This is a genomic window from Larkinella ripae (assembly GCF_054780775.1).
In genome coordinates this window covers 346,028-403,698 of sequence record NZ_BAAGVR010000030.1, presented here as the reverse complement: position 1 = coordinate 403,698, position 57,671 = coordinate 346,028, and the positions used below count along the sequence as shown (strand labels likewise).

Annotated in this window: 51 protein-coding genes (2 of these 51 running past the window's edge); 21 read left to right on the top strand and 30 right to left on the bottom strand. The window is 52.1% G+C overall.

What is annotated here, in order from left to right; translation table 11 throughout:
* The 7 genes from ACYVHX_RS28165 to ACYVHX_RS28135 all read right to left on the bottom strand — a co-directional run.
* Positions 1–602, bottom strand: partial view of a DUF6371 domain-containing protein gene (locus ACYVHX_RS28165; protein WP_460675051.1) — the 5' portion only. It extends 433 nt beyond the left edge of the window; the window shows 602 of its 1,035 coding nt (coding positions 1–602); it begins with the start codon at positions 600–602; its stop codon lies beyond the left edge, outside the window.
* 75 nt (positions 603–677) lie between these two features.
* A complete protein-coding gene (locus ACYVHX_RS28160) occupies positions 678–1,787 on the bottom strand; it encodes an AAA family ATPase (protein ID WP_460675050.1) in 1,110 nt (369 codons plus the stop codon).
* A 17-nt stretch (positions 1,788–1,804) separates the two neighbouring features.
* A complete protein-coding gene (locus ACYVHX_RS28155; RefSeq protein ID WP_460675049.1) occupies positions 1,805–2,080 on the bottom strand; it encodes a helix-turn-helix domain-containing protein in 276 nt (91 codons plus the stop codon).
* A gap of 195 nt (positions 2,081–2,275) precedes the next feature.
* Entirely contained in the window at positions 2,276–3,166 is an 891-nt protein-coding gene (locus ACYVHX_RS28150) for a hypothetical protein (protein ID WP_460675048.1), read from the bottom strand.
* Positions 3,167–4,381: a tyrosine-type recombinase/integrase gene (locus ACYVHX_RS28145; protein ID WP_460675047.1), complete on the bottom strand. Its 1,215-nt coding sequence runs from the start codon at positions 4,379–4,381 to the stop codon at positions 3,167–3,169.
* A 353-nt stretch (positions 4,382–4,734) separates the two neighbouring features.
* Entirely contained in the window at positions 4,735–5,361 is a 627-nt protein-coding gene (locus ACYVHX_RS28140; protein WP_460675046.1) for a hypothetical protein, read from the bottom strand.
* A gap of 109 nt (positions 5,362–5,470) precedes the next feature.
* Positions 5,471–5,932, bottom strand: a complete 462-nt coding sequence (locus ACYVHX_RS28135; protein ID WP_460675045.1) for an Lrp/AsnC family transcriptional regulator — start codon at positions 5,930–5,932, stop codon at positions 5,471–5,473.
* A 234-nt stretch (positions 5,933–6,166) separates the two neighbouring features.
* Here ACYVHX_RS28135 and metE point away from each other — a divergent pair, with 234 nt between their 5' ends.
* Both metE and ACYVHX_RS28125 read left to right on the top strand, forming a co-directional pair.
* A complete protein-coding gene (gene metE / locus ACYVHX_RS28130) occupies positions 6,167–8,473 on the top strand; it encodes a 5-methyltetrahydropteroyltriglutamate--homocysteine S-methyltransferase (RefSeq protein ID WP_460675044.1) in 2,307 nt (768 codons plus the stop codon).
* A gap of 508 nt (positions 8,474–8,981) precedes the next feature.
* Positions 8,982–9,974 (top strand): methylenetetrahydrofolate reductase, encoded by a 993-nt coding sequence (locus ACYVHX_RS28125; protein WP_460675043.1) that lies wholly within the window; start codon positions 8,982–8,984, stop codon positions 9,972–9,974.
* Positions 9,975–10,205: 231 nt separating this feature from the next.
* On the opposite strand, the gene ACYVHX_RS28120 is transcribed toward ACYVHX_RS28125, so the two are convergent.
* Positions 10,206–11,039 (bottom strand): alpha/beta fold hydrolase, encoded by an 834-nt coding sequence (locus ACYVHX_RS28120; protein ID WP_460675042.1) that lies wholly within the window; start codon positions 11,037–11,039, stop codon positions 10,206–10,208.
* 96 nt (positions 11,040–11,135) lie between these two features.
* Positions 11,136–11,564, bottom strand: coding sequence for a VOC family protein (locus ACYVHX_RS28115; RefSeq protein ID WP_460675041.1), 429 nt, complete (start codon positions 11,562–11,564; stop codon positions 11,136–11,138).
* Between the two features lie 246 nt (positions 11,565–11,810).
* Between ACYVHX_RS28115 and ACYVHX_RS28110 the strand changes: the two genes are divergently transcribed.
* Entirely contained in the window at positions 11,811–12,245 is a 435-nt protein-coding gene (locus tag ACYVHX_RS28110; protein ID WP_460675040.1) for a YybH family protein, read from the top strand.
* Positions 12,246–12,317: 72 nt separating this feature from the next.
* Positions 12,318–12,899 (top strand): dihydrofolate reductase family protein, encoded by a 582-nt coding sequence (locus ACYVHX_RS28105; RefSeq protein WP_460675039.1) that lies wholly within the window; start codon positions 12,318–12,320, stop codon positions 12,897–12,899.
* A 75-nt stretch (positions 12,900–12,974) separates the two neighbouring features.
* Here the strand turns inward: ACYVHX_RS28105 and ACYVHX_RS28100 are convergent, their stop codons facing one another.
* A complete protein-coding gene (locus ACYVHX_RS28100) occupies positions 12,975–13,385 on the bottom strand; it encodes a RidA family protein (protein WP_460675038.1) in 411 nt (136 codons plus the stop codon).
* Between the two features lie 389 nt (positions 13,386–13,774).
* Between ACYVHX_RS28100 and ACYVHX_RS28095 the strand changes: the two genes are divergently transcribed.
* The gene (locus ACYVHX_RS28095; RefSeq protein WP_460675037.1) at positions 13,775–14,572 is read left to right on the top strand and encodes a maleate cis-trans isomerase family protein; all 798 of its coding nucleotides are present in this window, start codon (positions 13,775–13,777) and stop codon (positions 14,570–14,572) included.
* On the top strand, positions 14,553–15,248 hold the full coding sequence (locus ACYVHX_RS28090; RefSeq protein WP_460675036.1) for a hypothetical protein: 696 nt from the start codon (positions 14,553–14,555) through the stop codon (positions 15,246–15,248). Before ACYVHX_RS28095 ends, ACYVHX_RS28090 begins: the two co-directional genes overlap by 20 nt.
* 32 nt (positions 15,249–15,280) lie before the next feature.
* On the opposite strand, the gene ACYVHX_RS28085 is transcribed toward ACYVHX_RS28090, so the two are convergent.
* Complete coding sequence (locus ACYVHX_RS28085; RefSeq protein WP_460675035.1) at positions 15,281–15,427, bottom strand: hypothetical protein; 147 nt, start codon at positions 15,425–15,427, stop codon at positions 15,281–15,283.
* A gap of 277 nt (positions 15,428–15,704) precedes the next feature.
* Here ACYVHX_RS28085 and ACYVHX_RS28080 point away from each other — a divergent pair, with 277 nt between their 5' ends.
* From ACYVHX_RS28080 to ACYVHX_RS28070, 3 genes are all read left to right on the top strand, one after another.
* Positions 15,705–16,067 carry a VOC family protein gene (locus ACYVHX_RS28080; RefSeq protein WP_460675034.1) on the top strand — a complete coding sequence of 121 codons (363 nt, stop codon included), beginning with the start codon at positions 15,705–15,707 and terminating at the stop codon, positions 16,065–16,067.
* A gap of 48 nt (positions 16,068–16,115) precedes the next feature.
* Entirely contained in the window at positions 16,116–16,631 is a 516-nt protein-coding gene (locus ACYVHX_RS28075; protein WP_460675033.1) for a VOC family protein, read from the top strand.
* A 205-nt stretch (positions 16,632–16,836) separates the two neighbouring features.
* A complete protein-coding gene (locus ACYVHX_RS28070; RefSeq protein WP_460675032.1) occupies positions 16,837–17,070 on the top strand; it encodes a hypothetical protein in 234 nt (77 codons plus the stop codon).
* Positions 17,071–17,100: 30 nt separating this feature from the next.
* Here the strand turns inward: ACYVHX_RS28070 and ACYVHX_RS28065 are convergent, their stop codons facing one another.
* Genes ACYVHX_RS28065 through ACYVHX_RS28050 form a run of 4 tightly spaced genes read right to left on the bottom strand, consistent with a single transcriptional unit; the run spans position 17,101 to position 20,768 of the window.
* On the bottom strand, positions 17,101–18,114 hold the full coding sequence (locus tag ACYVHX_RS28065; RefSeq protein WP_460675031.1) for a substrate-binding domain-containing protein: 1,014 nt from the start codon (positions 18,112–18,114) through the stop codon (positions 17,101–17,103).
* Positions 18,115–18,146: 32 nt separating this feature from the next.
* Positions 18,147–19,085 (bottom strand): ABC transporter permease, encoded by a 939-nt coding sequence (locus ACYVHX_RS28060; RefSeq protein WP_460675030.1) that lies wholly within the window; start codon positions 19,083–19,085, stop codon positions 18,147–18,149.
* Between the two features lie 12 nt (positions 19,086–19,097).
* Positions 19,098–19,931: a phosphogluconate dehydrogenase C-terminal domain-containing protein gene (locus ACYVHX_RS28055; RefSeq protein WP_460675029.1), complete on the bottom strand. Its 834-nt coding sequence runs from the start codon at positions 19,929–19,931 to the stop codon at positions 19,098–19,100.
* A gap of 18 nt (positions 19,932–19,949) precedes the next feature.
* Complete coding sequence (locus tag ACYVHX_RS28050; protein WP_460675028.1) at positions 19,950–20,768, bottom strand: sugar phosphate isomerase/epimerase family protein; 819 nt, start codon at positions 20,766–20,768, stop codon at positions 19,950–19,952.
* 163 nt (positions 20,769–20,931) lie between these two features.
* Here ACYVHX_RS28050 and ACYVHX_RS28045 point away from each other — a divergent pair, with 163 nt between their 5' ends.
* Positions 20,932–21,972, top strand: a complete 1,041-nt coding sequence (locus ACYVHX_RS28045) for a Gfo/Idh/MocA family protein (RefSeq protein ID WP_460675027.1) — start codon at positions 20,932–20,934, stop codon at positions 21,970–21,972.
* Positions 21,973–21,977: 5 nt separating this feature from the next.
* The gene (locus ACYVHX_RS28040) at positions 21,978–23,444 is read left to right on the top strand and encodes a sugar ABC transporter ATP-binding protein (protein ID WP_460675026.1); all 1,467 of its coding nucleotides are present in this window, start codon (positions 21,978–21,980) and stop codon (positions 23,442–23,444) included.
* Positions 23,445–23,477: 33 nt separating this feature from the next.
* On the opposite strand, the gene dinB is transcribed toward ACYVHX_RS28040, so the two are convergent.
* Entirely contained in the window at positions 23,478–24,557 is a 1,080-nt protein-coding gene (gene dinB / locus ACYVHX_RS28035; protein ID WP_460675025.1) for a DNA polymerase IV, read from the bottom strand.
* Positions 24,558–24,785: 228 nt separating this feature from the next.
* On the opposite strand from dinB, the gene pssA reads away from it, so the two are divergent.
* The 3 genes from pssA (at position 24,786) to ACYVHX_RS28020 (ending at position 26,922) form a co-directional block, all read left to right on the top strand.
* Positions 24,786–25,469 carry a CDP-diacylglycerol--serine O-phosphatidyltransferase gene (pssA, locus tag ACYVHX_RS28030; RefSeq protein WP_460675075.1) on the top strand — a complete coding sequence of 228 codons (684 nt, stop codon included), beginning with the start codon at positions 24,786–24,788 and terminating at the stop codon, positions 25,467–25,469.
* Between the two features lie 70 nt (positions 25,470–25,539).
* A complete protein-coding gene (gene purS / locus ACYVHX_RS28025) occupies positions 25,540–25,797 on the top strand; it encodes a phosphoribosylformylglycinamidine synthase subunit PurS (protein ID WP_460675024.1) in 258 nt (85 codons plus the stop codon).
* Positions 25,798–25,920: 123 nt separating this feature from the next.
* Complete coding sequence (locus tag ACYVHX_RS28020; protein WP_460675023.1) at positions 25,921–26,922, top strand: 3-oxoacyl-ACP synthase III family protein; 1,002 nt, start codon at positions 25,921–25,923, stop codon at positions 26,920–26,922.
* 55 nt (positions 26,923–26,977) lie between these two features.
* Here the strand turns inward: ACYVHX_RS28020 and ACYVHX_RS28015 are convergent, their stop codons facing one another.
* Positions 26,978–27,340 (bottom strand): CoA-binding protein, encoded by a 363-nt coding sequence (locus ACYVHX_RS28015; RefSeq protein WP_460675022.1) that lies wholly within the window; start codon positions 27,338–27,340, stop codon positions 26,978–26,980.
* Positions 27,341–27,679: 339 nt separating this feature from the next.
* On the opposite strand from ACYVHX_RS28015, the gene ACYVHX_RS28010 reads away from it, so the two are divergent.
* On the top strand, positions 27,680–28,267 hold the full coding sequence (locus tag ACYVHX_RS28010; protein ID WP_460675021.1) for an HNH endonuclease: 588 nt from the start codon (positions 27,680–27,682) through the stop codon (positions 28,265–28,267).
* A gap of 14 nt (positions 28,268–28,281) precedes the next feature.
* Here the strand turns inward: ACYVHX_RS28010 and ACYVHX_RS28005 are convergent, their stop codons facing one another.
* Together ACYVHX_RS28005 and ACYVHX_RS28000 are read right to left on the bottom strand one after the other, a co-directional pair.
* Complete coding sequence (locus tag ACYVHX_RS28005) at positions 28,282–32,031, bottom strand: sensor histidine kinase (RefSeq protein WP_460675020.1); 3,750 nt, start codon at positions 32,029–32,031, stop codon at positions 28,282–28,284.
* Between the two features lie 84 nt (positions 32,032–32,115).
* Positions 32,116–32,445, bottom strand: coding sequence for a HesB/IscA family protein (locus ACYVHX_RS28000; protein WP_460675019.1), 330 nt, complete (start codon positions 32,443–32,445; stop codon positions 32,116–32,118).
* Between the two features lie 175 nt (positions 32,446–32,620).
* On the opposite strand from ACYVHX_RS28000, the gene ACYVHX_RS27995 reads away from it, so the two are divergent.
* Positions 32,621–33,145: a DUF7935 family protein gene (locus tag ACYVHX_RS27995; RefSeq protein ID WP_460675018.1), complete on the top strand. Its 525-nt coding sequence runs from the start codon at positions 32,621–32,623 to the stop codon at positions 33,143–33,145.
* A gap of 3 nt (positions 33,146–33,148) precedes the next feature.
* On the opposite strand, the gene ACYVHX_RS27990 is transcribed toward ACYVHX_RS27995, so the two are convergent.
* Positions 33,149–34,012: a hydroxymethylglutaryl-CoA lyase gene (locus ACYVHX_RS27990; protein WP_460675017.1), complete on the bottom strand. Its 864-nt coding sequence runs from the start codon at positions 34,010–34,012 to the stop codon at positions 33,149–33,151.
* 266 nt (positions 34,013–34,278) lie between these two features.
* Between ACYVHX_RS27990 and ACYVHX_RS27985 the strand changes: the two genes are divergently transcribed.
* The gene (locus ACYVHX_RS27985) at positions 34,279–36,702 is read left to right on the top strand and encodes an endonuclease MutS2 (RefSeq protein WP_460675016.1); all 2,424 of its coding nucleotides are present in this window, start codon (positions 34,279–34,281) and stop codon (positions 36,700–36,702) included.
* Between the two features lie 261 nt (positions 36,703–36,963).
* The gene (locus tag ACYVHX_RS27980) at positions 36,964–39,492 is read left to right on the top strand and encodes a YfhO family protein (RefSeq protein ID WP_460675015.1); all 2,529 of its coding nucleotides are present in this window, start codon (positions 36,964–36,966) and stop codon (positions 39,490–39,492) included.
* Positions 39,493–39,552: 60 nt separating this feature from the next.
* On the opposite strand, the gene ACYVHX_RS27975 is transcribed toward ACYVHX_RS27980, so the two are convergent.
* Together ACYVHX_RS27975 and ACYVHX_RS27970 are read right to left on the bottom strand one after the other, a co-directional pair.
* Positions 39,553–40,263 carry a hypothetical protein gene (locus tag ACYVHX_RS27975; protein ID WP_460675014.1) on the bottom strand — a complete coding sequence of 237 codons (711 nt, stop codon included), beginning with the start codon at positions 40,261–40,263 and terminating at the stop codon, positions 39,553–39,555.
* 108 nt (positions 40,264–40,371) lie between these two features.
* Positions 40,372–41,244 (bottom strand): LytTR family transcriptional regulator DNA-binding domain-containing protein, encoded by an 873-nt coding sequence (locus ACYVHX_RS27970; RefSeq protein WP_460675013.1) that lies wholly within the window; start codon positions 41,242–41,244, stop codon positions 40,372–40,374.
* Between the two features lie 72 nt (positions 41,245–41,316).
* On the opposite strand from ACYVHX_RS27970, the gene ACYVHX_RS27965 reads away from it, so the two are divergent.
* Positions 41,317–42,042, top strand: coding sequence for a molybdopterin-dependent oxidoreductase (locus ACYVHX_RS27965; protein ID WP_460675012.1), 726 nt, complete (start codon positions 41,317–41,319; stop codon positions 42,040–42,042).
* A gap of 82 nt (positions 42,043–42,124) precedes the next feature.
* On the opposite strand, the gene ACYVHX_RS27960 is transcribed toward ACYVHX_RS27965, so the two are convergent.
* From ACYVHX_RS27960 to ACYVHX_RS27945, 4 genes are all read right to left on the bottom strand, one after another.
* Positions 42,125–42,685, bottom strand: coding sequence for a D-sedoheptulose-7-phosphate isomerase (locus ACYVHX_RS27960; protein ID WP_460675011.1), 561 nt, complete (start codon positions 42,683–42,685; stop codon positions 42,125–42,127).
* Positions 42,686–42,751: 66 nt separating this feature from the next.
* Entirely contained in the window at positions 42,752–43,645 is an 894-nt protein-coding gene (locus ACYVHX_RS27955) for an ROK family protein (RefSeq protein ID WP_460675010.1), read from the bottom strand.
* A 51-nt stretch (positions 43,646–43,696) separates the two neighbouring features.
* Positions 43,697–44,434: an OBAP family protein gene (locus ACYVHX_RS27950; RefSeq protein ID WP_460675009.1), complete on the bottom strand. Its 738-nt coding sequence runs from the start codon at positions 44,432–44,434 to the stop codon at positions 43,697–43,699.
* A 293-nt stretch (positions 44,435–44,727) separates the two neighbouring features.
* Complete coding sequence (locus ACYVHX_RS27945; RefSeq protein WP_460675008.1) at positions 44,728–45,411, bottom strand: MCP four helix bundle domain-containing protein; 684 nt, start codon at positions 45,409–45,411, stop codon at positions 44,728–44,730.
* Between the two features lie 265 nt (positions 45,412–45,676).
* On the opposite strand from ACYVHX_RS27945, the gene ACYVHX_RS27940 reads away from it, so the two are divergent.
* Together ACYVHX_RS27940 and ACYVHX_RS27935 are read left to right on the top strand one after the other, a co-directional pair.
* Positions 45,677–46,012 (top strand): PadR family transcriptional regulator, encoded by a 336-nt coding sequence (locus tag ACYVHX_RS27940; RefSeq protein ID WP_460675007.1) that lies wholly within the window; start codon positions 45,677–45,679, stop codon positions 46,010–46,012.
* A complete protein-coding gene (locus tag ACYVHX_RS27935; RefSeq protein WP_460675006.1) occupies positions 46,009–48,633 on the top strand; it encodes an ABC transporter permease in 2,625 nt (874 codons plus the stop codon). The genes ACYVHX_RS27940 and ACYVHX_RS27935 overlap by 4 nt, the downstream gene beginning before the upstream one ends.
* A gap of 379 nt (positions 48,634–49,012) precedes the next feature.
* Here ACYVHX_RS27935 and ACYVHX_RS27930 read toward each other — a convergent pair whose 3' ends face one another.
* The 4 genes from ACYVHX_RS27930 to ACYVHX_RS27915 form a co-directional block, all read right to left on the bottom strand.
* Positions 49,013–50,449, bottom strand: coding sequence for a TolC family protein (locus ACYVHX_RS27930; RefSeq protein ID WP_460675005.1), 1,437 nt, complete (start codon positions 50,447–50,449; stop codon positions 49,013–49,015).
* Positions 50,442–53,645 (bottom strand): efflux RND transporter permease subunit, encoded by a 3,204-nt coding sequence (locus ACYVHX_RS27925; RefSeq protein WP_460675004.1) that lies wholly within the window; start codon positions 53,643–53,645, stop codon positions 50,442–50,444. The genes ACYVHX_RS27930 and ACYVHX_RS27925 overlap by 8 nt, the downstream gene beginning before the upstream one ends.
* Positions 53,646–53,725: 80 nt before the next feature.
* On the bottom strand, positions 53,726–54,808 hold the full coding sequence (locus ACYVHX_RS27920; RefSeq protein WP_460675003.1) for an efflux RND transporter periplasmic adaptor subunit: 1,083 nt from the start codon (positions 54,806–54,808) through the stop codon (positions 53,726–53,728).
* A gap of 1,019 nt (positions 54,809–55,827) precedes the next feature.
* Positions 55,828–57,671, bottom strand: the 3' portion of a protein-coding gene (locus ACYVHX_RS27915; protein ID WP_460675002.1) for a PepSY domain-containing protein. It continues 355 nt past the right edge of the window; the window shows 1,844 of its 2,199 coding nt (coding positions 356–2,199); its start codon lies beyond the right edge, outside the window — the gene reads right to left on this strand; the stop codon is at positions 55,828–55,830.

Below are 57,671 nucleotides of genomic sequence, written 5' to 3'. Positions count from 1 at the left end.
AACTTGAGCAGCCGGTGAGCCCAATGAAAATGACTAAAGGGTTCTTTCACCCGATGTCCAGTTTCTGGGTTGTACAGCATTACTTTCCCCGTTCGCACTCGTTCATTTCTGTCCACTTGCCACAAAATGGTAGCCCCTGGCCAGTATTTTGACGTGCCGATTGCAAAGCGTTCGATCAGTCCTTTTACTACATCTACGGTAAACAAATCAGCCAGATAAGCAGCCAGGTGATTTTGATCATAATGACTGAGCGATTGTTCCACCACATCAGCACTAATGCAATCAAACCGTTGGGTAGCATCCTTTGATCTTGGTTGACGGCTGGAAGCTGACAACCACTCCCGCTTGTTTACTGTACGGCCGTTTATCAAAGTCTGTTGTTCCTTAAAAAACTCACCCGGAGTTTTATGGTAGCCACAGTTAACTTCCCGGTTACAGCGGCCAACCGAATTGTCCACAACATGGCCAGTCGCAGAATTGATGTAATAGCTAAACTGCCTAGGTCTCCCACAACTCGGACAGACGTGTCTACTGTCTGGCCCCGAATAGGATTCCAGACGAAAGCCTAACTCAAACCCTCTCTTTCTTTTATCCTTATACATATCCTATCATTTCACGCACCCATCATACTCTCGCACAAGGTACGAGGGTACGATGGGTGCGAGTTTTTCCATCTATTACTTCTTCAAATATTTACGCACCATTGACTCCGAAACGTCCAATATTTTACCAATCTGGACGTTACTCATCCCTTGCTCATGTAATTCAAGGGCCAACTGCTTTCGCTCCTCAACATCAGTCGTTTGACTGGCTCGCAAATGCTCCTGTTCCCGCCCATATTCAATCATCTTGAAGCCCAAGAAGCTGGCTTCTTTCGCCACTTGGCAGACGATAACATTATTATCCCCGAAGTGTATATCCGTATTCCGTTGTTTAATCTCCTTGATGTAACGTAAGCTAGGATCTTTAATACTTGACCCGATTGCAAATGCACCATCACAAAAGTTTACCAGCATCTTACTTCCAGCGAGATCATTCTGTGTCAACGGATTCCCCGGATGCCGCTTTGGAGTATGCGCCAGAATAAGGATTGATAATCCATAGCGCTTTTTCAGCCCGATCAGCTTCTTCATCAAAGAAAGCGCATCTTTGGCCTGCTCGTTGTCCTGACGCAAATAGGTCAAATTGTCAACTATTACCGCTTTCACGCCAGTTTCTACGACAACTTCCTCAATCCGAGCGATGAGTTGGTCTTCAAAAGAGACTTTGCCTTCTAAATTTTCCCACTCGGGATTTAACTCAGCTCTCATGAAGTTGTCATGGAACTGATAGAGGTTTTCGTTTTCGATGCTATATCGGTCCTGAAATTGTTTATCAGAAAGCTCAAAATCGCAGCATAGAACCTTTTGGGTGCCAGCGGTCATTTTGAACCCATTTATAGCTCTTCCAGTGCTAATGCTATCGGCGATTTGAACAGCAAGAATTGACTTGCCGACTCCAGAGTCGGCAAACACAATCACAACCTGCCCTTCAAACCAGAACTGGTCAAAGAGCATCTTCGGAGTAGCGCGTTGGCTGGCCTCCTGCATCCACCGGTTTGCTGGCTTTATCATCAAAAGTCCGGCTTCATCTATCTCTTCTTTTGATTTTGTTTCCACATTTACTTGTTGCAACCGTCCAGCTTCCGTAACAATGGCTTTACCCAAAGCCTCCTCTATATTTTTGGAGCTAAATGTCCGCTCCGGCTTAAATGCGGACAAGCCGCTATAATTCACATTTTTGTTCATCAAAATATAAGTATTCTTTAATTAAACTTTTTCACTTTATGCCCCTCCAGAAAATCATCGACGGCTTTCTGTGTATAAAAAATGGAATGGCCAATCTGGGAAAATTCGATCAGGCCTTTATCACGCCAATTCTGTAAGCACCGAGGGGTCACCCCTAAATACCCTGAGAGCGCCGTATTGGAAAATAACCCATGCCCTGTCTCTCTATTTTGCTCCTGCAACAGACCGTGTATCTGGTCTATTTTTTGCCGCAGATCATCCAGATCAGCTTTGGTCACTATATCTAAAATCATTGTTTATAATCGTTATTGAGTCTAGCGTAACTGCTTGACTTTTACAAAATTAATCGATAAAAAGGCCCTAGGATGGCTCTGCCAGAGGTTGACCAGAGGACCAGAGCATAAAAAAAGGGCCTAATTATAGGCCCTTCCTGGTTTTTTAGCATCCACTTATTTTTTACTTTTTTTCAAAAACATTTTAACCAGAGATCATTCAGGAGCCCTTCCAACATTATGAGCATGTAAAGTTGCCAGAATCTGATGAATAATTTCCTTTCTATCATCGGTTGGCTCCGTATAGTTATCAGCCAACTGTTTTGGAATAAATAAGCCATCTGGATGCCTAAAAATTCGCTCTGCTCTTACCCAGTCATTTCTCTTGATATTTAGACAATCCCTTTTCACTAAAGCATCAATAAAGTACTTTAACTCACCATTTGTTCCTCGCCAGACGATCTCATTTTGGACAGGTTGACCGGCAAAAACAGGTAACAGATCATTTAGACTACAGTCAATTAGGTTGCGCTGCATTAGTAAATCTCGAAGGCGCTCGATGAGATTCCGCTGTTGTCCTACTGTACAACTTAAAATATAACCAACCGGCCTCTCAACGGCGAAAGGTTCAGGACGGTCGTTAACTTCGATTTGTCCAATATGATAACCATTTAGTGAGAGTTCAATTCTTTGAATGAAGACACTATAACTTCTTTCATATATCTCACGATACTCCTGCCAATTTGGATCCCCATAAACATTATTCCTGCATACGCCCAATGAATACGTATGTTGCTTGCTCAAATCTTCTTTTTTTACTGGTTCGCCCATGTACCCGTACCATTTCTCTTTGATCTTGTGATAGGCTACCTCAAAACAAAAATTAAGCACATGATAGATGACTTCTGGTCGTTGTAATCCGGCAAAACACCAGTGCTCAACGGCTCCCCAAAAGCCCGGATCGGTCTCTTCTGGATTCTTGATCCCCTCAGGGATCAAGGCAAATTTCTCTTTGGATGGCTGGTCGAGAAATGCCAGGAGCCTAGAAAAGCCACCTTCATCCTTCCGAGCAAAATAATCTAATTCATTAAATGGATAATCTTTCATTTAATCATTAAATAAGTCCATCGTTTTATCCAGCTCTTCGTTGACAATCTTAGCGTAAATCTGGGTTGTTTTCAAGTTGGTATGCCCTAAAAGTTTAGAGACGTTTTGTATGGGTGCTCCCTTTCGCAAAGCTCTAGTAGCAAATGTATGCCTTGAGGTGTGAAAGCTTATTGACTTTTCTATTCCGGCTTTATCAGCCAAAATCTTTAAATTCTTATTGGCATAAGCCGTTGCAGATGACAAAGCACGAAAAAGATTTCTTGGATCTTCATAATCCACATTATTATCTAAAACCGGAAAAATAAAATTTTCAGATTTTTCCTGATTTATAGCTTGGTACATCTTTAAAATTTGAAGAGCGCGGTCAGGAAGTTTAATAGACACCAACTCTTTTGTTTTATGCATTTTCACCGTCAAATGGGTACCGTTGAAATTACGCCACCTTAATTGAAGAATGTCAGAGATTCGAAGCCCTCCCGCATGGCAAGCAAAAATGTACATCCATCGATGATGATTCAGCATAAACTGTTTCGGAATTTCAAGTTTCTCAAGGCGGTTTAATTCTTCCTCATCGATAAATTCCTTTTGTGTCCTTTCGGTTCGTAGCTTAAAACGTATAAAAGGGTTTTGAGAGGCCGTAATTACTTCTTCCCTAAATGCTTTATTAAAAAGCATTCGGAAAATTTTCAGATTGGAGTGAATCGTATTTACACCATTTCCTAATTCATCACGCAGATATCGCTCATATGATCTTAAAAACCCAGCATCAATATCGTTAAATGTAAAGTCACGTTCACGAATGTATTTATTGAATTTAGAAAATGTTGCCCAAGCTTTATCATAAGTACCTGTTTTACCTTCACGGTCTAATTGTTCTAGATAATCGCTGAAGTACTTTTTGAAGCTCAAAGATGTTTTCTTGTCAAGGGCAGTCATAATTTTACGAGCGCTTATATCTTCATCAGCACTCATCATTTCGATTGCTTTTCCCTGAACTTTGCCCAATTCAACTGTCAAGAAATTATTAACTCGAGCAGAATTAGGAAACTTTGGCTTCACAATCTGACGCTCCTCATCCCAAAGCTGCTGACTCACATATATGCCTAAGGCTTTGTAACTTGATTTTCGATTTTCTGTAATTCTGATATATAATGGATTTTCTCCTTTTCCATTCGCCTTGTCTTTACGTGCGATTATCTTATAACTAGTTGCCATATAAATCTATCCTATTAGTTTTATATACAAATGTACGAAATTATTTGCAAAAGGTAAAACATAGGTAAAACATTTACTTCATTCTAATTATTTATTTTTCCTAATTTCGCTCAATAAACGGCCTAATTACCAGTATAATAAAAATTATGATGAATATTTTTGAATATTGATGAAATATATGCGGTCCCGTCCGGTCCGCAAACCGCCCCCAAAAAGGGCGGTTTTTTGTTTTATCCTACCTTTAGCCGGGACCGGTTTTGGTCCCGATTGGTGCCCGGATCAGCCCGTATTTTCCAAATAAAATCAAATCCGTGAGGAGCGCACGGCTGTAGTGGGTCGGGTATGTAAATTCTTCATAAAGAGGATTGGTACTGACTCAGCCGGGCTATAAAAACGGCCAGCATTCGCTTCATATCCGCTTTGAATTTGGTAAACCGAAAGGCCTTTATATATCGTTTTTGCCGACGCTGTAATTCATCGGGTGGTAGTGTCCAGAAATAGGAGTCGTAAGAATAATCAAAAAATAGCCTTATTTGCCGTTTACGGCGGAGCTTTAGCAAATCCTGTTGCTGGACTTGATAGGCATAATCACCAAACAAATTAATAAAGCGGATCAAATCATGCGTGAGTTTTGGGCTTTGCAGGATTTGTTCCTGTTTTAATTCGCTATTCACCAGCGATAGCAAATAATCCAGATCGTAAACCGTATCCACCTCCGAATCGGGGAAGGAGTTGGCCCAGGGAATCAGGTTGTTTTCATCAAACAGAATGGCCGTAGATTGGGCAATTGCTTCCTTGATTTGATCGATTCGGGAAAAGAGTAAAATGGCCTGCTGGTGGTTTACTAACAGCTTATCCTGTTGTTCGGAATCACTCAGGTCTGTTCCCCACACGATGTATTGGATCGATTCCTGAAGGTGAATCTGAATGATGTATTTTTGATGGGTTTCACTAAGGCTCTTTTCTGTCGGCTTTTCCATCAGTCGTCCATTTTCTAGCCGCTAGCGCGGTGTTGTTTCCGGCATCTCCGGGGTATGCGGAGACCCGGTTATGGTATCAAAATATGGCAACAGAAACTAAATTAACGGATTAAAAATTAACGTTATAGGTGTTTTTGTTCTCGCTCATCACGAAGGTACTGTGGGTGCTGCCAATACTGGTTACCGAGCCCAGTTTATTGAATACAAAATCCTGGTAGTGTTTCATATCCCGCGCGTATACTTTCAACAGAAAATCGAAATCTCCGGAAATATTGTAACATTCCACGACTTCTTCCAGCCGAAGAATATCCGTCACAAATTCGTAACCGATGCTTTTATCGTGCTGCTTTAGCTTGATATTGCAAAAAACGATCAAGCCAAAATTGAGCTTCTCCGCATCGATCAGAGCGATGTATTTTTTAATGTATCCATTCGACTCCAAGCGCTTCACCCGTTCAAAAACCGGGGTATGCGACAGATTGACCCGCTCCGCCAGTTCTTTAATCGTCACCCTGGAGTCGGCTCCCAGCAATTTCAGCAATCGAAGATCAATCTGATCTAGCTTTTCCATAGGATTTTTTCCTGTTTTTCGGCAAAAATTAACTTCAAGAAGAATAATTGTCTATCAAGATTACAAAGATAGATTTTTATTCTAAAAAATCCGGTTCATTTTAGATACTCTATCTGTACTTATAATTTTGCCTAGATCTTTATTCTGAAGCCGGATTCCAAGATTCCGGTTTCTTAGAAGCTTGTCAAGTTTCGCACAGCACGCGTACTCTCTTCTATTCAATCATTCACGAAGATGCTAACACAAAACCTGGGTTACCCACGGATTGGAGGACAACGACAACTCAAAAAGGCCAGTGAACACTATTGGGCCGGTAAAATTGACCTGACTGAACTCAACCAGGTTGCCCGTTCGATTAAGGAAGAAAACTGGCGAACGCAGCAGGAAGCTGGTATTGATTTGATTCCCTGTACTGATTTTAGTTTTTACGATCAGACGCTGGACATGAGCCTGCTGTTGGGCGTCATTCCCCAGCGTTACGCACCGGTGCTGTCCCAGGTCAGCGAGAACCGGGTAATTGATCTGTATTTCGCCATGGCCCGTGGCTATCAGAAAAATGGATTGGATATAACGGCCATGGAAATGACCAAGTGGCTGGACACCAATTACCACTACATCGTACCGGAATTTACCGCCGGGCAGGAATTTCGCATTTTTCAGGAAACCATTTTTGAAGAATACCAAAGCGCCCGGCATCTGCTGGGAGAAAAAGCGAAACCGGTGCTGGTAGGCCCCGTCAGTTACCTGTTGCTAGGCAAAGAAAAAGAACCCGGTTTCGAGCGCATTGACCTGATTGACAAACTGATACCGGTTTATGTCGAAATCATAAACCGGCTGAGACAGCTGGGGGCCGAATGGATTCAGCTCGATGAGCCGTACCTGGCCCTGGATCTATCGAAAAAAGAGAAAGAAGCCTTTGATTTTGCGTACCGGCGCCTTGCCGATCAGGTGAGTGACGTTAACCTCCTGGTTGCCACCTATTTTGAAGCCTTGCTGGACAATACCGCTTTAGCCGTTACCCTGCCGATCAAAGCCCTGCACATCGACCTGGTTCGCGCCCCGGAGCAATTGGATGACGTGCTGGCCCTGATTCCCGACCGGCTCCAGCTTTCGCTGGGCGTTGTTGACGGACGCAATGTCTGGAAGAACGACTACGCAACATCGCTGAACCTGATCCAGAAGGCGGTCGAAAAACTGGGTTCGGACCGCGTGATCGTGGCGCCGTCCTGTTCGCTCCTGCACAGCCCGATCGACCTGGATCTGGAAACCGAGCTGGATCCGGAACTTAAAAACTGGATGGCCTTTGCCCGGCAAAAATTAAATGAGGTCCGTGAAATCAAGCAGATTGCGGAAGGCAACCAGGAATTGCTGGACGCGAATCAAAAAGCAATTGAAAGTCGGCGAACTTCCCGGAGGGTGCACAAGCAGGCGGTGAAAAACCGCATTGCCGCCATCACGGAAGCGGAAACCACGCGTACAAGTCCGTTTCCGGTCCGTCAGCAAATCCAGCGCGAACGCTTCAACCTGCCTTCCTTTCCGACCACGACGATTGGATCATTCCCGCAAACGGAGAACATCCGCCAGTTGCGGGCCCGATTCAAGAAAGGAGATCTCAGCGTTGAGCAGTATGAAACAGCGATTGAGCAGGCAACCATCGATGCCATTCGCTGGCAGGAAGCGATTGGGCTCGATGTGTTGGTCCACGGTGAATTTGAGCGGAATGATATGGTGGAGTACTTCGGTGAACAACTCGAAGGGTTTCTTTTTACCAAAAACGGGTGGGTGCAAAGCTACGGCAGCCGGTGCGTAAAACCGCCCGTGATCTACGGCGACGTCAGCCGCCCGAACGACATGACCGTTCGCTGGAGCCAATTTGCCGCAGCCCAAACCGACAAACCCATGAAGGGAATGTTAACCGGACCGGTAACCATTCTGCAATGGTCCTTTGTGCGCGACGATCAGCCCCGCGACGTGACCACCAACCAGATTGCTTTTGCGATTCACGACGAAGTGTTGGCACTGGAACGGGCCGGGATTGGGATTATTCAGATCGATGAAGCAGCCATTCGGGAAGGCTTGCCCTTACGGAGAGCCAAGCGCCCCCCTTACCTGGATTGGGCGGTTCGTGCGTTTCGAATTACGGCCAGTGGCGTTCAGGATCGGACTCAGATCCACACCCACATGTGTTACAGTGAGTTTAATGATATCATTGAACACATCGCTGCGATGGATGCCGATGTGATTACGATTGAGACATCCCGGTCCCAAATGGAGTTACTGCAGGCTTTTGCCCATTTTGATTATCCGAACGAGATTGGTCCCGGCGTCTACGACATTCACTCACCCCGCGTACCCAGCACGGAAGAAATGACAGCCCTGCTGGCAAAAGCAGCCGATCTGCTGCCCGCCCAACACCTGTGGGTGAATCCGGACTGCGGTTTGAAGACCCGGAAATGGCCGGAAACAAAAGCCGCCCTGGAAAATATGGTCGCTTCCGCGAAACAGGCCCGGCAACTAATCAACCCGAAAAGCGTCATTTAATGCAAAGAAAGCGGGCGGTTTTACCCGCTTTCTGCTTGTAAAATTAGTTTGTGCTCCTTTCTGTTGCGCGCCGGGAAAAATCAAAACCGCGCACCGCAGGCACCGGCAGGAATGGAGCGACGAAACAGATAAGAGATGGATCTGGCACCGCTGCGGCCCCCAATTGGCCCGGCCATACCCTTTTCGAAATCGTCAAGAACGAAGTCCATGGTGAAACCGGTATCGGCTCGCCGTGAAGTTCGACCGAAGAAATCTCACCTTTGCCGTCGGTTGTCTGCCCGGAAAAGGGACCAATCCCGAGCGGTTTTGCAAAGGAATCGTTCAGAATAACGAGAGATAAGCTTGTGATGGGCTGATCGCTGACGGGTCGGAAACGGATGACGCATTGAGTGAACTGTATTTAGAGTATATTGGGCCGGTGAAGAATGCCGCCGGGATGACTGGCCGCAAATCCATTCTAGCTAATAATCTTACGTATACCGTCTGAAGGTCTTGTTTTAGTACCCTTATGTTTCTCGAAAAAATTAAATCCGGAGAGTCAGGCGTGTTGCTTTACGGCATCACACCACCCAAAGTCGGTACTGCGCCGGAACGCGTTGCCGAAATTGCCCAAAAAACCCTGGAGCGCCTGTCCCTTTTGGATATTGATGCGCTCGTGGTTTATGATGTCCAAGATGAATCGGCCCGCACCCAGGAGGAAAGGCCCTTCCCGTTTATCAATGCGCTGGATCCGCTGGTTTTTGCCTCTGGTTACCTGGGTTCCTTACCCGTCCCGAAAATAATTTACCGCCCGGCCGGGAAGTTTTCGGCGGAAGAGCTAGCCGGTTGGCTGGAAGAGTTGCATCAGCAGCAGTTCTATCCCGTTTTTGTCGGCGTACCGGCTCCGGATTTTCCGGTCAAAACCAGCCTTTCGGAAGCCTACCAGATCTGGAGCAAGCACCAGGACACCTCCGTTATCGGGGCTGTAACCATCCCCGAAAGGCATCATGTGCTGAACGATGAGGATGTCCGGATGCTGGATAAAATGCGTTGCGGGGTATCGTTCTTTATTTCCCAATGTATTTTCAATCTGGATTACGCTAAGCAGGTGATCGACGACCTGGCCCGCAGTTGTAACCGGCAGAATAGTACGCCCCCGACGATCATTTTCACTATTACAGCCTGCGGATCGGCCAAAACCCTGCATTTTATGGAGTGGCTGGGCATTCATGTACCGGAGGAGCTAAAAGAAGAGCTGAAAAAATCGGAGGATATTCTGGAAAAATCGGTAAAAATATGCCTCGATATCGCTTCTGAGTTGACCACATTCTGTCTGGAACGCGCGATCCCCTTCGGTTTTAATGTGGAAAGCGTCGCCATTCGCAAAGCCGAGATCGAAGCGTCGATCCAACTCACAAAAGGGATTGGTCAGATCCTGAACGACAACGGCTTGAGAACGTCGCCGGAACGCATTCAGGGTGTGGTTGCGATTGACCAGCCGTCCGAAAGTCTGAACCAGTAACCCAATCCCTTTCCGACCCGGGAGACGCTGCTCGTTTTTACCGAATCTGACCACCAGCTCCAATGAAGGTCGAGATCAATTTGGGTAATGATTGGATTACACCATTACCCAAATTGACTGTTTGGCGTTGTTTCTGCCCAATTTCAGAACGCTCCTTCGTATTCAGAGACCGGCAAGGATCAGGGAGTAGCAACCTCAGTACTGTACTATACCGCCAACGGAACCTGTCCACTAAAGGGTATTCGCAAAAAAATGACGCAATGCCTGAGCGGTTTCCTGAGGAGATTCTTCCGGAAAAAAATGGCCGCCCGGGATGGGTTGACCCGCAACCGAACCCGCCCACGTTGCCCAAATGGCTAATGGGCCGCCCGCCGTTGTATACCAGGTATTTAGCACGCTGTTTTGTCCCCATAACACCAACACGGGGCATTGGATGCGACGACCTCGTTTGAGATCGGCCTGGTCCTGCTCATCGTCCAGTGTGGCCCCGGCCCGGTAGTCTTCACAGATGGCATGAACGTTGGCGGAGTTGCGCAAGGCATCAAGATACGCCTGCCGAATGGAAGCCGGAAAAGTGTCCGGATCTGACCCCCAGCCGCTGAACGCATTTTCCAGAATCGCAGCGGGGGCGGCAAGAATCAGTTGTTCCGGCAAGGGTGCTTCCTGGGCTAGCAACGACCAGGGCCAATACCCGATGGTTAGCCTTTTATCGGCCCGCTGCCATACCTCCGAAGTAGGCAGAATATCCAGGACGGCTAACCGCTCAATGGCCTGGGGATAATCCAGCGCTAACCGATAAGCAACCCGTCCGCCCCGATCATGACCCGCTACCGAGAACGTATCAAAACCTAGCTGCTTCATCACAGCGACCATATCCGCGGCCATGACTCGCTTGGAGTAGGGCGTGTGGGTCGCATCCGAAGGTGGGCAACTGCTTTGGCCATAGCCCCGCAGGTCGGCACAAATAAGGGTAAACTGCTGGGCGAGTAGTGGAGCCACCCGGTGCCACATCAGATGGGTCTGGGGAAAACCGTGCAGCAGCAACAGAGCCGGCCCAGTCCCCATTCGGCGTAAAAAAATAACCGCCTGGCCGGTATCAATTTTGATAGGTGGGGCGCTCTCAAACGCGGTCAATAAATCCATGGCTCAGCTCCGGGTAGGCTACTCCGGCTTATCGCCTTTGAAAATCCAGGATACCCCATATTTATCGGTCAATTGTCCATAGCTGCCAAAAGGCACCGAATGCAAGTCCTGGAAGGTTCGCTTATCCTGATCAGCACCTTCCGCCAGGTTGTCAAAAACCGCTTTCAGTTCATGATAGGATTCACCAACAAGATACAGGCTAACGGTATTGCCCAGTTTGGGTTCGAGGATGGGTGAGGCCATCCAGTCCGTAGCCGAGATTTCAATCGCTCCGCTTTTCAAATGGGCATTGATGATTCGGTGGTGTTTTTCAACTGGGAACTGGTCTTTCATGGGCGTATCACCCAGTTTAGTCAGCGTTAACTGGCCTCCCAGACACTGCTGATAAAAAGTCATGGCCTCCGTGCAGTTGCCATCAAATAAAAGAAAAGGGGTACAATGAATCATGGGCATAGGTGAGTTTATAGTTGCTTAGGATAAAACCGGGAGCCTTACCAACTGTTCACGGACTTTTCTGGTTCTGTGCAGCAGCGGCATGATGCTTCATGCAAGATAGGTCAAACAGGTTCAGCAAACTGACTCTACTGGCGGAAATACGATTAATTACGCACCGGTCAAACAGTTGGCGCGTGATCAGGGTTACATTCTTGGCTCCTGATGGTCAGTAAATAAGCCTTTTAAACCGCCTGCTTCATGAGCGATCAACAACAAATTACCCAACTCATCGACGACATGGTAACGGCTATTCAACGCAAGGACGTAGCCACCGCCGTGGGAACCTTTGCCGACCAATCCGTGATGTACCTGCTGAATCCTCCGCTGCGTTTCAAGTCGGGAGAAAACGCGCCGGGTGCCGGTGGAATTGAAGCGTGGTTTGCTTCATTTGATGGCCCGATTGGACTGACGTATCAGGAATTGGAAACAACAGCGGGCGAAGACGTGGCGTTCTGCCACGGTTTGGTTCACTTAAGCGGACGACGTACGGATGGCTCAAATACCGACGTATGGTACCGCGAAACGTTGGGACTTCGTAAACTGGAAGGTACCTGGAAAATCGCCCATCAGCATCAGTCGTTCCCCACCTACATGGACGGGAGCCAAAAAGCCGCCACCGATCTACAGCCCTAGCGGTTACAGCAATCTAACCTGAACTGGCGGAGTTAAAGCCGGTTTTTAACCCTGAGACAAACAATGAGCAAGGTGATTGTTGAACTCTCCATGTCACTGGACGGTTTCATTGCCCACTCCGACGGTCGCACCGACGAGGTACATGCCTGGTACAACCAGGGGGGTACGCAAGTCAAGATGCCCAACAACGAGTTAACCTTCAAAACCCACCCAGTCAACGCGGAGGTGATTCAGGAGACGTTTCGCCAGTTGGGAGCCAACGTGACCGGCCGGAATACGTTTGAAGACGCTCAAGCCTGGGGTGGTCAGGATCCGATGGGCATCCCCAGTTTTATTGTTTCCCACGACGTACCCGACCAGTGGGCTGGCGAAAACAGCCCGTTCAAATTCGTGACCGATGGTGTTGCCAGTGCCATTGCCCAGGCTAAGGCAGCCGCCGGAGATCGAGCGGTTGGGGTGGCCGGAGCCGACATTGCCCAGCAGTGCTTACAACTGGGGCTGCTGGATGAAATTCAGATCCATCTCACCCCAGTGCTCTTAGGAACGGGAATCCGCCTGTTCGACCATCTGGGGTCAGAGCCTATTCCGTTGGAGCAATTACGGGTAGTTGAAGCAGCGGGGGTGACCCATTTGTGGTATCGGATCGTCAAATAAATAAACCGTATTCTGTCTGATCAATCGGGCAAGCTTCGATGGGTCATGCCTTCGCAGAACAGTCCGGTTTTGCGGCTAGGCTTCCAGGACGGCAATCGCATCGATCTCAATTAACAATCCGTTCAGCGCCAACGCCTGCACACCAAGCCAGGTGCTGGCAGGCCGGTTTTTATGCGGAAACGTGTTTCGTAAGGCTTCACTGATACAACCGGCATCGGCTGATTGATAATCCTTTACATAGATCGTGAGTTTAACGACATCCCTGGTTGTTGCTCCTACTGAAGTCAGCGCTTTCTCCAGGTTCTGGCAGGCCTGAGTCGCCTGTCTGGAAAGATCACCCTCCCCGATAAGCCGGTTTTCCTGATCCATTGCGACTTGACCGGAAAGGTAAATGGTCCGGGTGGAACCGCTGCTTACGGTGACAATCTGTGAAAAAGACTGCTCCCAATTGGGCAGCTCCGGCGGATTAAAAAAGCGCTTTTCCATGACTATTCAATGGTGAAAATAATTTCCTATTGCTGGTAAACTACACATTTTATCCGGTTAATACACCCGGTTTTTGGGCATTGCTGAAAACGCTTCCAGGTACCAGAAAGAGCCAAACGTGTACAATTCGAATCAGGGTCAAAACCCGGCCTTACCGGGCCAATGGATACGCTGGTTCGTACCCGCCCCCCATCTCCCGATGGTGGAACACATCAATTTACCGCTTTAGAAATCAGGTAGTTGTACCCATGCAAACAGGCACTTTTCCTCTTTGTTGAAAACCGGAAGTTCAGTTAGTTTGCACACTAGTTGATTTTATTTTCAGTAACTGCTCAATAGCAGTTCAATCCCGGTTTTGCCCGCAAATCACCCCCATTTCTCCCCAACCTATGACTGACCGCAAACCCTCTCAACACGCCTACCGGATTGGCCTGATTGTGCCCAGCTCCAATACCACCATGGAAACGGAAATTCCCCAGTTGTTATCCCGACAGCAGCAGGAACCGGCTCTTTCGTTTACCTTTCACTCCGCCCGGGTTCGATTGCGACAGGTAACCCCGCATGCGTTGCAGGCCCTGAACGAAGCGGCCGGTGAAGCCGTCGATACCCTCTGCGACGCCCAGGTAGACAGCATCATGTATGCCTGTCTGGTGGCGGCCATGTTCGGCGGTCGAAGGAATGTTGTGGCGACAACGGAGCGGCTTGCCAATCAGGCCCGGTGCAATGGCACGAATCCTGCGGTTGTTACGAGTGCGGGCTCTTTAGTAACGGCACTGGCCGCGTTGAACGCCCAAAAAGTCAGCCTGATTGCCCCCTATAAACCTGAACTGACGGAGACGGTTTCCAACACGCTCCGGGAATACGGCATCACGGTCGTACAGACCCGTTCCCTATCGGTCGTTGATAACCAGGCGGTGGGCCGGCTGGACCCCAACAATCTGATTTCAATGGCTTCCGAAATGGATCTTTCAGGCTCGGATGCGCTCATTCTTTCGGCTTGTGTCCAGATGCCTTCACTGGCGGTTCTTGAGCAGGCTGAAGCCCGGTTTGGCCTGCCCGTCCTGAGCGCGGCCACGGCCAGCGTTTACGCCCTTTTAACCGCTCTAGGCATCAGGCCCGCCATTTCGGGCGCCGGAAAACTTCTGGAAAATCTAACGTACTATGGCGATGAACATCCTACCCATTAATGATCCTGCGGTTTTGGAGCTGGCCACCGAAGAAATCCATCAACGGCCCATCCTGGTCCAGCTGCCCACGGTTTTTGTCCTGCTAGCGGCCCCCACCGCCCAGGGAGCCCACCAGTTGGATGCGACCAAAACCCGGCTGGCCGGTAAAAACTACGGTACCGCCATCGGCTCCCTGGACCGGTTCATTGCGCAGGCCGAACCCCAAATGCTCCCTGACGAATTTAATTGCGCTGCCCGCTTCCGGGCCCTGACCGGCACCTTTATTCGCCTGTCCTTTCACCACCCTACCATCCAGTCGAAAACCCTGCGGAACGGCACCCATCAGGGGTTGTTACTGGGTGGTCCATATGCGGCCCTGTTCAGCTGGATCGAGGAGTCGTTTGAATCGCGGACTCCGGAAGCGATGTGGAACTACCGGAATTACAGCGCGCCTTTGTGCACCAGCTGCAACGTCAGCGGAGATCCCGAAGGCTCCATTGTTGCGTATGACAAGGCTCTCCTGTTCGCTCAAACCAGAGACATCCGGCTGTTTATTACCACGACCGAGGCCCCACCGGAAAAGGGCTCCTACCCCATTTTCGGTTTTCAGAAAGATCAGGTAAGCATTCACCGCGACGGACCGGGTCTGGACCGGTTTAAAGAACTGATCCCAGAAAACCTCAGGAGCTGGCGCTAAACGGGTTCACGACGGCACACCATAAAAACCGCTTACGTTTTCCTGTTTCGTCTTCTGATCAACCACCAAAAGGCTACCGTCAGCATCACCACCAGAAAAATTGGAAATAGGGGGTTGCCTTTATAAACGATGCCATAATACTCACCGGAAACCGTATCAGCTTGTATGGTCGCTTTCATGTGTGTCGAAGGTTTAGATAAAAAAGGATAGCGTCGCCATTAAATGTCTTTTTCTACCCCGTTTAAAAACAGGTTCAGATTCTGTTCACCGGGCAAACGAACTTGGTTTAAACGCCATTTTTTAAGCTGAATAACCGGCAACCCGTGTGCTACTTAAAACCGTCGTTTGCTATCTTTATCACTTCACAAAAAAATACAACTGTCGCACAACCCGTTCATTGCAAGAGCGTAATGCGTACCGTCACGTATAAAAATAAATTTTAAACGAATACAAAGCATGAACTTTACCCGATTAGTTCCGAACGTATTTTACGCGGATATCAATGAGGCCCTGAAACTATTCGTTGATTGTCTCGAATTTACGATTGGACACGATGAGCGGGAGGCCGCTACGCCATTTTGTGTCCTCGAAAAAAAAGACTTACGCATCAATCTTTTTGAAAATGTGGAGCTAGCGCAGGAACATAATCCTGAATTTAGATTGGTAACCGATGATATAGAAGAAGTTTATAAAAAGGTGGCTACTGACTTTCCTGAATTCCTGCATCCCAACCTTCCCAAAATTACCCTTCGCCCCTGGGGCGCGAAAGAATTTGCGTTAATCGACCGGCAATTGGGCATCATCATTCAACAATGGTAAGGCGCGGATAGTTAACGATGTTCACCATAAACCGCACGGCCAACCACCATGAAAAGCATCAACAACACCATCGCCGGACTTGAACTGGCCCAGATTGGCTGGGTCGTCCCGGACATTCACGCTGCGGTTAACTTCCTGACGACCGCTTTGGCCGTCACCGGTTTTCCCGAACCAGAGCACGTCCGCGCTCAGGATCTGAACATGCGCTACTACGGCCAGGTCGTCGCCGGCGAATGGCTGACCACCCAGACCTACAACGGAGCGGCCTTCATCGAACTCATCCAGCCCTTGTCCGGTCAAAGCATGTTTCACGATTACTTGGCCCGGTATCCGGCAGGTGGCACCCAACACCTGGCCTTCCGCTTGCCGGTTAGCGGTTTTGAACGGATCACCAGCGACCTGCGTGAACAAGGCTATGAACTCATCAGCGACGTGGATCACCCCATCGCGCGAATGGCTTTCTTCGACACGTATCAAACGCTGGGTGTGGCCACCGAAATCATGGGCATCACCCCGGAAGGCTGGGGCGCCATCGAACAAATGGCCCATCAGGCCACCCGGTAAAACCGCATCTTGCCTGTTAAATAACAGGTCGTTGAAAAATCCCTCTCCTTTAAAAAACCGGGAATAACCGCACCTGACTTAACGGAAGCAAACCGGTCCATTGAACCCCTAAAAACCGCTTTCAGCGCGAAGTCCCGGGAAATCTCCGGCACCTTTTAGACCTCAGAATTGTATTGAGTCGGCCGCGAACAATGAACTTTACTTCTTGGGAAGCCGGGTAACAGTCAACCTCAATAGCCAGAAGTTTTCCGGAAGCGGGCGGTTTTCCGTGGTCGATCAAGTAGATGATTTGCTGGTCGATGGCAAGCCCATGCAGGTAAACGAAACCGTCAGGCTAGCAGACAGGAAGTACAACTTGCTCAAGCTGACGGAGGATGAGGCCCTTAAAAAATACGGCGCTAAAGGGCGTCTGGTTGTGGAAATAACCCTGGCTGAATAACGCCCCGAAGCCCGGCGTCCGTTGGCGGTTTTACTGCGGAGTTGAGGTGGGAACAAACTCACCGACGTTTTCCTTCGTGATGCGCAGTAAGCCGGTATTGACCGTGGCCGGAATGGTGGTTACCTCGGAGCGCCCGCCCGAACTGCTCAGGCGGTTGGTTTGATGGACCATATCGTACAGAAACTGCGCGCCGTACCAGGTGAACAACTCCCGTTTTTGACCGGCCAGCATCTGAATGATGCCATCCTGCACCAGACGCAAATGCTCCGGCTCCCAATCAACCGTGGTGATTTTGACTTTCCCCGCCCGCCCGGCTTCGCGGACCGCCAGCGCAATACCGGGTCCGGAATTGGAATCAAAACCGCATAAACCGGCCAGATCGGGATGGGCCGCCAGCAGATCGGACGTGATGCGGGCGGCTTCTTCCACATTCGATTTGTCGTCGAACCGGCCCACCACTTCAATACCGGGGTGTTTTTTTAGTTCGTCCAGCAACCCCCGAAAACCGGCTTCCATGTTGGTCAGTCCCAGGATTCCCATGTAAGCAATTTTGCCCTTGCCATTCAGCAACCGGCCCATTTCCCGGCCCTGCATCTGGCCAATCTCGTACCAGTCGGTTCCCAAAAACGCGTGCCGGTTGGAATTCGGAATGTCCGAATCGTAGACGACCGTCGGAATACCGGCCGCAACGGCCTTGTTGATAACCGGGGCCAGCGCCGGATCGGTGCCGTTGATGAGCAAACCGGACGGTCGCGTACCGATCACCTCTTCGATGGTGTTGATCTGGGCGGGAACGTCCCAATCGGCCGGTCCCAGAATGGACACTTTAACGTTCCGCTCCTCGCCCCAGCGCCGGAACGTGGCCTGGTCGTGGTTGACGTACAGGGGCATGGTGACGGCCGTAGTAACCATCACGTATTCTTCAACCGCTCCGGTTTCGGTGGCCGCGGTTTCGGTACGCAAAGCCGCAGTCGAGCCCGAACCACGCGGAGGAAGTTCGCAGGCCAGCAGGAGCAGAAACGGAAAAATCAAAAACCGCTTCATCTGAAAGGGAAAGTAAGGATGGAAAGATTCAATTACCGACTTTGCTTCTGAAGCACCAGATCACTCCAGACAGCCGCGATCAGGATGAGTCCGAGAATGATTTCCTGCCAGTAGCCCGACACCCGCGCCAGAATCATGACATTGCTGACCAGGCCCATGAACAAAGCACCGAGCAGAGCGCCGGCAATCTTGCCGTGTCCGCCCGACAGGCTGGCTCCACCCAGAATCACCGCCGTAATGACGCGAAGCTCCAGGCCCCGGCCCGCCGTGGGCAGGGCCGTTCCCAGACGGGAAGCCAGCAGCAGACCCGCCAGCCCCGCCAGCAGGGAGGTCAGGAAAAACCCCCAAAGTTTCATTCGTCGGACGCGGATTCCCGACAGATCAGCCGCCCGTTCGTTACCGCCGATGTAATAATACCGCCGAAAAAAAACCGAGCGATTCGCCAGAAAAGCAAACACGCTCACGATCAGAATCATATACCAAACCGGCATCTGAACGCCCAGTAGTTTCGACTGCCCGATGGCGTTGAACCAGTACGGCAGATTCTGAATTCCGGAACCGCCCAGCAACAGCGTTCCCCCGCGCACAATGCCCATCATCGCCAGCGTCTGAATCATGGGGTTAATGCCCTGATAGGCAATCAGATAGCCGTTGATTAAACCGACCAAACCGGCTCCGGTCAGACCCGCCAGCAACGCCAGTGGCACCGGCCAGCCGAGCGTCATCATGCACAAAGTCGCCAAACCGCCCGAAAAGGCCACCACCGAACCAACCGACAAATCGAAAACCCCACTGATGAGCAGCAGCATCATACCGACGGCCACAATGGTGTCGATCGACATGTTGAGCAGAATCTGGCTGAGGTTGCCAAACGTGGGAAACGTCTGGGGAAAGACCAGGGCCGCACCCGCGCCAATCAGCCCGATCATCAGGCCCAGGGAGTAAATCCGGTCTTGCAAAAGGGCTTTCATGAACCGAAGTCCTTAGCGTTGCGTAATGTCTTTTACCTGCTCCCGGATGTCGTCCATCTCGAAGATGTGCTGCCAGCCTTCCCGGAACAGAATTGGCTTGGCGCGCTTTGAAATTTTATAGGCCGCATCCGAGAACGTGCCGTTCACTTCTTTAAACAAAACCGCAATCTGGATGCGCAAATGGCCCAGAACGAAATCACGGGCGGCCGCTTCCGGAACGCCCAGCGTCACGATTTTGTCGTAGCCCTCCCGGACGACCTCCATGCAGGTCTGGGCCAGCGTTTCCACCATCGCCGGTTCCAGAATTGCCATCTGCTCCAGCGTGATGCGGTGCGTTTTATCAACCGGGTCGTACATATCCTGCGCCACGGTTTCGCCCAGGGTGTACTGGGCTTCGGTGCCGTGCATCAGCGCCACAACGATGGACTGCTTGGCCGAAATGCCGCCGTAAAAATCCCGGAAAGCCGCTTCGGTGGGCTCCCAGTTGAAAACCGAGGGGTGGCAGGGATGGGCGATCACATAGCCCAGATCGTCGCGGTGCGCAATGACGCCATCGAGCGGGGCCGCCGGGTCGAGCGTCAGCACCAGCGCGCCGGTTTGCATCGCCGGAATAATGTCGTCCGAAATTTTCCCGATGGCCACGTCCGGCACCGCCAGGATGACCACATCGGCCGTGGGAATCACTGCCCCCGCTTCGCTGGTGGAAACACCCCGCTGCCGGAGATTTTCGCAGCCCTGCTCGCTAACTTCCAGATAAGCAACCTCGTAGTCGGAACGTTTCAGGAAATTATCGGTCAACCGGCAGCCCATTTTGCCGCCCGCACCGACCAGCACGATTTTATGCATGATACTTGGGTAAGAGGTTTAGAAAACTAGTCCGTCAATGGTTCGTAAATACTGAATACTTTCGTTTGCCCAGGCGGTTTCTTTGGCCAGGGTGTGCGTCAGCTCGTTTTCCGGCACCACCCACTGTTCCAAAATGGCCGTCTGACAACGGCCCTGTTTTCGTACAGTTTCGATAAGCCACGGCAGGTTGAGCATCCCCCGCCCCGCCGGTCGCCCGTCGATCTGAAAACCCATCAGATGCGGCAAACGCGCAATGCCGAAATCTTTCAGGTGCAGGTTGACCGTATACGGGGCCAGCGTTGCCACCACCTCGGCCAAACCCTCGCCCGCCCCCATCGAATTGACCGAATCGAGGCAGATGCCGACAAACGGACTGCCCACCCGGTCGATCAGGTCCGCAAATTCCGCAGCCTTCAGCCGATCGTGGTTTTCGATTCCCAGGGTAATGTTTCTGACCCGCAACTCGGGTTCGGCTTCCCGCAGCAAAGCCACCACTGCATCGGCGGAGGGTTCGTAGTCGGCGGTGTCGATGACAAACCGCAACAACCGGCTTTCCAGCGTTTTACACAAGGTAAGGCAACGCTGCAAATGCGTTTCGGTCAAGCCCCGCGCGCCCACCTCCAACGTTATTTTCTCGCGCACCGCCCGTTCGTGTAAGGCCTGGATTTGTGACGGGTCCAGTTCGTGCAACGGAAGATTATCCCCAAACTGCACCAGCCGGACGCCTAGGCCGACGGCCCGATCCAGCAGAGCCATCTCATCCAGCAAGGGCATTGGCCGGTTTCCGGGCACGCCAATGGCCCACCCGTACGTGTACGTGCTAATACCGATCCGCATCGTTCACAGGAATTTTCGTAGCCAATTTTTGATTCTATTTTTACCGGAATTCGCCTTGCATCGAATCGAAAAGATACTACATTTGTTGATATACAGATAGAGTAGAGTACAGTAGAGATTTGAAAACAAATGTACGCTCTTTTTGTTTTTCTGCAATATTTTCATGCAAAAATTAAAATTTGCGGTTATTGGAACCGGTTTTTGGGCCAACTATCAGCTACCAGCCTGGCTCATGCTGGACGGCGTCGAGCTGGTCGCGCTTTACAACCGCACCCGAAGCAAAGCAGAGCAATTTGCCCGGCAGTATTCGGTGCCCTACGTATACGATGATGTGGACCAGCTCCTGGAACGCCACGCCCAGGAACTTGATTTTGTGGACATTATCACGGATGTGGATACGCACGCCGTTTTTACGATGAAAGCGGCCGTCCACGGTTTGAACGTCATTTGCCAGAAACCGATGGCGCCGAATCTGGAAACAGCCCGAACGCTGGTTGAAACGTGTCGGCAGGCTGGCGTGCGGTTTTACATTCACGAAAATTTTCGCTGGCAGACCCCCCTGCGGGCGCTCAAATCGCTGCTGGATGCCAACGCCATCGGGCCGGTTTTTAAGGCGCGGGTCAGCTTTTGTTCCGCTTTCCCGGTTTTTGACAATCAGCCGTTTCTGGCCGAACTGGAGCAGTTTATCCTGACCGACATTGGCTCGCACACGCTGGATATCTGCCGTTTTCTATTTGGTGAAGCCGCTTCGCTGTACTGCCAGACCGCCCGGATCAATCCCGGGATTCGGGGGGAAGATGTGGCCAACGTGCTGCTGAAAATGCGTTCCGGACTGAGTTGTTACGCCGAAATGTCGTACGCGTCGATTCTGGAGAAAGAGGCCTTTCCGCAAACGCTGGTTACCGTTGAGGGCGAAACCGGATCCATCGTGTTAACGCACGATTCCGTGTTGCGCATTACGACCCGCAATAAAACCGGCCAAATCGAAACCCGGCAAGAGGTAGCGTCCCCTCCTCGCTACGCCTGGGCCGATCCGGCTTATGCGCTGGTGCATTCGTCCATTGTTGATTGCAACCGGAACCTGCTGGCCGATTTGCAGGGCAAAGGGGGCGCCGAAACCACCGGTGCCGATAATTTTGAAACCGTTCGGCTGGTTCACGCGGCTTACGAATCGGCGGCCCGCAATGAAGTGATTCATCTCTGAAAACGATGCTTCAGCTCCTGCACATCAGCAAGTCATTTCCGGGCGTCAGGGCGCTGGACGACGTTTCGTTCGACGTTCGGGCGGGCGAGGTTCACGCGCTTTGTGGCGAAAACGGAGCCGGGAAAAGTACGCTGCTCAACCTCCTGAGCGGCAATCTTCAACCCGATGCCGGCCACCTGGAATGGAAAGGGCAAGCTACTCGGATGAGTGGCCCCGCCGAAGCGACCCGGCAGGGAATTGCCATCGTGTACCAGCAACTGAGTCTGGTCGATAGCCTGACGGTGGCCGAGAATATTTTCGCGAACCGCCAGCCCCGAAACCGCTTGGGGCTGATTCGTCAGCGGCCCCTTTGGGAAGCCGCCCAGGCGCTTTTGCAGGCGTTAAATCTCAGCCACATCAAGCCCGGCAGCCTCGTTGCCAGCTTGTCGGCGGGTCAGAAACAGATGGTTGAAATTGCCAAAGCGTTGTCGCAAAAACCGGATCTGCTGCTGCTGGACGAGCCCACGGCATCGCTGACGGAACGCGAAACCCGGACGCTTTTCGAGCTGATCGGTCAACTTAAAACCGCCGGAAAAGCGGTGATTTACATTTCGCACCGGCTCTCCGAAATTTTTACCGTCGCCGACCGCGTGTCGGTTCTCAAGGATGGGACTTATCAGGGTACGTTCTCAGTGAGCGAAACCACGGCTGCGGATCTGGTGCGACGGATGGTAGGCCGGAATGTGCTCATAGAGCGGGCCGCATCGTCCGCCAAACCGGAAGTCATGCTCACGGCTGAAAACCTGTCGGGAAAGCGGTTTTCGGGCATCAGTTTTCAACTGCACCGGGGCGAAATTCTGGGATTGGCCGGTTTGGTGGGAGCCGGACGAACGGAACTCGCCCGCGCCATTTTCGGCATCGATCCGCTGAAATCGGGAACGGTTCAGATCGGCGGAAAACTGGCCGAAATTTCGCATCCTGCCGATGCGATGCGGTTGGGTATCGCCTATCTGCCCGAAGAACGCAAAGCGCTGGGCCTGTTTCCGGATCAATCCGTTACGCAAAATCTGGTGACCGCCCAGCCGCCAACCACCTCGGCGGGCTGGTTTGATGCCCCGGCCAGCGCAACCCTTGCCGAAACCTACCGCAACCAGCTGACCATCCGGGCGCCATCGGTAAAAACCGCCGTGGGCAACCTGAGCGGGGGCAATCAGCAAAAAGTGTTGCTGGCCCGCTGGCTCCTGACCAAGCCCGAGCTGTTAATCGTCGATGAACCCACCCACGGCATCGACGTGGGTGCGAAAGCCGAAATCTACACCCTGCTCCGGCAACTGGCCGCCAAAGGGAAAGCCATCCTCCTCATTTCAAGCGAATTACCAGAGCTCCTGATCCTCGCCGACCGGATTCTGGTGATGCGCGAAGGCCAGCTGGCGGGCGAGCTGGACGGCAGCACCGCTACCGAACAACACATCATGCATCTAGCGACGGCCTAACGACAGCCTATCGTTCAAAAACCGTATCCTTGTTCAAAACGGGAGACGCAACTGCGGGCCCGCAGGCTGATTGGCAGGTTCCAGGTTCGAGAGCGTGATGCCCAGTAACCGAACGCCTTTGGGCAGGGGAAACAGCGTGTGCAGCAGTTCCGCACCGACTCGGTCCAAAACCGCCTTCTGAACCACCGGCCCAGTTAGGGTCCGGCTGCGGGTGATCTGTTCAAAATCAGCGAATTTTACTTTCAACGTCACCGTTCGGCCGACAACCTGAAGGCGTTCGCTCAGCCGCCAGACCGAATCGAGCAGCGGTTCCAGACCCGCCCAGAGTTCCGGCTCGGTGCTCAAATCCTGCTCAAATGTATTTTCCGACCCGATCGACTTGCGAAGCCGGTCCGGGGTGACGGGCCGGTTGTCGATGGCCCGGGCAATGGTGTAATAATAACTTCCGGCTTTGCCAAAATGCTGCTTCAGAAAGGCTTCCGACTGTTGCCGTAAATCCCAGCCCGTAAAAATGCCGAGCTGGTTGAGTTTAGCGGCTGTCACCCGGCCAATGCCGTGAAATTGCCCAACCGTCAGGGTTTCCACAAAGGCCAGTCCCTGCGCCGGTTTGATGACGTATTGCCCATTCGGTTTTCGGAAATCAGAAGCCAGCTTGGCTAGAAACTTGTTGTAGGAAACCCCGGCCGAAGCCGTCAGTTGGGTTTTCTCCCTGATTTTGGCCCGGATTTCCTGCGCAATCTGCGTGGCAGAGGCAATATTTGGCAGGTTCTCGGTTACATCCAGATACGCTTCATCGAGGGATAACGGTTCGATCAGGGGGGTATATTCGGCAAAAATGGCCCGGATCTCGCCGGAAACCGCCTTGTATACATCGAACCGTGGTTTGACAAAAATCAGCTCCGGGCATTTCCGCAGGGCGACCGTCGATGCCATTGCCGACCGCACGCCAAACTGCCGGGCCTCGTAACTGGCCGCGGCCACCACGCCCCGCTGGCTCGAGCCACCCACAGCCACGGGTTTGCCCCGCAGCTCGGCCCGGTCGCGCTGCTCAACGGACGCATAAAAGGCATCCATATCGATGTGAATAATTTTTCGGATCGCGGGCTGCTCCACGGGTTTCGGCTAATTGGTCAGTCAATTTAGCGGTTTCGCAGCGAAAGCCAACGATCCGTTTCGAATGGAACGCGGATCGGGCGGATGAAACGGAATGTGCGGTCTAAACTCCGATCTGGCTGGCTCAATCCCTTTCGTCCGGGCTCGCATCCCACAAGGAAGATTGACTGGCTTCTTTGAGTTGACAACTCTCTCCCGTAGATTTACACGACCATTTCCAGAAATTCCATCAAGCCCTTGCTCCGACACCTGCCCAATGCCATGACCTGCGGTAACCTGCTCTGCGGGTGTATTGGTCTGGTTTTAACCCTGCGCGGACGGGCTGACGCGGCCGCCTGGCTCATTCTGCTGGCCGGTGCGCTCGATTTTGGCGACGGCTTTGTGGCCCGGCTGGTGAACGCATCGGGGCCTTTTGGCAAAGAACTCGACTCGCTGGCCGACGTGGTGACCTTCGGGGTTTTACCGGCTACAATGATCCATCAGGCGCTGTGGTCGCAGGGACTCGGAAACGGGTCGTATCTGGCTTATTTGATTGCGGTTTTATCCGCGCTGCGGCTGGCCAATTTCAACATTGATACCCGCCAGTCCGATCAGTTTATTGGCTTACCCGTTCCGGCCAACTCCATCCTGATCGCGGCTTTTCCGCTGATGAGTATGTACCAGCCTCAGTTCGCATTTCTGTGGCAAAATCCGCTAGTGCTGTTCTTTCTGGTCGGGTTTTCGTTCATGCTGGTGGCCGAACTGCCGTTGCTCGCGTTCAAGTTCAAGTCGTTCGGCTGGCGCGAAAACCGGATTAAATTTATTTTTCTGATCGTATCGGCCGTTCTGTTGCTATTTTTGCAGTTCGCAGCCGTGCCGCTCGTTATTTTTTTATACATTCTGGTTTCATTTTTCGCTAAAAAGAAAGGCTGAAGGAAAAGAAAAGGAAAACCGTGTTACGATTCCTTCCCCTATCTTCCCTTCCTCCTTGCCTCCTCCAATTATGAAATACATTGCACACATTGACATCATGCCCCAAAAGGAAATTCTGGATCCGCAGGGGAAAGCCGTCAAACTGGGATTGCACAATCTGCACATCGATTCGGTGGGCGACGTTCGGATCGGGAAACACATCCGGCTGGAAGTGGATGCTGAATCGGAAGAAAAAGCCAACGCTATCGTCGATACGGCCTGCCGCCAGCTTCTGGCCAACCTGATCATGGAAGAATACAGCTTTACAATCGAAACCGGGCAGGAATAAAAAAGAGCAGGAAAGGTGGCAAGGAATAAAGAAGGAAAAACCGTAGGGTGATTTCCCTTTTCCTTCTCTCCATTTCCCCTTCCTGCTTTCCTCCCTCCCCTATTCCTTTCCTCCCTTTTCCCTATGATCTATTCTACCATCACCGGTCTGGGTTTTTACGTTCCTGAAAACGTGGTGACGAACCAGGATCTGACGCAGTACATGGAAACGTCGGACGAGTGGATTCGTGAACGCACCGGTATTGAGCAGCGCCGGTATTTCACCTACGGGAAAGACACCAACGCCAGCATGGCCACGGCCGCTTCCCGGATGGCCATTGAGCGCGCCGGGCTGCAACCAAAGGATGTTGAACTGGTCGTTTTTGCGACGATCACGCCGGATTACTTTTTCCCCGGATCGGCGTTTCTGATGCAACGCGAACTGGGACTGGAAGGAATCGGGGTCATCGACATTCGCAACCAGTGCTCCGGTTTTATTTACGCCCTGTCCATCGCCGACCAATTTATCAGAACCGGTGCGTACAAAACCGTGCTGGTCGTGGGGTCGGAAATCCAGTCGTCCTGGATTAACAAAAGCACGGAGGGCCGAAATGTAGCGGTTATTTTTGGGGATGGGGCCGGTGCGGCCGTTCTTCAGGCGACGAACGATCCGGAACACCGGATTCTGTCCACCCATCTGCACGCCGACGGCCGCTACGCGGAAGATCTGTACGTCCGCGAACCGGGCAGCAGCCGCCCCTCCCGCTCGGCTACCCGGGAAATGATCGACGAAGGCGGTTTTGATGTGGTCATGAACGGCAATGCGGTTTTTAAACACGCGACCGTTCGCTTCACGGAAGTCATTCAGGAAGCCCTGCAGGTCAATGGCTATACGCCCGAAGACATTGCCCTGATGGTGCCCCACCAGGCGAATATCCGTATTTCTGAATATGTTCGGCAGCAGATGAAACTGCCGCCGGAAAAAGTAATGAACAACATCCAGCGCTATGGCAACACCACGGCGGCCTCCATCCCGATTGCCCTGACCGAAGCCTGGGAACAGGGCCGTGTTCATGCCGGGGATCTGATTTGCCTGGCAGCCTTCGGCAGCGGCTTTACCTGGGCTTCCGCGCTTATCAAATGGTAGAATCAGAATGTGTTACGTGCTGCGCAGCGGTAGCCAACTCCTGATTCAGCGGCCGTTAATACTGTCCGATGGCCAGCATCACCAACGTACAGGCCTGAACCGGTTCGATGCCTTGTTGCTGCAACTCCCGCTCAAAAACCGCATTCTCGGTTCCGGGATTAAAGATGACGCGCCGGGGCTTTAGTTTTTTGATGTAATCATACAGGTTTGTCTGGTTTCTCGCCGAGACGTACAGCGTAACCGTGTCAATATCATGCAATTCGGGCTGTCCGGTCCGGATCGGGTTTCCTTTTATGCTACCGGCGCGCAAACCGAGCAACTCCACCTCGTGCCCGTGTTGTACCAGCCGGTTTGCGGCTTTATTGGAATACCGATCGGGGTTTTCCGAAGCGCCAATAACAAGTGTTTTTTGTTTCATTTTAATGGCAGGATGCTTATTTCTAAAACTATCTTTCGTTAAATTAGTTTCTTTTGAAATCCCGATTGCCTGCAGTTTCGTATATATATAGCTTCTGTGCCCGTCTCTGTCTCTTCTGAACCTGGTATTTGAATTGTTACTAATTAGACACATCTTTGTTTAATGAATACCCAGGGTATGTTATACAAATTCCAGTTGCTGATTATTGCTATACCGTCGTTGATTGTTCGTTACCGGAGTTTTTCCAGAGAGATAAAAATTTGCTGAACACTCAATGTATTATTTTGTTAATCGATAATTAAACAAACCTGCCACCAACGACTATTTTTCGGCCTAAACATGACTGATAAACGTACCAGTGTCAACTGGAATGAAAAGTGGGTTTCCATTAAGTTTGATGGGATTGAAAATCCGCCCCATTACGAAGTTTCGAACTTCGGCCGTATGAAAAGCTTCCAGAACGATCCGAAAGAAGGCACGCTCATCAATGGATCGACTATTCAGGGGTATCGCTCCCTCAACATTCGCACGGGTGGAAAAACCATCAACCGTTACTTTCACAAGCTGATTGCGGAATCGTTTCTGATCCGTGAGAATTCCGACCAGACGTTCGTCATTCACCTCGACCACGACAAGAAAAACAATCATTTCCAGAACCTGAAGTGGGTAACGAAGGATGAAATGATTGAACACAACCGCTCCAGCCCGAACATCCTGAACCGGGAAATTCCGCGCCGGACCCGAAATTACAAGCTAACCGAGTCGAAGGTTAAGATGATCAAGAAACTGCTGAAAAACGAGAAGAATCGCCTGAAAATGATCGCGAAGCAGTTTGGCATTACGCACACCCAACTCAACCGGATTCGTTCCGGCGAAAACTGGAAGCACGTTACGATTGACGACGAGACGTCGAGCGAAAAAGAATAAACCGGTTAACACCCCTAGTTTTGCCCCAGACTTTCGCCCTTCAGCCCGCTGCCCATGCCAATGGGCGGAATGTGGGGCAGTGTAATAAAAAAGGTCGTTCCCTCGCCGGTTTCGGTTTCGAACCAGATGCTGCCACCGGCGTGTTCGATCCCTCGTTTGGCAATGGCCAGTCCTAATCCGGAACCGCCTTCTTTGGTGGTAAAGTTTGGCAGGAAAATCTTACTGCGGATCGCTTCCGGAACGCCCACCCCGTTGTCGTTGATGGCGATGTTGATGTGCTCATCACTGACGTTCAGCTGAAGCCGGATCACCGGTTTTCGATCCACCGAAACCGACTGGACACTATTGATAATCAAATTGGTAAGGATGCGGCCAATTAACTGGCGGTCGCCCATCACCATAACCGGGTACGGCGAAATGTCGCGTACGAGCGTTATTTTACCGTCGTCGGCGTAAAGATCAGCGGCTTTATTGATGACGGAGGTGATTTCAAACAGCTCATTTTTTGGCAGCGGCATTTTGGCAAAATCCGAGAAGGAGGTCGCAATGTCGCTCAGGTTATCGATCTGATCGAGCAGCGTATCCAGCGTCCGCTGCAACACCCGCCTGGCCGCCGGATTGTCGGATTTCAGCGTCCGCTGCAGGTGCTGAAGCGTCAATTTCATCGGCGTCAGCGGATTTTTGATTTCGTGGGCAACCTGCTTGGCCATTTCCCGCCAGGCCGATTGTTTTTCGCTCTGCGACAGGGCCTGCTTTTTCTCTTCCAGTTTTACCAGCATCCGGTTGTATTCACCAATCAGCAGGCCGATTTCGTCATCCGATTTCCAGTCCAGCGGCTCATTAAACCGGTCGAGGTTGGTTTTCCGGATCTTTTGCGTAATGATTTTCAGCGGTTTGGTCAACACATTGGATGCCCAGTAGGATACCAGCAGAAAAATCATGAACAGTCCGGTAAAGACACTCAGGGCGGTCGAAACTACGTCGATCAGCTGGCGTTCGAGTTCGGGCTCGGAATTAAAATGCGATACGCCCAGAATTCCCAGTACCTGGCCGTCGGACGTCTTGACACTGGCGTATGCGGTGCGGTATTGTTTCGTCCCGAGCGATTCGGTCAGCAAAATCCGGCTTTCTTTTTCTTCAACCAGGTGAATATACGCTTCCGGATTGATGCGTTTGGATAAATGCCCGCTCTCATAGACCAGGGGTTGCGTTGAACAGCACAGTTTTCCCCGGTTATCAAAAACACTGATTTCGACATCGTCATCCTGCGCAATTTTCTCCAGCTCCTGCTGAATATAGGCTTCCGTTGCGTCGCCTTTTAAATACCGGGTCCAGTTGGGCCGAAAATTTGTGCTGATATTTTTGGCGTTGGTCAGGTAATTGTTTTCCTGGTAGGCGTCGTAATTGGAACTGATCACGCCGAACGTAATGGCAACCACGAGCGCCAGCGGCAGAAAAAACGCAACATTGAGGTAGAGCTGCGTTTTGGTCGAATAATTAATGTAAAACCGGGAGAATCCAAACCGAATGGAGTAGACCAGAAACAGCACTAAAATGTACAGAATCAGGACCAGGTACAAAAAGGAAAAATTAGAAAAAATACTGCGAATCGGGTAATCTTTTGACGAAACAACCACGGTCCGGCCGCCGTCATCCTGCAATCCGACGTGTTTGTACGTTCCGTGCGACAGCCCTTCCTCGTACAAAGCCGGGTCATTCAGGACTTGGGACGGCATTTTGCGTTCGTAGTTATATTCCCCGCTGTTGTTCTGCTTTTTTCCCCGGTGATAGATGGCGTAGCTATAGGCCTGCGTTTCCGGGGCCTGAATAAATTTCTTGTCCGTCAGCAGTTCCGGCGAAAGGCTACCGGGATTGTTGTCTTTCGGTTTCAGTTCGAGAACGACGTGTCCCACTTCCTTCGCACCCTGCATAACGTCCAGAAACTGAACGTATTTAATGGAGTTGTTGCCGGTTTCTTTGATGAAATAAATGTCGCGATACTGCGTTTTATACCGCTCCTGACGGAAACGTACCGCGTATTGTTCGAAATTGACTTCCGTTTGCGGATAATCGGCCCGTTGTGGGTTGTTCTTGAACACCAGCACATCAACTGTGTAGCGATCAAAATATTTGTCCAGCAAACCGTTTTTTACGCGTTGCTGGATTCGTTCACGAATGAGCAGCGTGTCACTGGTCAGGGCGCGAATAACGCCGGTATCCTGCAAAATGGAAGTCCGTGCCTTGTTGAGCAGAAATTCGCCAAACGCGTCGTTTTCCACTAAGAGCTGCTTACCAAATTCCCGTTTGTTAACCAGATCTCGTTTCAACCCCTGGCTGTAGACCACATACGTTGCCACGGCGGCACAAATCATGGCCGTAAAAAACAGATACAGGGTCGTTTTGTACCGGAAGGAGTACAGGGAACGGGGAAAACGGCTTAGGTACAGCACCAGAAAATACACACCATGGAGGCTTAAAATCCAGGGGATGGGCGTGCCATTCAGCCAGAAAATCAGTGCAGCCAATCCGGTGCCTGCCGAAAACCAGATAAGCCCCCGCCAATAGGAAATGTTCAGGCGAATGAACAGGCTGGACAGAACGTGCTGCAGCAGGAAAAAAACCGTTGATATGCCAATAAACAACAGCAGGCAAGCCAGTTTCAGGCTGGTGAAGGACAGGCTAAGGGTGATATCCAGCGTGAAACCCGACTTCTCATAGATCGTATTCAGTTCATCAAAACAGGCGTAAAAAACCGCATAACTGACAACTACCGAAACCACCGAAACCACCGCCTTCAGGCCGTCCGATTGCCGAAGCAGCCAGTAGTACGAGCGGGTGCGGTAGAACGTACTGGCCCCATACAACGCCAGCACCACCAGAACGGCGCAGTTCAATAACTGATCCCCCAGCGAAGGGGCCACCACCGAGGAGGCAAAGAATTTGGAATTGAACAGGTCGCTTTCCAGAAAGAGAAACGGAACGCCGAAATACAACATCACCACCCGCAGCGTGACCAGATACAGGGCCAGAATGATAAAACCCGCTCCGTAATGCCGGCTTCGGCGCAGATTCAGCGTTCGGCGAATCAGGTAAATACCCATGAAAAATACCGACAACATCGCCAGAATAACCGTATTGACCGGCGACGTCTGATTCTGATAGCCTTCCATCTGCGGAGGAACCACCGAAAACAGAAAAACCGGCGTCTGGTCGTACATACTCTGGTAAACATTGTTCTTTTCGGTGGTCACCTGCTGCGGATCAATGGAGAACAGATCCGGATTATAGCCCGAACGCAGGTAACTGTTTTCGTTCTGGTAACGGCGGTATACATTGACCAGCGAAAAAACCTCCAGGGAGTCCTTGCCCCGTTTAATAAATTGCCGGTTTACAAGGTAATCGCCCTGCGGAAACGACAAATACCGGGGATAAATGATGCTTTTCAGGCGCTTATAATCGGGAATAAACCGAAAATCGGACCAGAAAAGGAGTTGTTGATTCCTGAAAATGAAGTAGGGATATTTTGACTCCAGCTTTAACCCCGCAAAAGTCTGCGGAACCGAGTCCTTCAGCACATCAGCCACCGACTGTAATTCTTCGGAGCTGATGGCCAGTTCGCTTTTAATGCGTTGCTGCGTGGTGTGCAGGTATTGCTCATCGGCTGCGCTGATAGCCCCTCGTTCCAGCACGGAATAGAAAAAAACCGATAACCCCAGGGCCAGCAGTGATAAAATCAGAAATATGTGCCTGTTGAGTAGACTCACAACCAAATTGGATGAAAGGGCTTTAGCTTTCACTGTCTGATTTAACCCCAAAATCATGCCAGAATTTCTGGCATGTTCCCGACGCTATTTAATGGTGTCTGATAATACCTGATCGGGTTTCACAATTGTAAAACCCCGCCCCTCTTCATTGGTCTCGAACCCGACTTCCACGCCCAGCACATACAGCAGGTGCTTTTTGTCAATAATGACCCGAATCGAATCGATCTCAAAGACTTCATCGGCTGGGCCAGCCTGGTCGAAACCCAATAGCCACGACGAACCGCAGCCGCCCCCCCGAATCCCAACCCGCAGGCCGTAGGTATCGGGAATTTTATTGGCCCGAAACGTGTCCTGAATCTGATTCCGTGCTTCGGACGTCAAACGAACCGGATTTTCGATACCGTCAATAAACATACTAAGTAAAATTTCCGTTTGCTGACTGAAATTTACAAACTTTGCCCTACAATATTGCCAAACGTTCGTAGTTTTCGGATTGTGGTGCGGTAGTTTCCCCTAAATCTTTTCGATTTATCGGACAATTAAGCAGTATAGACGGCGTCAATTGATTCGTAGAAACTGAAAAATTCGTATGGACCTTATTCCTGATTTGTTAAAATTGCTGGTTCCGGCGGGGCTGGTTTTGTACGGCATGTATGTAACCGTCAAGCTGATGCTGGAGCGGGAAGCCGACAAACAGCGCGTCGATCTAAAAAACCGGTATGCCAGCGAGGTAACCCCCCTGCGCCTACAGGCGTATGAACGCATGGCGCTGTTTCTGGAACGGATTACACCCAGCAACCTGCTGCTGCGCCTGAGCGGTCAGGCAACGATGGCCCTTGAATTTCAGCAACTGCTGCTGCGCGACATCCGGGAAGAATACAATCACAACGTATCGCAGCAGATTTACATGAGCCCGGCGGTTTGGGAAGCCGTCCAGAATGCGATGAATGAAATGGTTTTGCTCGTCAACGAATCGGCGGGCGAAGTAGCCCCCGATGCCCCGGCCCTGGATTTGTCCAAGAAGATTTTCGACAAAATCATTCAGAAAAATGTCCAGCCAACCGCAGCCGGTCTCAAAGCCGTGAAAGACGAGGTACAATCCATTTTTCTGTAAGGTTTAAGTACGTTGGCCCAAGACTTCTGAGGATAACGTTAAGGCTTCGGCCAGTCGGCCCCGGTCAATCTCCAGCGGAACGCCCGCTTTATCGAGCTGATCAACCAGCTGTTCGGTGGGCAGATTGCCGGTCAGATCGTCGGCCGCCATCGGGCAGCCGCCAAAACCGTGCAATGCCCCATCAATGCGTTGCACTCCCGCCCGCAAAGCCGCCTGCACTTTTTCGGTAACCTGCTCCGGCCGGGAATGCAGGTGTGCCCCGAATTCGATGGTCGGGAAGGTTTCCAGCAAATACGCAAACAGGGTTTCGATGCTGGCGGGCGTTGAAGAGCCAATCGTGTCGGAAGGAGCGATAATCTGAACGCCGATCCGGACCAGCCGCTCCGTAAACCGGCCAATCAGTTCCGGGTTGTACGGGTCGCCATACGGGTTTCCAAAGCCCATCGACAGGTAAACGATCAGTTGCTTCTGGTGCGCAAGGCATTGTTGCTGAATAACTTCCACCTCTGCAAACGCCTGTTCGATGGTTTTGTTGGTGTTGCGCAGCTGAAACGTTTCCGAAACCGACAGCGGAAAACCAAGGTACTGAATCTGCGGGTACAAAACCGCCTGTTCGGCACCGCGCCCGTTGGCAATGATGGCCAGCAGTTTCGTTTGGGTATGGGATACATCCAGCCCCGCCAGCACCTCCGCCGTGTCGCGCAGTTGCGGAATGGCTTTGGGCGACACGAAACTCCCGAAATCCAGCGTATCGAATCCCACGCCCAGGAGCGCGTTCAAATACCGGATTTTGTCGGCGGTCGGAATAAAATCGTGCAGCCCCTGCATGGCGTCGCGCGGGCATTCGATCAGTTTAAACGGCTTCATGCTGCAAGATGGTGGAATCCCACGAAAGATGTTGTTTTTCAAACCGGCAATTCATCTGTAATGCGTAGTTTTGCGGTTTTTCCGGAAAAACCGCCTTCTGGTTTTTGGACGAAACAAATCAGAACTGCTAGCCTGCGGTTGGTGTTATCGTACGGATACACGGGCTAAACGGGTCCGTCCACCGGTCCGGAAAATGATTCCCAGCGGTATTCCGAAAAGGCCCGGACCGTAATCCGGTAGTACGCAACAACAAGAACACCCATTAAATGCTTTACCCTGATTCATTTGAACAAAAGTTAGGTTTCGATAAAATCCGCGATTTACTCCGGGAGGCTTGTCTGAGCCCGCTGGGGCAGTCGTATGTCGATAAAATCCGGTTTTCCGACAACTTCCAGCTGATCGATAAAATGCTCCGGCAGGTGGCCGAGTTCAAAACCATCGTGCAGTATGAGCCGGAATTTCCCGCGTCGAATTACCTGGACATTCGTCCGCAACTGAGTAAAATCCGGATCGAAGGCATGATGCTCACCGAGCAGGAATTCTTCGATCTCAAACTGACCCTGCGGACCATTCAGCTCTGCCTGCGGTTTTTGGCGGGTAAGGAAAAAGAAACGTATCCGTACCTGAACGAACTGGCCGATACCATCACCGTCGATAAAAAGATCACTGACGCCATCGAGCGGGTCATCGACGACCGGGGTCACGTCCGCGATTCGGCCTCGCCCGAACTGGCCTCCATCCGGCGACGCATCATCAGCGAGCAGGCCGGGTTGCGGAAAAAGATGGACAGCATCATGAAAAACGCCCGCCAGCAGGGCTGGATGCCCGACGATATTTCGCTCACCATCCGAAACGGCCGGGTGGTGATTCCGATTTCGGCGGAACACAAACGGCGGCTGAAAGGCTTTATTCACGACGAATCGGCGACGGGGCAGACGGTTTTTATCGAACCGGCGGAAGTGTTTGATACCAACAACGAAATCCGCGAAATGGAATACGAGGAACGGCGCGAAGTGGCCCGCATCCTGCGCGAGCTAACGACCTTGTTGCGCCCTTCCCTCCCCGATTTACAACGCGCGACGACCTTCCTGGGCTTGATCGACTTTATTCGTGCCAAGGCCAAATTTGCCCTGCAGATCGATGCCGATATGCCCAAACTGGTCAATCAGCCCTTGATCGACTGGCTTCAGGTCCGGCACCCGTTGCTCCACCTGTCGTTTCAGAAACAAGGCAAAAAAGTGGTGCCGCTGACCCTGCTGCTCGACCCGAACCAACGGATTCTGATTATTTCGGGGCCGAACGCCGGGGGGAAATCCGTGGCCCTGAAAACGATTGGCCTGTTGCAATACATGGTGCAGAGCGGTTTGCTGATTCCGGTGATCGAAGGTTCGACGGCGGGAATTTTTCAAAACCTGTTCATCGACATTGGCGATGAGCAATCCCTTGAAAATGACCTCAGTACCTACAGTTCGCACCTGACCAGCATGAAGGCCTTCGTGACGTTCGCGAACCGTAAAACCCTGTTTCTCATCGACGAATTTGGCACCGGAACCGAACCCGGTTTGGGCGGAGCCATTGCCGAAGCCATTCTGGAAGACCTCACGAAATCGGGCGCGTACGGCGTCATCAACACCCACTACACCAACTTGAAGCTGTTTGCGGATAAAACCACGGGCCTGGTCAACGGAGCGATGCGGTTCGACGGCGAGCACCTGGAACCCTTGTATGAACTTGAAATTGGTCGGCCGGGCAGTTCGTTTGCGTTTGAAATTGCGTCGAAAATCGGGTTGCCCAAACCGGTGATCGACCGGGCGAAGGAAAAACTGGGATCGCAACAGGTGAACCTCGAAAAACTCCTGAAAGAGCTGGACATTGAGAAGCGGGTTTTTGCCGAAAAGAATATGGAAGTCGGCATCAATCAGCGCAAACTGGCCCAGCAACTGGCCGAAACCAACGCCCTGAAAACCCGGCTCGACAACGACCAGAAACGACTGCTGAACGAAGCCAAGCAGAAAGCCAAGGCCCTGGTTTCGGAAGCCAACCAGCGCATCGAAAACACCATTCGGGAGATTAAGGAAAACAAGGCCGAGCGCGATATGACGCGGCTGGTGCGGCAGGAACTGGAACAGTTTGAGAAAAAAGAACTGAAACCGGAAACGCTGGTGGAAGAGCCCGGTCGTGCCTCAGCCAAATCGGAAACGGACGATTTTACGCCCGACAACACCGCCATTTCGCCGGGTAGTTTTGTCCGGATCAAAGGCCAATCGACGATTGGTGAGGTGCTGGCCCTGCGGGGGAAAGACGCCGAAATCCGGATTGGCGACCTGAAATCCACGGTCAAGCTGAACCGGCTGGAGAAAGTCAGCCGGAAGGTTTACCGCGATGCGGTGGGCGAATCATCACGCCCCAAAATGCAGGGTATCGACCTGAATGAGAAGATGATGAACTTCAGTTTCAACCTCGACATCCGGGGGCAACGGGGTGAGGAGGCAATGGTGGAACTCGATAATTTCATCAACAACGGCCTGATGCTCGGCTACTCCGAACTCCGGATCGTGCACGGCAAAGGCGACGGAATTCTGCGAACGCTGGTGCGGAACCACCTGCGGACGTTCCCGCAGGTCGCTTCCATGCAGGACGAACACGCCGACCGGGGCGGTGCCGGGGTGACGGTGGTGAAATTGGCTTGAATCACCCAGGCGGTTCAAGCCAATTGACTTGCACTTTATCAGACGGTTTACGACGCCGGAAGGAACCCGGTTTCTAAAATACTGCGTCCCTCCAGGTACGATCTGGTGCCGTCGGCACGTTCGGTCCTTAACGGCGTCCGTCAGCCGCTGGTGGATACCCGCAAACGGAAAAAGTGACGGACTGAGTTTTCGCCGTGTTGGAAAAAACCGTTTCTTTACCCGTTCTTTCAAAAGCTGCGTTGCGCTTCCTGACCAACTTGTATGAATTTTAAACGCTTCCTTCCCCATTTCATAGCCGTCATTGGGTTTGCGGTTTTGGCCGTTGTGTACTGCTCGCCCGTTCTGAAGGGGAAACGCCTGAACCAGCACGACATCATCCAGTCCGTGGCGGCTGGCCGCGAGGTGGTTGACTACCACAAGCAAACCGGCGAGTGGGCCTGGTGGACCAACAGCATGTTTGGCGGTATGCCCGCTTACATGATTTCCGGTGATTACCCAACCAGTCTGACTCACAAGCTTGGCCAATACATCAACCTGCTGCTGCCCGATCCGGCCAACTACATCTGGCTGATGATGGTGGGCGGTTTTGTGCTGATGCTGGCGCTGGGAGCCAATGTCTGGCTGTCGGCGGTGGGGGCCGTCGCCTACGCTTTTGCTTCCTATCAGTTATTGAGTCTCGAAGCGGGCCACGTTTCGAAAATACTGGCCCTGGCCTACGCCCCGGGCATTCTGGGCGGGGTTGTGATCGCCCTGCGGGGCCGTTACCTGGCCGGAGCCGCCCTGACGGCCCTGTTTCTGGGCCTCGAATTATACGCCAACCACGTTCAGATTACCTATTATCTGGCCTTTGGTATTGTGGTTTACGTCCTGATCGAAAGTGTGGCAGCGCTGCGGGAAGGGCGCGTCCGGCAACTGCTGCTGGCCTTGTCGGCGCTGGCCGTGGCGGCAGTTCTGGCCGTCGGAACGCACACGACCCGGCTCTGGAATGCGTCCGATTACGTGACGGTTTCGACCCGGGGCAAATCCGAACTGACCATCCAGCCGAAAGCCGAAGCGGGCGCTCCGTCCACGTCCAGCACGGGAGATGGCCTGGGCAAAGAATACGCTTTTCAGTACAGCTACGGCGTTGGCGAAACGTTTACGTTGCTGATTCCGAATTTCGCCGGTGGCCCTTCAGCGGGCTCCCTGACTACGAGTTCAGAAACGTATAAAAGGTTGACCGGTATTGGGGTCGATCCGACGATGGCGCAGCAGTTTATACAACAAATACCGCTCTACCACGGAAATTTATACAGCCAGTCTGGCCCGGCTTATGCGGGCGCCATCGTTATTTTTCTGTTTGTGCTCGGCCTGCTCATTGTTCCGGGGCGCCTGAAATGGTGGGCGCTGGGCATCGCGCTCCTGTACATCGCCTGGGCCTGGGGCAGTAATTTCCCGGCGCTCAATTACACCTTCTTCGATTACTTTCCCGGTTTTAACAAGTTTCGGGCCGTTACGATGACCCTGACGCTGGCGCAATTGCCACTGGTTATGCTGGGCATTCTGGCCCTGAATCAGCTTGCCGAGCAAAAATGGTCGGCGGCCCAGCTCAACCGTCCCTTGCTGATCAGTCTGGGCGCAACGGCCGGTTTGGCGCTGCTGATGGCGCTTATTCCGACGGTTTTTCAAAGCTTTCGGGGGCCCAACGATGCCATGTTTTCGAGCAGTCTGGAGCAGGCCCTGCAAAACAAGAATTTGGCCGACCAGGTGTTTTCGGCCATCATCGAAGACCGCATCGGCATGCTTCGTTCCGATGCCTTCCGGTCGGCAGTGCTGATTTTGCTGGTGGGCGGGCTGATCGGGCTGTTTGTTCGCAACCGCATCAGGCCGGTTGTTTTCTATCCCTTGTTGTTGGCGCTGGTCATTTTCGATCAGTTTGGCGTCGACAAACGGTATTTTAACAACGATGATTTTGTCAACAAACAAGCCATTCAGGAAACCGTGACGCCAACGGCCGCCGACGAGCAAATTCTGGCCGATAAAGCCCTCGATTACCGCGTCCTGGACCTGACTACGAGCTTCATGAGCGACGCCAAAGCGTCCTACTTCCACAAATCGCTGGGCGGGTATCACGCGGCCAAAATGCGCCGGTATCAGGAACTGGCCGAGTTTCAGCTCTACCGGAATTTGCGGGAAGCGCCCGGTTCGCCGAGCTATTTTAACGTAATCAACATGCTGAATACGAAGTATTTCATTACTCAGGGGCAGTCGGCCAATCCACAACAGGCCCCGGGGCCGCCGGTGGCCCAGCCCAACCCCGGCGCTTTGGGCAATGCCTGGTTTGTAGAGAACTTCCGGCTGGTTCCGAACGCGAATGCCGAAATGCAGGCGCTCGACAGTCTGGATACGCGCCGGTCCGCGGTGGTCGATCAACGGTTTGCCGAACAATTGAACGGTTTGAAGATTCAGCCGGATTCGGCCGCCAACTCGATTCGACTGACCAGTTACAAACCCAATGAGCTAACGTACGAAAGCAACGCCAGCAGTGAGCAACTGGCGGTTTTTTCCGAAATCTATTACAACGTTCGCGACGAGTGGAAAGCCACCGTTGATGGCCAGGAAGTGCCGCACCTCCGCGCCAACTACGTCCTTCGGGCCATGCGCGTTCCGGCGGGCAAACACACCATCGTGTTCAAATTCGACCCGGTTTCCATCCGGGTTGGCAAAGTGGTTGACCTGGTGTGTTCGCTGCTCATTATTGCCTTCATCGGAACGGCGGTTTTTATGGAGAACCGGAAGAAAAAGGCGTAGTCAAAATACACCGGCCCGGTTTTTAAAAACCGGGCCGGTGTCCCGCGCTGGTCGGGACATTCAGGACCGCAACAGCCGCCGAATCGCCACCAGGTGCGCGAATAAAACGGCGGGAACGACAAAACCGGGCAATCCGATAAACGGAATTTTCAACACGCCCACATTCGGCTGGTCAAACGCCAGTTGCTGCATCGGCGTCGGTGCCGACAACACGGCATGGCTCACAATGTTGATAAGCAAAACCAGTGCGATCCCGTTCCAGATCAGCAGCTTCCGGCGGGATGCAGGCTGGTTCTGCCCCGCCCAATACCTGGCCAGCGGAGCCGTCAGCCCGGCCAGAATATCGAAATTTCTCCCTTCAAACGTCATCAATTCCGGGATTTGTTGGTCCAAAAATAAGCCATACAACACCAGCTCCACCGGAATCCGGATCGTATGCAGGTACGTCAGCGTTTGGATTGGCAACTGATCCAGAAAAAACCGTCCCTTTTTCGTCAGAAACAAGGCACTGATTCCAATCAAGGGCGGCAAAACGGCGATTAAAAACCGGGGCGGAACCGCATCGATCCGCAGGAAAAAGTGGTTTTGGGCCAGCACCCCTAAAACCGCAAGCCAGCCCAGCAGGAAAATCAGAAAAAAACCGGCTTTGGTGGGGACGGCTTTGCGAAGGGCGGCATAAAAAACCGCGAGCGTCAGGAGCAAAATTGCACCGAAACACAGGCTGAGCCAGAAGGGTGGATTCTCGTAAAGATGGGAAAGATTCGGTTGCATGCTGGTTTACAGATTTATTCAACGCTGTAAAACAAGGCGGCAAAACGATCCGCGAAGTGCGTTTCCGCTACGGATTCGATGAATGGTACGGAAACCGCCGATGAATGGTCAGCGCGGGCTGAGCTGACGGAGCCATTTTCTGAATTCGGCGTTCCGGTACCGGCTCACCGTGACCGTTTCGTCGGGCCGGTTTTTGTGCAAAGGCGGGCTCAGCAATACCAGCAGCTTGCGGTTGCGGTCGTCCTGCACGCTCCGGACGGCTTGCGGGGATACCATAAACTGGCGGTTCAACGGGAAAAAATACCCGTCGGGCACTTTAGGTTCGAGTTTCGCAAAGGAGGTGTACTCCGTAGTCAGTTGCTGTCCGTCGGTTTTGACCAGCAACACCACCCCCTGCGTGGAGAAGAAATAAGCAATCTCGTCGGGCCGGAACCGAAACTGGCGGTTTCCCGCATCAATCAAAACCGCTGCATCTGAAACCGCTCCCCCTTTCGTCTGCCCTTCGGCTAAGTGGTTGTTGGGTGTATCCGTCGCCCGTAGCTTCTCGATCCGAAACGCCTGAAGGAGATACAAGCCGACATAGCCCCCGTTGATCAGGCTGGCAATCGTCAGGCAGACAAAAACACCGGACGTGAGCTGGACCGCGTTGGGCCAGGCGCCCGAATAAAACCGGATGGCACCGGGAAAAACTACCGAAAAAGTCAGGATGGTGGCGGCACCACCCAGCAGAATTTGCCAGCGGATTCGCCGGGCGGGGTGGTCGGAGAAGGGCAATCGGCGGTCAAGGTACCGGAAAATCACCACGTTAACCGTCCAGCACGTTAGCATGACCGTTGCCACCGTTAAAAAATAAGCGGTCGGAAACTGATAATCGTCCTGCCACGGGAAATGTCGGTAAAAGACCACGTGCGAAGCGATCGTCGCCAGAACAGGAACGATGATCAACAACAAACCGTGTTGCCGACGGCTCAGTGGTTCCATCTCTCCTTGTCTTTTCCTGTTGCCATAAAACCAGAATGGTTTACTTGCTGTTACTCTTCAAAATCACAACGCATGGAACCAGAAGAAACCGCACCGGAATCCGACAAACTCGACCGCATCGTGGACGCCCGCATGAAGCTGAAACGCCGGTTTGAAGAAGCGATGCAGAAGACGCCGTCGGTGGCCGACCATATCGACGGACCGAATAAGCCGCTGGGTTCGGGGCCACCGAATCGCCACGGTATGCCGAAGGTACCAAAAAGTCAGACGGTTACGAAAAAATGGCCGGTTCTTGACCTGGGCCATCATCCCACTATTCCAATCAACAAATGGCAACTGGCCATCGATGGCGAAGTGGAGCACCCCATCCGGCTGAAGTGGGCCGACTTTATGGCCCTGCCCCAAACCAAGGATGTAAGTGACTTTCACTGCGTAACCACCTGGTCGAAGCTCGACGTGCCCTGGGTGGGGGTCCGCTTTGCCGACCTGGCTGCGCTGGTGATGCCCAAAGAAACGGCGACGCACGTCATGTGTTACGGTTTTGACGGGTATTCAACGAACCTGTCGCTGGAGGAAGCCCTCAAACCGGATGTGCTGCTCGTTCACACGGCCGAAGGGCAGCCGCTTCCGCGCGAACACGGCGGGCCGCTCCGGATGATTACGCCCCAACTCTACGCCTGGAAAGGGTCCAAGTGGATCAAACGCATCGAATTTCTCGCCGGAAACCGCCTGGGTTTCTGGGAAGAACGCGGCTATTCCAACACGGCCTACCCCTGGCGGAATGATCGGTATAGTTAAGAATGATGAATGAGGAGCGATGAACGATGAATGAGCTAATGCAAGACAATTTGTTGTTCATCGCTCCTCATTCAGCGTCTCTTTATATCGAATTCTCCATAAACGCGTAACACAGCATATGACAGATGGTCATGTGAGCGTCTTCCACGCGACCGTAATGTTCGGAGTCGATGACAATGACTTCATTTGCCAATTCTGCTAGTTTTCCGCGTTTTCCGCCCACCAGCGCCACACTCGTCAAGCCGTGGTCGCTGGCCCACTGAACGGCTTTTACCAGGTTGGGCGAATTACCGCTCACGCTCATGGTCAGCACCAGATCGCCCGGCTGCGCATAGTTCTGCAACTGCCCCGCAAACACATCGTCGTAGGAATAATCGTTGCCGAGGGCAGTGATCCAGGCGGTATTGTCGTTCAGCGAGAGGCAGCGAAACCGCTTGCCCAGCTTATCGGAGGCTCCTTTGCCCAGGTCGGTAATGAAGTGGGACGCATTGGCCGCGCTCCCGCCGTTGCCGAACACAAACAATTGCCGGTCTTCTTCCCAGCAGGTTTTCAGCAGGTTTACAATCTGCGTTACTTGCCCAACCGGAATCGAGTCGATCGCGGCCTTATGATCGGTCAGGTATTGTTCAAAATACGTTTGCATACAAAATAAAGGGTGAAGAATGCCGGTTTTCAGGTCGGTACAACTGGATCTGTAGACCTGTAAATGTTATAAATTCAGTGCTCCGATCGGCACAGTATTTTCGCCTAGTTCGGCCAGCCGAACCGCCGGGCCGGGCTGGAAAGCGCCCATTAAGAACGTGGGTAGCCGTCTCTCGACAGCCGCCCGCAACGGTTCGCCCGTCAGCGACAGGCCCCCGCCCAACACGATCACATCCGGATGCAGCAGGTGAACGACGTGCGACAGGCCAAAAGCCAGGTCGTCGGCCATGCGTTCGAAAATCCGCCGGGCGGTTTCGTCGCCCTGGTCGAACGCTTCCCGTAAAAACCGGGCCTCGCCCGCGGTGGCCGACCCAACCCGTTGCTTTAAAAGGGAGTCCGGCGGCAAGGTAGCAATGGCCTGGCGGATTTCCTGATCGACGGCCCAGCCGGAACAAACCGACTCTAGCGTTGTACCGGATTTGTCTAGCCGGAGGTGACCGATTTCGGTTTCGCCCGGCGGCATTCCGTGGTAAATCTGCCCGTCGACCACCATACCGCCCCCTACTCCACTGCCCAGCGTGACGTAAAAAACGTGACGAAAACCGCGCCCCGCGCCGTGCAGCGCTTCGCCCAGTGCCGCCACGTTGGCGTCGTTCTCCACCCGAATCCGCCGGGCCGACGTTCGTTCGTGCAGCCAGTCGGTCAGCCTAAAACCGGACCACCCCTCGATCTGGTGCGAGGTTGCGATCTGACCCGTTTGCGTATTGACCGGCCCACCGAAGCCAACCCCAACGGTTTGGAGTGGTTCGGACACCTGCCCGATCGTTTCTTCGATGTGCTGTAAAATACCGGCCGCGCCCCGGGACTTATCGACCGTATAGCGAAAGTGCTGCCGGATGCCGGCGCCTTCGCCCGTGACGATTTGCAGTTTCGTCCCGCCAATTTCAATACCAAGATTCATTATAATAAGTCGGATGGCTGATCCGGCGGGCAAAGGTAAAAAAGAAAAAATTTATCGCAGGCTATCTTTTTGGAGATACCGATAATTTCGGCTCGTCAAGGCCGGAAGCTGGACCGGAGCGCCATTTTGCCAGGAGTCGGCACCGGAAAGCGCCGGGCGACCCAGAATGTCGCTGCGCTGTTTTTGTTTTTCGGCGGTCGATTCTTTCAGGCGCCGGTCCCGGTTTTGCAGCAGAGCCGGATCGAGCTGGCCATCCCGCGTGAAACTCATCATCAGGGCCGGACCGCCGTACGGAAGGGGAAAATCCTGACCGGTATGCCAGGTCTGCCAGGTTTTGCCGTAAGCCGACACCAGGGTAGTCATCAGCTTGTGCTCAGCTTCGGGCGCGAGATCGGGCGCCATCAGCAAACCGCTTTTGACGGCGTAGCGGTAGCTGTGCCAAAGCTTTTTTTCATCGTCCGGCAGCGTTCTGAACAGGCTATCCGAAATAATGTATTCAACGCCCATCAACCGGGCGTTTGGTCCGCTGCCGTCAAGAATAACACATTGCGTGAGGTGTGCGCTGAATTTCTGACAGAAATGATGCGTTTCCAGCTGGCCCGCCCGGTGGCCGTTGTAAAAATGAAAACCGCTGAAATGCTGGTCAAAATTCGGAACGGCGGTTTTTGATTCGTCGTCGCTGGAGCCGGTTTTGGCAGGATCGGCAGCTTGTTTTTGGGAAGACGAAAAATCTCCTCCGCAGGCCAGAATCGACGCAGCCAGAAGTATGTAGAACCCGAATCTGATCATTAGTGCTGATTACCCATTCTCTTCATCTCGTGCAATCAGAACGTCGATTCGGGGCGTTTATTTGCAAAAAACCGGAAATCAGAAATTCCATTTATTATCCGGATATTTTTACTTAATCTGTCAATTTACAGTCGCTGGCTGAAAAACCAATTTTATTTAAAGAAAATAATTAATGTAAAATGCGGAACGCTACATGTAAACGTGTTTTCTAATCTAAACCTTTTACATGTAGCGTTCGCTCCATCAACGGGTCGCATGCAAATAAACACTTGTATGCAAAAACACAAACCCGATCAGTTCAGGTGAAAAGGTTGCCTTTCCTGCGTTATAATTTTGGAATTATGAATGAGTCCAAGGACCAATAAACCGATCACAATCGCCACCACAATTTGCAGCGAAGAGATCAGATTAAATTGCGATGATTCACTTTTCGATTCCTTCACAAGATCCTGTCCCACAGCCGATTGAATACTGATTAATTCATTGAGCGATTTGATGGACTGCTGAAAGATAACAGCCGCCCGCTTATTGAACAGCTCACTACCTGCGACTGAATCGCCCCGCTGTTTAAGCGCAATAATTTCATTTTCCAAAACCGCATACGTTCTCACCCGGTTTTTGAACGCATCGAGACTTTTAGCTTCTTCGGCGATCAGAAATGTTTTTTCAAAATTCCTGATCAGCGAGTCAATGGCCTGGTCCTTTTTTCTCAATTGTCCGCTTAGTTGCGCCGAAGTTAAGTCCGAATTGGAAAAAAGATAATGTTCCAGCAATAAGCGCTTGGTATACAGATTTTCGCTTAAATAAACCATATCGACCGCCGGAATAAGGCGGTCCTGATAGATCGATGAAAATGATTTATCTAGATCCCTCATCGTACTTTTTGAAAGAAACGAACACAACACAACCAGCGCCATAATGCCGGTCAATAAAACGGCGGCCTTTATTTTCTGCTGAATGACAAATGACCACTTCATAGGCTTATTAAATTAATTTGTCCGAAGCAACTTTGCTTTCCTCTTCCTATCATACAAACGAAAATACGAATATTTCCATATAATCTGCCAACGGGTTTAAAACCTCCGACGAAGGGTTTGCCTTCTTTATCGTTCTCACCCGGTTTCTGAACGGTTACCGGTTTGTTAAAAAACAAAAAATATTTTACATACATATAGTGAATTAATAATTTCATTTTACATACATTTGGTGAATTAACAACCTAAACGTTGCCTGAACAGATCCATGAAAGGAACCAATCTGGGCGAATTTGAAGAATTGGTGCTGCTGACCATCGCGGCACTCGTCAACGAGGCTTATAGTGTCGCCATTTGCGACGAATTGGAGAAACATACCGGTCGGGTAACCAAACTTGGCGTTGTTCACGCCGTGCTGAACCGGCTCGAAGAAAAAGCGCTGGTTCAAAGCAGCCTGGGCGAAGCCACCAGCGCCCGGGGTGGCAAACGCAAACGGTTTTATGAAGTGACGCAGGCCGGAAAAGTGGCCTTAATCAAAGCAAAAGAAGTTCGGGAGGCCCTCTGGCGCATCATTCCCGGTTTCAACCTGGAAGGTTCCGTATGAAAACGCCCCACCCAAAACCGCCCCGCTGGGCGCAGACACTGCTCCGCTGGTACTGCCGTCCCGAGCTGCTCGAGGATCTGGAAGGCGACATGAACGAGTACTTCGAGCGCAATCTCACCACCAAAGGAGCCCGCCGGGCCCGACTGATTTACTGCGCCGATGCGTTGAAGTTTTTTCGATTATACACCATCCGTAAACCCGATTTTCTCTTTGTCTTCATTCACTGGATCATGATTGGCAGCTACCTTAAAACCTCCCGGCGCAGTCTGGTGCGGAACAAGTTGTTCTCACTCATCAACATTTTCGGGCTGGCCGTCAGCATGTCGGTGGGCCTGCTGATCATTGCCTTCCTGACGGACGTACTGACGTACGACCGTTTTCACGAAAAAAGAGACCGGATTTACCGCGTTTTTACGACCGATCAGCAAACCGGGCAACCCGCCATGAACCTGGCTTCGACCTCAGCCAAAGCCGGGCTGAAAATCCGGGAAACCCTCCCCGGTATTGATGCCGTTACGCTGCTCCGCCGGGGATTTGGCGGAGACGCCCTGGTGGGTGAAACGGCCGTTCCGCTGGGTGGACTCTGGGCCGACGAACACTTTTTTCAGGTGTTCACGTTTCCGATGGTGCAGGGCGATCCGGCGACGGCCCTCAAAGAACCGTATTCGCTGGTTTTGACCGAAAAGTCGGCCCTCAAATTATTCGGCGAAACAAATGTGCTGGGCAAAACCGTCCGGTTCGACACCTTCAATTACGTGGTCACCGGTGTTCTGAAAGACATTCCGAAGTTATCACATCTGCGGTTTGAGTCCCTGGCGTCGTTCTCCACGGCGGCCCTGCAAAAAACCGACTCCGACGGTGATTTTCTGGACTGGCGAAACATCTATTCGACATACATTTATTTGGTTTCGTCGAAAAATCAGGACGTTAGCACCTTACAAGCCAATTTAGACCAACTAAGCACGGTCGAGAACTCGGCGCTAAAAAACCGGGTCATTGGCCTTTCGCTGCAGCCGTTGAAACAAATCACGCTGGGTAAAAACCTGGGCAACCCGATTGGGCCTACCATGAACATCATCGTCGTTTGGGTGTTGGGCGGTCTGGCGTTCGTCGTTATTTTATCGGCCTGCTTTAATTACACCAACCTGTCGATTGCCCGCTCCTTCCGGCGCTCCCGCGAAGTTGGGATCCGGAAAGTAATCGGCGCCCGGAGAAGCCACGTTCTGGGCCAGTTCATTGCCGAGTCGGTGCTTATCTCGCTGCTGGCGCTGGTGCTTGGGTTCGTGCTTTTTTTGCTGTTACGCCCGGAATTCATGGCCCTCGCTCCTCAACTGGCCGACCTGGTTTCGCTGGAAATATCGTTTCGGCTCCTCCTGTTTTTCATCGTTTTCGCCGTCGCGGTGGGGTTTATGGCCGGTTTTTTGCCCGCTTTGTTTTTTTCCCGCATCAAGGCCATTCAGGTTTTAAAGGATGTATCGTCGCTGCAACTTTTCCGGCACGTCACGATGCGCAAAGCCCTGATTGTGGTTCAGTACGTTTTCTCGCTGATGTTTATTACCGCCACGCTGATTGGCTACCGGCAGTACCGGGGCTTTCTCACGTTTGACCTCGGCTTTTCCACCAAAAATATCCTGAATATTGACCTCCAGGGCAACAAAAGTGACGTTTTGCTTAAAGAATTAGCGGCCATTCCGGCCGTCGATCAGATCTCCAAATCCCGCATCATCACGAGTCTGGGCAGTATTCACGGGATGCAGATGAAGTACAAAGACGATTCGGCCGGCATCTGGCTCAATTACATCGACGGGCAGTATCTGCACCTGCATGACCATCAGTTTCTGGCGGGGAAAAATTTCACAACCCGACCCACGCAGGGTGAAGAAACCGAAGTTATTGTGAATGAGCAGATTCTGAAACGATTTAACATCGGCCAACGAAAACCCAACCAGGCGCTGGGCGAACAGCTTACAACGCCCGAAGGCAAAAAGCTCACCATTGTCGGCGTGGTGAAGGATTTCCATTACGGCACGCTCATGGACAAGATTGAGCCGACGGTTTTCCGGTATTTCGGCGACGCGCCCGGCGGTTACCTGAACGCGAAAATCACGACCAACGACTGGCCCGCAACCCTGGAAGCCATCGAACAGGTCTGGCAGAAAGTCGATAAAATTCACCCCCTGAAGGCCACGTTTTACGACGAACAGCTTGAACGCGCTTACAGTCTATTTTCGGTGATGGTGAAAGTGATTGGGTTTCTGGCCGCGCTGACGATCAGCATTGCATCGCTGGGCTTGTTTGGCATGGTGGTTTTTACCACCGAAACCCGCCTGAAGGAAATCAGTATTCGCAAGATTCTGGGAGCCAACGAATTCATGCTGATCTATTTGTTGAGCAAGGGCTTTCTGCTTCTGCTGGTGCTGGCGGCCTTGATTGCCCTACCCGCCACCTGGCTTTTCTTCGACCGGGTGGTCCTGGCCAATTTTGCATACCACATTCCGCTGGGCTTGGCCGAATTGGGACTGGGCCTGGCGGGGGTTCTGGTAGCGGCTTTTCTGATGATCGGTTTTCAAACCCTGAAAGCCGCCCGTAGCAACCCGGCTGCCGTGCTGAAAAAAGACTAAAGAGCTGGTCTTTAAGCGGTAAGAGCTATTTCCGGCTCCGGCCTGGGCATTCAAACCGAAAAGAAGCGGTGTCCGGGCGCTAAGCACACCTGCAAGTGCGGGAGCCTGGCCCTTCGGGGCTCTATTGAGATTTTTGAGTGCAATCCGTAACGGCTTGTCACTTTTTACGAAAAACCGCTTGCAAACTGAAATTTGCAAGCGGTTTTTGTAGCACCAAGCGTTGTGACAATACGGGAAGATGTTACCCGCTTTCCTGATGATCCCGGAAGTACCCTCGGCGTCAGGATAGTAAGGGGGTTACGTTTCCAGCCGACAAAGCACAGTGCTGCAAGGGGCACTAATCAAACGCTGAAAAGAAGTAGATCTGCAAGCCGTAGCTTCAATTCCAGCCGCCCCCCAACGCCCGGTAGACATTCACCACGGCATTCATCTGCTGCATTTTGGTCTCAATCAGGTCGAACCGGGACTCCAGCGCATCCCGCTGGGTCAGCAGCACTTCCATGTAATCGGCGCGGGCGGAACTAAATAGGCGGTTTGAAATCGCGATCGACTCGGTAAGCGCCTGCACCTCACTGGTTTTTACCTCGTAACTTTTCTCCAGATTACCGATTTTGGAGAGTTGGTTGGCCACCTCAATATAGGCATTCAGCAGCGTCCGTTCGTAATTATAAACCGCCTGAATCTGGCGGGCATTGGCACTGGCGTAGGCGGCTTTGATCGCGTTTTTGTTCACCACGGGCCCGACCAAATCGCCCACCAGCGACGCCAGCAGGGATTCCGGCAAGGTGGCCAGGTAGATGGGATTAAACGACTGAATGCCCAAACCGGCCGAAATGCCCAGTGACGGATAAAAATTTGCCTTCGCAACCTGCACATCCAGCTTGGCGGCTGCCAGATCATGCTCCGCCCGTCTAACGTCCGGGCGGTTTTCCAGCAACTGCGACGGCAGACCGGCCTGGATGGCGGTCGGCACCAGTTTCTCGAAATCCTGATTGTTCCGCTGCACCGGCTGCGGATAGCGGCCCACCAGAAAATTGATCCGGTTTTCGGCCTCGACAATTTTCTGCTGAATATCGTACTGGAGATTCTGGGTATTCAAAACCTGCGCCTGAAACCGGCGGACGGCCAGTTCGGTCACCCGCGTTGCCTCCTTTTCCATCCTGACAATTTTCAGGGCATTGCTTTGAATATCAATATTCTGCCGAATGATGGCAAGCTGATTGTCAAGCGCCAGCAGTTCGTAATAAGAGTTGGCGATTTCGGCAATCAGATTCGTCGTCATGAAGTTTCTTCCTTCCACCGAAGCCAGATAGCGGGAAATGGCGGCTTTCTTGGCGTTCCGCAATTTGTGCCAGATATCCACCTCCCAGCGGGCAAACGCACCCACCCGAAAATCGGGCAGCGGGTCCGGCATCTCTTTGGCCGGTTTAATGTCCGTCGTAGCCTCCACCGCCCCCAGTCGGGTGTACCGGGGCGTTTTTTCGACGCCGGCTCCCCCGCCGATGCTCACAAACGGCAGGTATTCCCCCTGCCGGGCTTTGATTTCGTTCCGGGAAATTTCAATCTCCTGCAACGTAATATTCAGTTCCTGGTTGTTTTTCAAGGCCAGGTCGATCAACTCATTCAGATTCGGGTCCGTGAAAAACTCCTTCCACCGAACCTGGCCCGAGTTGGTCGAATCCAGCGAGTTGGCGTAGCTGGCCGGTACGGTTTTATTCTCGGTGCGGGAGACCAGCGCGGGCGTCTGGCAGGCGGCATTGATCAGGGTCATGAGCGTCATCGTCCCGAACCAATTCACAATTCGTTTATTATTCATTGACTTCACTTTCTTCAGGTTGTGGAAACGTGTCTACCGTATGGACAAAATCTTCGGACAACGGGCCTTCTTCTTCGTCCTTAATCAACTGGCGGCCATCGGCCAGATTGCCAAAGATGTAATACAGGCCGGGGATGATGATGACCCCGAAAATGGTCCCGAACAGCATCCCGCCCAGCGCCGAGGCACCAATGGTCCGGTTGCCAATTGCCCCGGCACCTGTGGCAATAATCAGCGGAATCAACCCGGCCACGAAGGCGAAGGAAGTCATCAGGATCGGGCGAAACCGCACCTTCGCTCCTTCAATGGCTGCGGCCAGGATGGTTTCGCCCTGCTGGCGCTTCTGAACGGCAAACTCAACGATCAGTACGGCGTTCTTCCCCAACAGACCCACCAGCATGATGAGTCCGATCTGGGCGTAGATGTTGTTTTCCAGCCCCATAAGCTTGAGCATCAGAAAGGAGCCGAAGATTCCAACCGGCAGGGAGAACAACACGGCCAGCGGAATGATGAAACTCTCGTACTGCGCGGCCAGCACCATGTAGACAAAGGCGACCACAATCAGAAAGACGTATAACGTCTCGTTACCCCGGCCCGCTTCATCGTACGAAAGACCTTCAAAAGCGATGTCGTAGCCTTTGGGGAGCGTCTTGGCGGACACTTCCCGGATGGCGGCAATGGCATCGGCCGTCGTATAGCCCTTCGCCGGAAGCCCCTGAATGGCGGCTGAATTGTAGAGGTTAAACCGGGTAATTTCATTTGGTCCCTGCCCTTTTTTCAGCGTCATGAACGACGAGTACGGCACCATTTCACCCGCTTCGTTTTTCACAAAAAGCTTCAACAGATCGGACGGCAGCCTTCTGAAACTGGGGTCGGACTGCACGTACACCTTGAAGAACTGGTTGAACTTGATGAAACCCTGTTCGTACGTACTCCCGATCATGATGTTAAGGTTGTCCATCGCTTTTCCGATCGAAACCCCTTTTTGCATCGCCAGCTTGTTGTCAATTTCCAGTTCGTACTGCGGATAATTGGCGGCAAAGAAGGTAAACAGGCCCGTAAGTTCTTTCCGCTTGGCCAGGTTATCCAGAAATTCCTTGTTGATCTTGTCAAACTCGCTGTAATCCGTGTCGGTATTTTTATCCAGCAAGCGCATCGAAAAACCGCCCGACGTACCAAAACCGGGAATGGCCGGTGGCTCAAAGAATTCGACCGTAGCGCCCAGGCCCCGCGTTTCCTCCTCCAGTTCTTCCATGATCTCCTTCACGTTATGGTCGCGCTCCGACCACGGTTTCAGGTTAATCAGACAGGTCCCGGCGTTGGAACCCCGGCCTTCCGTCATGATCTCGTAACCGGCCAGCGACGAGACGGATTCGATGCCCGGAACTTCTTCGCAAATTTTCTGAAGCCGCTGCGACACCTCGTTGGTTTTTTCCAGCGTCGAACCCGGGGGCGTCTGGATGATCGCGTAAATCGTGCTCTGGTCTTCGTTCGGAATAAAACCGGCCGGCAGAATCTGGTTTGCGTAAAAAATTCCTAAACCGAACGCCAGTAGGATGAGCCACGTAAGAACCCGCCGGTTCACGATTAAGGTGAGCAGACCCACGTAGCGGCCCGTCAACGTTTCAAAGCCCCGGTTGAAACCGGCGATGGCGCGGTCCAGCAGGTTTTTCTTCCGGGCATGACCATGGTGGTTTTTCAGTAGCATGGCACACAAAACCGGGGTCAGGGTCAGGGCAATCAGGGCCGAAATTACAATCGAACTAGCCATCGTGATCGAAAACTGACGATAGAACGTTCCGACCGGGCCTGACATAAACGAAATGGGCAGGAATACCGACACCATGACGGCCGTGATGGCAATGATGGCTCCGCTGATCTCCCCCAGCACCTTTCTGACGGCATTAAAGGGCGTTAGGTGCGGTTCTTCTTCCATCTTGGCGTGCACGGCTTCCACCACCACAATCGCGTCATCGACCACAATACCGATGGCCAGGACCAGCGCAAAAAGGGTAATGAGGTTAATGGAAAGCCCAAAGGCCTGAATGACAAAAAACGCCCCGATCAGGGAAACCGGCACCGCGAGAATCGGGATCAGGGTCGAGCGCCAGTCACCCAGAAAAATAAAAACCACCAGCGCGACAAGGATAAAAGCGTCGCGCAGTGTGTGAATGACCTGTTCGATTGACGCATCCAGAAACTGCGACACGTCGTAGCTGATCTTGTAATCCATGCCCGGCGGAAAAGAGCTTTTCATCACATCCAGCTTTTCCTTTACTTCCTTGATGACATCGCTGGCGTTACTGCCGTAGTTTTGCCGCAACACAATGGCCGCCGACGCGTGGCCGTCCAGGTTGGAATAAATATCGAAAAACTCACTGCCCAGCTCCACCTTCGCAATGTCCTTGAGGTGAATGCTTTCCCCCTCGGCATTAGCCCGGATAATGATGTCTTCGTATTCTTTCGGCTCGCTGTACCGGCCTTTATACGTCAGCACGTATTCCAGCGACTGGGCCGCGATTCCGGAGCTTTGCCCAAGCCGACCCGGCCGGCCAATGATGCTCTGTTCGCCCAGGGCCTTCATGACTTCCTCGGTCGAGATATTATAAGCCCGCATCCGGTCAGGATTCAGCCAGACGCGCATTGCGTAGCGCCGACTCCCCAGAATCTGCGCCCGGGCCACCCCCCTGGTCCGCTGAATTTCCGGAATCATCTTCACGGTCGCGTAGTTGAACAGGAATTTTTCGTCAATGCTCTTGGCCTTCGAATAAAGGTTGACGTACATCAGCATACTGGGCTGGATGGGCGTAATGATAACGCCTTCGCGCTGAACGAGTTCGGGCAGAAGCGGCATCACCTGGTCCACGCGGGTTTTCACCCGGATCACGGCGTCGTTCGGGTCCGTCCCCGGTTCGAAAATAATCCGGAGCGTAGCCTCACCGGCGCTGGTGGCATCGGTTGCGATGTACCGCATATCCTGCACACCATTGATGGCCTGCTCCAGCGTAATCAGCGTGGATTTCACCAGCACATCGGCACTGGCGCCGGGATACGCGATAAAGATATTGACGGTGGTTGGGGCGATATCCGGAAATTGGGAAATCGGTAATTTCTTGATCGCCAAGACCCCGACAAAGACGATCATGACCGATATTACAATCGCGAATACGGGTCGGCGTATGAATTTATTGAACATATCTTTTGAAAAATGAATAATGAACAATTACTAATGAACAATGCTCTGATAATGAGCCGGTTCAAGCCATTCATTGTTACTTATTCAGCGTACAGACCCAAATGAGAAATAACCGAATCAGGCGGCACGATTTTGTAGTGGATCTTTTCGTTTTCCTTCACCTGACGCAGGCCTTCCAGCAGGATTTTGTCTTCTTTTTTCAGGCCACTGCTGACCACGAAAATGTGCGGCATTTCCGCAGCGATGGTCACCTCCCGGGACCGAATCGCCCCGTCTTGATCCACCACGTAGACGTATTTCTTTTCGAGTACTTCGAAAGTGGCCTTTTGCGGGATGATCAGGGCTCTTTTCAGCGGCAGCGTCATTTGAATATTCCCGGTTTCGCCGTGCCGGAGCAGCCCTTTTGGATTCGGGAAAGTCGCCCGGAAAGCAATGTTCCCGGTTTCGTTATTGAAGTCCGCTTCGATGGTTTGCACAATACCGGGATACGCAAACATCTGCTGATTGGCCATCAGCAGGTTAACGTTTTTCAGGTTCTCCTGCTGCGCGTGGCTTTTATACTCGAGGTATTCGGCTTCCGGGACGTTAAAATACACCCACATCTTGCTGTTATCGGAAAGGGTCGTCAGCAGGTCGCCTTCATCGACCAGGCTGCCTAAGCGCACCTGAAAGCGGTCCATGATGCCGTCAAACGGCGCGCGGATTTCGGTAAATCCCAAATGAACCTGGGCCAGCGATAACTCGGCTTTGGCTTTGTCGAATTTGGCTTTGGCCAGCGCCAGTTCGTTTTTGGAGACCACATTGCTGTCGGCCAGCGACTTGGTATTCTTGTATTCAATCTCGGCAAAATTGGCTTCCGCCTGCGCCTTTTGCTGTTCGGCCTGGTAAAGCATGGGCATGATCTGAAACATGAGCTGCCCTTTTTTGACAAACTGCCCTTCGTCGACAAAAATCTTCTGCAGGTAGCCCTTCTCCAGCGCCCTCAGTTCAATGTGGCTGACCGAGTGGATTTGACTGACGTAGTCCCGGGTAATCAGCGTGTCTTTTTGCAAAGGACTAGTCACCATAAATTCGGTTTTCTCTTCCTTTTCTTCGTGTTTGGATTCACAGCCTGCGTTGACCAACAAGGCACACAAGCCGAAAGCCATGAGAATTTTCTTCATGAGTATTTGCTACTTAATTCAGGTTTTCTTGGTAATAAAACGGGAGAATCAATTGGCCGGATGCGGCAGATGGGCGGCCCGTTGAAGCGGCAAACATCGTCTGTTTTGCCGCTTCAACGGGCAGATTGGCGGGTTCAGCCACGCAGGAGCGGCTGATGGCTTCTTAAATCAAATTCGAATGACGCAGAAAAAAAGATACCGACTGGCGGCCGAATAATACCGATGGTCACTGACGAATAAACGTCGTTTAACCTGACCAGATAAATAGCGGAATAAGTGGGTATGGAAAACCGGGAAATGACCACGAACCTCCGGACGTTTTTTGGGAAACAACGATTTGGACGAATCCTCTTCTTCCTTTTCCGAAAAAACCGTATAGCTTTCTCCGGCTTTTGAATCCGGCGTTTTGTCTTTTTTGAGGGTTACTGCCTGATTGGAGAGTAGCGGTTTTACGTTGGCAGGAGCAGTCTCTTCAAGAATTTTTACGGCATCGCTGGAATGATACTCCTGGTGAGAAGTAGCCGATAAAAAACCGCATCCACACAGCAGCACAAGGCACTGCGTAAGGAGGTATTTTCTAACGGCCTGTATCATCACTTCGTGCTATTGAGGATAGGATGTTTCAAAATTCATTCCTGAGGAATGAATCGTTACGCTGATCGTCCATCTGGAAAACGTCCACCTCAAGAATCAATCGGGAATTTATCCGGGCCTAGGCGCCGGCGTTTTCCGTGATTATCCTTGAAATTAAACTTTTCATAGAAGTGGGCTAGAATTAATCAGGTGCAAAAACCGCAATAAATCCTTAATAACAAGTTAAAAGGATATTAAAAGGGTATTAAAACCGGGCGGTTTCCAAACAAATTTTTTAGCATTATTTACTATATCCAACTTCTTAGTGATATAGTACCAGTATCCGCAGCAGACTATTGTATACCCGCTCAGCCTATACGTCACTTTCGCGAGCAGTGGCTGGCCGGAACGTGTTGCCGAAAATTTCCTTCGCTAAACCCAGCACCTTAATAACAATCCATCAGGATCTGGCTGTGCGACTGGTAGAAACTAAGGCTTTTGCCCAGTTTCGTTTGGCAGATGGATTCGAGCAGTTCGAGCACGTCTTTTTGCATAGCCAGCGAACCGCAGATCATGACGACGCCTTTGGTAGTCAGGACGTTAATTAGCAAGTCGGCGTCCCGGGCGAGCAACTGACTGACATATTGCTTTTCGCCTTCACGCGAATACGCCACCTGCAGGTTCGTGAGGTGTTGCGCGGCCCGGTTTTCCTCCAGAAAAGTTTCGTAAACCGCAAAAGAGGATCGCTCCCGAAAACCGCCGTACAAATGGCAGGGCGTTTTCTGGCTGTTTTGACTGATCATTCCTAAAAATGGCGCGATACCGGTTCCGTTGGCGATCATAATCACGACCGGGGCGGTTTTTGGAAAATGGAAATGGTCATTATTGACAATCCGGGCCTGAATCGTTTCGCCGGGCAATAAGCGGTGTAAAAAGCGGGAACCCAGGCCGTCGGGGTGCAGCCGGACACTCAACTGAAGATCATGGTCCACGACCCCAATCGAATAGAGCCGTTCGCGGTGGTCGTTGGCGGGATAAATCGCCAGCAAATCGCCCGAGGTAACGCGCTGACTTTGATTGCTCTGCAACCGGAGTAAAAAAGTACCGTCGGGCTGCGTGGTTTGGGAGTTGTGGATTACGGTCAAAGGTTCAAGTTCAAAAACCGGCTTCAGCGCCAGCTCCGACGAAACCGGCATCGGCACATCGGCCTGCTGCGACCAGGCTTCGGCCCATAAGCTAAAATCGTCCGGCGACTTGTCATTCACCGTGTGCATATCGACCAGCGGAACGGCCCACGATTGCCGCGCCAGCAGCTGATTGAGCTCGAAAGCGAACTTGCAGAAATCGGGATAAGCGTGGGAGCCAAAACCGAGTACCGAATAGCGAACGGACTGAGACTGCGGTTGTTGCGCGACCAAAGTCGCAAATTTCTTCGCATTAGTTGGCGCATCGCCGAGCCCATAGGTAGCCGTCAGTGCCAGCAGGTATTCGGCTTTGGGAAAAACCGTATACTGATTCAACTCGGTCAGGTAGGATTTTTCACCTGCCGTAAGCAGCTGTTGATGAATTAGTTGCGCATACCGAAACGTGCTTCCGTTCTCCGAACCAACCAGAATGATAAACCGGCTCTCGTCGGCGGAATACGTATTTTTTTTCACGCGGTTGGCCAGTCGTTTCCAGCTAATGGCAAACCCGGAATAGATGAAAAAGAGAATGTTCGCCGAAGCCACGGCCAGTATGACAGCCCAGATTGCACTCGTGCGACCGGTGTGTAAATCCAGGCTCAGGTTCGTCAGCAAAACGGCCGTTGGGTAGCGGTTTTCGCTTAGAATGTCGCCGGTCAGTTGGTTGACGGTCAGTTCCCGGTCGTTCAGCTTCAGCGTGTAATAATCTTCAACGTCTTCCGAAAACGGAAATTCGATGGTTTGCACCTCCGCCAGCCGGATGTTCTGAAAAACCGCAAAGTCGGCCAGCGTCCGTACCGGTTTTGACTGAATGGCGTCAAAATCAATTGGGGGCGACTCTTTCTCCGTGGCCACCAGTCCAAACCGGGCCAGGGAAAGGTAAGTGCCCGAAAGCGCAATGATAAAAATCGGAATCAGCGACAGCCGCCCCAGCACGACGTGGTAATACGGAGCAAAATCATCCCGGACGATCCGGGCAAAAAACCGCTTCAGACCCCGCTGGCGCTGGATGATCAGCAGGGTGCCGGAAACCGTAATCAGCAGCAGCAGAAAAGCCGTCAGCCCAATGAAAAACCGCCCGGCTTCGTGCAGAAACAGCGAGCGGT

Coding starts and splice junctions, on each gene's coding strand:
- ACYVHX_RS27940 (WP_460675007.1), top strand. CDS start 45,677: ATGAAAGGAACCAATCTGGGCGAATTTGAAGAATTGGTGCTGCTGACC.
- ACYVHX_RS28115 (WP_460675041.1), bottom strand. CDS start 11,564: ATGATTCATTGTACCCCTTTTCTTTTATTTGATGGCAACTGCACGGAG.
- ACYVHX_RS28075 (WP_460675033.1), top strand. CDS start 16,116: ATGAAAAGCATCAACAACACCATCGCCGGACTTGAACTGGCCCAGATT.
- ACYVHX_RS28140 (WP_460675046.1), bottom strand. CDS start 5,361: ATGGAAAAGCCGACAGAAAAGAGCCTTAGTGAAACCCATCAAAAATAC.
- ACYVHX_RS27935 (WP_460675006.1), top strand. CDS start 46,009: ATGAAAACGCCCCACCCAAAACCGCCCCGCTGGGCGCAGACACTGCTC.
- ACYVHX_RS27930 (WP_460675005.1), bottom strand. CDS start 50,449: ATGAATAATAAACGAATTGTGAATTGGTTCGGGACGATGACGCTCATG.
- ACYVHX_RS28090 (WP_460675036.1), top strand. CDS start 14,553: ATGAACATCCTACCCATTAATGATCCTGCGGTTTTGGAGCTGGCCACC.
- ACYVHX_RS28110 (WP_460675040.1), top strand. CDS start 11,811: ATGAGCGATCAACAACAAATTACCCAACTCATCGACGACATGGTAACG.
- ACYVHX_RS27960 (WP_460675011.1), bottom strand. CDS start 42,685: ATGCAAACGTATTTTGAACAATACCTGACCGATCATAAGGCCGCGATC.
- ACYVHX_RS28120 (WP_460675042.1), bottom strand. CDS start 11,039: ATGGGGACTGGGCCGGCTCTGTTGCTGCTGCACGGTTTTCCCCAGACC.
- ACYVHX_RS27995 (WP_460675018.1), top strand. CDS start 32,621: ATGGACCTTATTCCTGATTTGTTAAAATTGCTGGTTCCGGCGGGGCTG.
- ACYVHX_RS28055 (WP_460675029.1), bottom strand. CDS start 19,931: ATGCATAAAATCGTGCTGGTCGGTGCGGGCGGCAAAATGGGCTGCCGG.
- ACYVHX_RS28040 (WP_460675026.1), top strand. CDS start 21,978: ATGCTTCAGCTCCTGCACATCAGCAAGTCATTTCCGGGCGTCAGGGCG.
- ACYVHX_RS28065 (WP_460675031.1), bottom strand. CDS start 18,114: ATGAAGCGGTTTTTGATTTTTCCGTTTCTGCTCCTGCTGGCCTGCGAA.
- ACYVHX_RS28150 (WP_460675048.1), bottom strand. CDS start 3,166: ATGAAAGATTATCCATTTAATGAATTAGATTATTTTGCTCGGAAGGAT.
- metE (WP_460675044.1), top strand. CDS start 6,167: ATGCTAACACAAAACCTGGGTTACCCACGGATTGGAGGACAACGACAA.
- ACYVHX_RS28095 (WP_460675037.1), top strand. CDS start 13,775: ATGACTGACCGCAAACCCTCTCAACACGCCTACCGGATTGGCCTGATT.
- ACYVHX_RS28020 (WP_460675023.1), top strand. CDS start 25,921: ATGATCTATTCTACCATCACCGGTCTGGGTTTTTACGTTCCTGAAAAC.
- ACYVHX_RS27950 (WP_460675009.1), bottom strand. CDS start 44,434: ATGATCAGATTCGGGTTCTACATACTTCTGGCTGCGTCGATTCTGGCC.
- ACYVHX_RS27945 (WP_460675008.1), bottom strand. CDS start 45,411: ATGAAGTGGTCATTTGTCATTCAGCAGAAAATAAAGGCCGCCGTTTTA.
- ACYVHX_RS27970 (WP_460675013.1), bottom strand. CDS start 41,244: ATGGAACCACTGAGCCGTCGGCAACACGGTTTGTTGTTGATCATCGTT.
- ACYVHX_RS28085 (WP_460675035.1), bottom strand. CDS start 15,427: ATGAAAGCGACCATACAAGCTGATACGGTTTCCGGTGAGTATTATGGC.
- ACYVHX_RS27985 (WP_460675016.1), top strand. CDS start 34,279: ATGCTTTACCCTGATTCATTTGAACAAAAGTTAGGTTTCGATAAAATC.
- ACYVHX_RS27965 (WP_460675012.1), top strand. CDS start 41,317: ATGGAACCAGAAGAAACCGCACCGGAATCCGACAAACTCGACCGCATC.
- purS (WP_460675024.1), top strand. CDS start 25,540: ATGAAATACATTGCACACATTGACATCATGCCCCAAAAGGAAATTCTG.
- ACYVHX_RS27975 (WP_460675014.1), bottom strand. CDS start 40,263: ATGCAACCGAATCTTTCCCATCTTTACGAGAATCCACCCTTCTGGCTC.
- ACYVHX_RS28000 (WP_460675019.1), bottom strand. CDS start 32,445: ATGTTTATTGACGGTATCGAAAATCCGGTTCGTTTGACGTCCGAAGCA.
- ACYVHX_RS28045 (WP_460675027.1), top strand. CDS start 20,932: ATGCAAAAATTAAAATTTGCGGTTATTGGAACCGGTTTTTGGGCCAAC.
- ACYVHX_RS28015 (WP_460675022.1), bottom strand. CDS start 27,340: ATGAAACAAAAAACACTTGTTATTGGCGCTTCGGAAAACCCCGATCGG.
- ACYVHX_RS27920 (WP_460675003.1), bottom strand. CDS start 54,808: ATGAAGAAAATTCTCATGGCTTTCGGCTTGTGTGCCTTGTTGGTCAAC.
- ACYVHX_RS28155 (WP_460675049.1), bottom strand. CDS start 2,080: ATGATTTTAGATATAGTGACCAAAGCTGATCTGGATGATCTGCGGCAA.
- ACYVHX_RS28160 (WP_460675050.1), bottom strand. CDS start 1,787: ATGAACAAAAATGTGAATTATAGCGGCTTGTCCGCATTTAAGCCGGAG.
- ACYVHX_RS28135 (WP_460675045.1), bottom strand. CDS start 5,932: ATGGAAAAGCTAGATCAGATTGATCTTCGATTGCTGAAATTGCTGGGA.
- ACYVHX_RS28060 (WP_460675030.1), bottom strand. CDS start 19,085: ATGAAAGCCCTTTTGCAAGACCGGATTTACTCCCTGGGCCTGATGATC.
- ACYVHX_RS28100 (WP_460675038.1), bottom strand. CDS start 13,385: ATGGAAAAGCGCTTTTTTAATCCGCCGGAGCTGCCCAATTGGGAGCAG.
- ACYVHX_RS27980 (WP_460675015.1), top strand. CDS start 36,964: ATGAATTTTAAACGCTTCCTTCCCCATTTCATAGCCGTCATTGGGTTT.
- ACYVHX_RS28125 (WP_460675043.1), top strand. CDS start 8,982: ATGTTTCTCGAAAAAATTAAATCCGGAGAGTCAGGCGTGTTGCTTTAC.
- ACYVHX_RS27925 (WP_460675004.1), bottom strand. CDS start 53,645: ATGTTCAATAAATTCATACGCCGACCCGTATTCGCGATTGTAATATCG.
- ACYVHX_RS27990 (WP_460675017.1), bottom strand. CDS start 34,012: ATGAAGCCGTTTAAACTGATCGAATGCCCGCGCGACGCCATGCAGGGG.
- ACYVHX_RS28080 (WP_460675034.1), top strand. CDS start 15,705: ATGAACTTTACCCGATTAGTTCCGAACGTATTTTACGCGGATATCAAT.
- ACYVHX_RS28010 (WP_460675021.1), top strand. CDS start 27,680: ATGACTGATAAACGTACCAGTGTCAACTGGAATGAAAAGTGGGTTTCC.
- ACYVHX_RS27955 (WP_460675010.1), bottom strand. CDS start 43,645: ATGAATCTTGGTATTGAAATTGGCGGGACGAAACTGCAAATCGTCACG.
- ACYVHX_RS28050 (WP_460675028.1), bottom strand. CDS start 20,768: ATGCGGATCGGTATTAGCACGTACACGTACGGGTGGGCCATTGGCGTG.
- ACYVHX_RS28145 (WP_460675047.1), bottom strand. CDS start 4,381: ATGGCAACTAGTTATAAGATAATCGCACGTAAAGACAAGGCGAATGGA.